Genomic DNA, 57,021 nt, shown 5'->3' with positions numbered 1-57,021 from the left:
GGTATCAACCCACTGCGCCGCTTTGCTGGCGGTTCGGTTGTACACACAAACATCAAACCCGGCTTGCTGCAGATGCCCGGCCATGGGAAACCCCATGACCCCCAGACCCAAAAAGCTGACGCGCTTAATTGCAGCCATTTATTCGCCCTCATTCTTTGTTCAGATTTATCCGACCATAAGCGACGCCTGGTGCGCACGTCCAGTCATAGAATGGTAGGACTAGCTGGGAAGCTCAACAAAACAACAGGCTGACGGCCAGGGCTGGTGAAACTGATCACACAGTTGCTTCACCGCCTCATGTGCCCGAGCCGGCAATCCATTGGTCACATACCGGGCAGCCTGTCGCTGCACGGCCTGGCGAAAAGGCTGGTTGTCGGTCGGAGTGCCGTTCAGGTTATCGGTACTGGTGCGGAACGACCTTCCCGAAGCCGATGCCAGCCACCACTCGATGGCCTGGGGTTTTACCTCAACCTGCTCAAATGCCGCCTGCTGCGAGGCATCGCGACCATCCGGACAGTACCAGTAACCATAGTCTTCCAGCAGCCGGCGCTCAGCACCGGCCAGGCACCAGTGGGCCAACTCATGCAGAGCACTGTTAAAGTAGCCGTGAGCAAAAACGATACAATTCAGGTCATCGGCTGCGGCTGCCGGCAGGTAAACCGGCTCACCGGAACCGGGCACCAGGTGCGCTTGCCAGTCTCGCGCCAGCCAGGGGTTCAGACAATCGAGCAGTTCTTTAACACCCGCTTCCCATTGCGCAACCGGCAGGGCATAGACGCCACTGCCTGAGCCGGGCTTTGTGCTTAGTGTGTCTGCCTGCATGGGTTCGCCTTCGAATCGTTCGCCGGGCAGTTTACTGTTTGCGAAACACTACGCAAGTCAGGCATTGCGGATTAATCTCCGCATGGCGGAACGCCCCAAAAGTGCGCATACTACTGCGCCTTCAAATACAGCGCCTCTTAAACAAGGTACGTCACGTCAAGGATTTCGCAGTGGACCAGAGTCATCAGCCCAAACCCATTCGTCAGGCCAGCCTGGTAAGTCGTACACTGAGCGAATGGAAGACGCTGGCGTTGCTCGGCGGACCGATACTGGTCGCTCAATTGGCCTTAATGGCGAACGGCGTTATCGATACCATCATGGCCGGCCACGCCAGTGCGGAAGACCTGTCGGGCGTGGCCATTGGCACCAGCCTTTGGGTTCCGCTGTTTCTGTTTTTCATGGGCGCATTAAGCGCCCTGCAACCGATCATTTCCGGTTACCGGGGCAGCAATACACTAAACCGCATCATGCCCATCACCTGGCAGGGTTTGTACATAGCCGCTGGTGCGGCGATTCTGATCATCCTGTTTCTGGTCAATGTGCGCCCTATCCTGGATGCGCTGCAACTGGAAACCAACACAGCACGCATTACCCAGGGCTACCTGTCGGCCTTTGCCTGGGGCATACCCGCCCTTCTGGTGTTCGCTGCCCTGCGCGGCCTGACGGACGGGCTTGGGCACACTAAAGCCTTTATGGCTTTCTCCGTGCTCGGTACCGGCGTGAACCTGCCGCTGAATTACATTTTGATCTACGGCAAACTTGGTATGCCCGAACTCGGTGGCATAGGTTGTGGCTGGGCAACGGCCATCTCCAACTGGGTCGCGGTGACCGGTTTCATCGTCTACCTGAACCGCAGCCGGCATTACAGCCGCTTCCACCTGATCGATGATTGGGTCAAACCCCACTGGGAAGATATAAAATACGTGCTAAAGCTGGGGGTGCCGATTGGCTTTACCATCTTCATCGAAGCCAGCGTCTTCTCGGTAATCGCTCTGTTTCTGGCACCGCTCGGGCCCGTTGTGGTTGCGGGCCACCAGATAGCCCTGAACGTCGTCTCACTGGTCTTTATGGTACCACTGAGTCTGGGCATGGCCCTGACCCTGCGCATCAGTTTCCTGATCGGTGCCAAAGTCACTGACGCTGCCCGACTGAACGCCCGCAGTTCACTGGTGCTGGTTATGGTGATCGCCGCTGTCTACGCAACCCTGTTCTTCCTTGGGTCAGACCTGATTGCCCGCCTCTACACCAGCGACCCTGAGGTGCAGGCGGTTGCCGGTCTCTTGCTGGCCTACGCCGCCATTTTTCAGATCGCCGACGTCATGCAGGTCACCTGCATCAGCGCCTTGCGCGGTTACCGCGATACCCGAATTCCCATGTACATCATGTTGCTGTCATTCTGGGCCATCTGCCTGCCGCTGGGTTATGTGCTGACTTTTACCGACTGGATTGTGCCGGCCATGGGGGCCGCCGGTTTCTGGATCGGCCTGATTGCCGGCCTGACCAGCGCAGCGACGCTGCTGGTGATTCGCCTGTTCTGGTTCAGCCGTCAGCCACTGGCAAATCTGGACGTACCAGCTACGGCGTAATGGCGTTCAGCGCCCGACTTTCTGCACCCAATACCGGTATTCATCATCCAGTTTGGAATGCTGAATCAGGGTGTGACTGAGAAACTCACAAAACTGGGGAATGTCACGCTCTGTTGCCGGGTCGGTGGCGACCACACACACGACTTCATCCACCGCCATCTTGCGGATCTGGCGATGCAACATCATAACCGGCTCCGGACATCTCAATCCGCGCGTATCCAGCAAGTGATCAAATTCCGGGTCTGTCATTGGGGCTCCTGGTTTGTGACTGTGGCTCGGCTGCGGTTGTTTAGTCTACCGTGGCATGAGTTCGGCGGCATTGGGTACGGTTATTCGGGGTCGGCTTACCCGGTGTCCAGCACGGACCCCTTGGCACCCGAAACCGAAGTAACCACTGAACGGGATTATAAAACCGGACCCCCGGTTCTATACGCCGCCGTCTCCTGACAGCTTCGGGCAAACGCCAATGCCCGGAACTCAGACCAGAGTGTTTGGTTAAGACGCCAGCGCATGAAGCCGACGTGGCCGCCGCGCAAAGGGGTTTCCAGCAGTAAGTTGGACGACGCGTTGCTTGGCCTGCGGTAGCAGGGGCTGGCGAGAAAGGGGTCGTCGAGCGCATTCACGACCAGGGTGGGTCGACGTAGCCGGTCCAGAACATTGGCGCTGGAGCAGCTGTGCCAATAATCTTCCGCATCTCTGTAGCCGTGCAGAGGGCCGGTGTAGCGATCGTCGAATTGCTTGAAGTTTCGAATGTTGTCGTAGCCGGACAAGCTGACTTTATCGGGAAAGCGCACCGCTTTATCGGCGATCTTCAGCTTCAGATCGCGCAGAAACCGTCGCATGTATATGCCCTGTGCGGGCCGGGCCAGCGCATGAGCGCAAGCTTCAAGATCCAGTGGCACGCTGAAGGCAGCACCGCCAACGACGGTATTGGGCAAATCCGGCTCGGCCAGGGTTAACACGGTCTGATTGCCGCCCATACTGAAACCAACCAGAAAAATTTGATCTGCGCCCTGGGCCATGCCTTGGGCAATCACCGCTTTTAGGTCGGCAATGGCACCGCTGTGATAAAAACGCGGCAACCGATTCATTTCGCCGCTGCAACTGCGAAAATTCCAGGCAATGACGCGCCAGCCCGCGTCATGAAAATGGCGCGCCATGCCCTGCACATAAGCACGATGGCTGTTGCCTTCAAGACCGTGACTGATGATGACCAGCGGGGCTCCGACAGACGGTGCGGGCAGTTCATCCAGATCCAGAAAATCGCCGTCTTCCAGCTCCAGTCGGGTGCGCTGGTAGGGTACGGAGACCCGACGGAAAACCGACGGCACAATGGATTGCAAATGACCGTTGGCCATGCCCCACCCGGCCACATAGGGTGGGAATTCAAGATCGTTGTTAGTCACGGGGGTAGATCGACCCTGGCTGCCGAAGAGAGGGCAGCATTCTACTGAAACACGCCAGACTGTGCGACCCTCGGCAACCATAGGTGGCTCTGGCCCTCAAGTTGTGGCTTTCAGCAATCCGTAAGCCAGCAACAACAGGATGACAATCACAAACCCGGAATAACGGGCCTGCTGACAACGCTTGCACGGCTTTTTGGCCATCAGGCGGCCCGGCGCGGCATATAGCGAGTACTGAGGGCGTCAAAAAAACTCTCCCGCAACTGGGCAATCTCGCGTTTGACTTCATCGAGCGTGTGCAGCTCTTCGCCACTGAACTGATGCTTGTCGGCATGGACCTGGCGGCGCAGATTCACGATCTTGGCCCCGTAGATGCGCAGGGCGCGTTCCAGTTTTTTCTCTCCCAGCAGCAACAGTGTACTCTCCGCTTCTGTCAGGTCGTGAAACACCGTTACCAGCTCCTGCCCGACCCGAGTGAGTTCATCGCGGCGGCTTCTCGGCCATTGCTGGCCGTAACGGGCAAATTCGGTGGCCAGTGAAAGGTACTGCTGATAAACGTGGTGAACACGGCCCACGTTATTGGCCACCTGCTCCATCAGTTCCCGCCGTTTGCGAAGGTCTTCAACCACTTTCTGATCCAGCGACGTATGCCGGCGCAGATACCACCAGAAGAAAAGACCACTGACCAGCATGCCGGTTGCGACTTTGACACCAGCATCGACCATTTCCAATGTGACCATGGGGTACCTCGTTAAATTTTTGACGGTTATCCAGCGATAGTCTCAAATTAGCAAGTTTCGTACCCAAACACCGGACACCCTGAAATGCGCCTTTCACCTGCCGCCAAAAGGCCACCGAATAACCGGCCCAGTTGCAAAAAACCTAAAAAAAACAACGCATTAGTGTTGACACATCAGGCCGAATCACTAGAATACAACGCCGTTGCTCCTCGATAGCTCAGTTGGTAGAGCAGTAGACTGTTAATCTATTGGTCGCAGGTTCGAGTCCTGCTCGAGGAGCCAAAAATTTAACACTGGCGTCAAACAGCCCAAAGGGTTGCGGCGCTGGTTCGAGCTTATTCCTCGATAGCTCAGTTGGTAGAGCAGTAGACTGTTAATCTATTGGTCGCAGGTTCGAGTCCTGCTCGAGGAGCCATACAAAAAAGGCGTACCCTGGGGTACGCCTTTTTTTATGCCTGCCAGAGTGGTTCCGGGAACCCTCGTTCTGGCTGTCAGCCGTTGCCTTCAATTACCCCGAAGACAACGGCCACCTGAATTACATGACTTCCAGTAATTCGACTTCGAACATCAGCACAGAGCCAGCTGGAATGGTCGGGCTCGGGCTATTGTCGCCATAGGCCAGTTCTGCCGGGATGTAGAACTTGTACTTATCGCCTTCGGTCATCAGCTGAACGCCCTCTGTCCAGCCAGCGATGACGCCGCTGAGCGGGAATTCAATAGGCTCGCCACGGTCAACGGAGCTGTCGAACACGGTGCCATCCATCAGCGTGCCGTGATAGTGCACGCGAACCGTGTCTTCAGCTGTTGGTGATGCACCGTCGTCAGTTGAGGACATGACTTCGTACTGCAATCCGGAATCGGTTACCGTTACTTCATCTCGCTCCGAGTTGTCGGCCAAAAAGGCTTCACCAGCGGCTTTGTTTTCAGCAATCTGACCTTGTTGCTCGGCTTGCTGCTCAGCCATCGCGGCTTGCTGCTTTTCCTGCAATGCCTGGATTGCGGCATTGATCTCAGTCTGACTCAGTGCTGTTTCAGAGCCGCTCATAGCTGCTTCAATACCGGCAACCAACGCGTCGGTATCCAACTCCAGACCCTGTGTTTGCTGCATCAGGTTCGATGCAAAGCCAAAGCCGATGCCATAGGACGCTTTCTGCTCATCGGTATTCAACTCTTCGGCCATAACCGACCCTACAAAACCCAGCGCGATCGCACCGGCCAACAAACCTTTTTTCAAATGCATCAATATGCCTGCCTTTTCTTGTGTTGAGCGCCGGGTTCAACCCGACTCACTATGTATTGCCAGGGTGGGCCATGCCCTTCCCGTGAGTTCCTTTCGACGCCTGCCTGATATCAACACCCGTGTTCGGTACCCGGGTTTTCGTTACCCGGTCAACCGAACCCACTGGCCACAACACCCCGGGACGCACCCGGCGAGTTTGCACAGGCACCGTCGAAAGATCACCACCAGTCTAACTGGGGGCCGGAGCAGAAACCACAGCGTTTACCGGTAATTGACCGGAAATGGGGGCTGTTAGCGCCACACCAACCACAGCACTATCGCTACACCGGCTTGCGTATATCGGGCGCAGCCTCCTGGTGTTCCATTGCCTTGGCCGACCGTGGTCTGAGCCTCGAAGCCGCCCATAAGGGTAAGCCAATAAAAAGATCGTACACGGCCTGGAAGGCCCGGTTCAGATACCACAACCAACCGGCCGCCAGCCGCAACACCCAGGCCAACAGCCGCAATGCCAGTGAAAGGGCAACCACCACGACAATGCGCAAACTGTGCATTAGCCGTTCAAACGGTACTGCAAAAAAAATCAGGATAAAGGGCAGGACAAACGCCAGCATCATGCGTGCGCCCAACACCAACCCCTGATCCAGCAGTGGCGCCTCGTAGACGATGACGGGGTATTGTATCAGCCGCTCGAGCTCGGTAGCCGGCAAGCCTGCTCGCTGATGCAAGTACACCAGCCCGGCCTGAGTCATGGCTAGCACAACCAGCAAACCCGTCAATGCCCAGACCAGACGACGCCTGATCAGGGCATCCAGCCCATAAAGACCGTCAAATACGCGGGTAATGCGCAGTAACTCCATCAGCACCCAGCCCAGCACAACACTTGCACCAATCAGCATCAAGCCGGCCCAGTTTGTCATTGACAGGCCGACCAGGGGTTCGCCGGGCGCCATCAGGGTTTGCAGCGGAGCATTCATCAGGTCAAAGCTGAGCCAGGCAACACCCGCCCACAACGCAATCAGCACTGCAGACAACAGCCCCTCAACCAACATGGAAACCTGCAGGCCCCGGTTGGCCTGGCCTCCGGCGGTCACCAGGCGCTGATATTGATCCATATGGCGGTCAATGTCGCGCGCCATGTCGAGCAAACCACGAATACCCGACCTCACCCGCTCGATAGCGTGACTGAGCTTGCGCCATTGCGGCATCATGCTATGCAACAGCCGATGCCGGTGACCCATGCTTTTACGATAATCATGCAGTGCCTGCTCATGCTGGCGGTTCAGGTTCGATTCGAGGTCCTTGAGCACACCGGAAAATGCCGGATTGCCGCTCTGTGTTTCTTTCAGGCGCACAACAGCGGCAATGGAATCCAGCCAATCCGGGGCTGGCGGCGGCGTCTCCGCCGTCTTGTGATAATCCTCTTCAAGCTGGCTGATGTGCTGACTGATCTGACGCTGCCAGTGTGGAAACTGAGCAAGATCACGGTCGATCAGGTGCCATACCTGATGGAACTGACGGTCCAGCCGTCGCTCCAGTCGCTGCTGGCCCATTTCGAGCAACACGACCCGGTTGCGGCGGTCTAACTGATCTGCCGCGGCAACCAGCGCTTTCGCCTGGGCACGCAATAGAAACCGCACAGAACCGGTCAGGGCGTTTAACAGGCGCATCACCGAGGCCCGCGCTACATAGCCCGCCACCATGGCAATCGCCACCCACACCATCGCTGACAGCAATGGCTGGTTCGGTATAATGATCCAACTCACATTGTTCTCACTGTTTTGATTGCGCACTCAAGTTTGTTCGCGCAGGGTGATGCCAGCATAGCCTTAACCCGATCATCCGCAAACTCAGACTCAAGCGACCCAGTTTAGCGAAAAAGCGGTTTCAGGTCAGCGACCCTCAAGTTCCAGGCGGAGCGTCCGATGTAATAACGACCACCTGGTGACTGCCTGATCCGGAGTTTTCTGTGCCCCAATACCTTACGCTGACCTTCACCGTCGCCCTGCTTTGTCTGGCGCTGTCCGCTTGCAGCCAGCCAGATAACGATGGCCAGGGCCGCTCAGGCAGCACCAACCAACTGTATCGGCTGACCGGAACCGTGGCGATTGGCCGGCCAGGCGCCTGGGCAGAGGTTTGTATTGAGACCGATTGCAGCCGGGCGAATCAGGAAGGCGTCTATCGATTGTTATCAGAGCGGCAGCGCTCGGCCCTGATGCAAGCAACCATTGAAAACGCCGACCAGTCAGTCACCGAACTGACGGGCCTGTACCGCCACGAACCGGATCAAACTGTCGCTCTGGTTAATATCAACCCGACGACCGACGTCCTGCTCGACAGCTGGAGCCAGTATCAATTGAGCCAGACGCTGGATGTTTGCACCACCAACGCCGGGTGCCGCAACGACCTGATCAGTAGTTTTACCCCGGACCGTCAGCAAGCCGCCCAGCAACAGCTGCAAACCTGGCTGGCGCCTGATTGGCAAACCGCTCGCAACCCTTTCTCCGACCCTTATATTGCCGACCCCGGCCTGGATTGGCTTGATGACCTCCACGACCATGTGCAACTGGAAGCAACGCCCACCGGCCTGAACGCCCTGGACAACGAAGATGACATTCTCGACACGCTCAGCTATGCGACGCTGTTTGATGAAAACGCTGCGCTCATTGCCATAGGGGGTGATGCACTTACTGCCGCTTTCGAGATCCCGCCAGCGGTACCGGCAAGCGACAACCCGATCACCATCGATTACCAGGCCATTCCCTCGTCGCCCTTTACCGCACCGGTTGACTGGCAAGTCGATGTCAGCGGTACTCGTTCCAACTTCCAGGGTGCGTTGTCGTTTCAGCACACCCTGGTGGGACCTACCGGACGCGTCACCATCGGCAGCGGGGCGCTGTTTGCCGCATCGCTGACAGACCCCGGCCCTTATACCTGGGTGGTCGTGGCGACCGATACCGAAGGCAACCAGGCAACCGATGGCCTGGCCCTGCAAGCCAGTGCCAGTGATGTGATTGGCCAGCCCAGCTTTGGCGCCGAAGGCAGTTGCAGCACCTCACCGTTAACCGCCAATGCCAGCAATATCTGCATCAGCACCGTTGACGGCGGTTCTCTGGGTGCCTGTGAGGCCAGTGACAGCGGCAGCACCCAAACGCAGTACAGCCCGGCGCCCTGCTCTCCGGTGTCGCAACAGGGCGGTGTGTTTCTGGGCACCTGCACCTCGGTACTGAACCAGATACGGATTTACCACTACGATAATTCACTACGCAACACCGGAGAGACGCTCACGGAACAGCGCACAAGGCTGCGCAATCAGTGCGTTAGTGAGGGGCGGACGTGGTCGGCCGAGCTGCCTGAATAAGAGGTAACAGGTCGCTCGCCAGCACAATGCGCTGTTGGCTCGCCAGCGACTGCGCCAGGGCAGCGTGCCACCAGGTGGCCGATTGGGCCGCTTGCAGGGGAGAAAAGCCCTGAGCCATCAGCCCGGCGATCCATCCGGCCAGGGTATCGCCCATGCCCGGGGTTGCCATGGCCACGGTGCCCGGGTGACTGAACCAGAGCTGCCCCGCCTCTGCTATTAGGCTTCCGGCCCCTTTCAGCACAACCACCGCCTGATAGCGCTTGCTCAGCGCCAGCGCTGCTGCACAGCGGTCCGCCTGCACCTCAGCGGCAGAGAGACCCAATAGCGCACCGGCTTCGCCCGGGTGAGGTGTCAGCACCCAGCCTGGCAAGGACTTGGGGTGTGCCGCAAGCCAGGCCAGACCATCGGCGTCCAGCACTCCAGATTGGCTACGCCGGGTCAGGGCGCTGCACCGAGCCTGAGCTTGCGAACCACGTCCCAGACCCGGCCCCAGCACGAGGATGGCTGAGTCGTGCACAGCGCTGGCTTCCGGCGCTGCCGTCATCAGTTCAGGCTGCGCTACCAACGCCGCCTGCGCATGCTCCGGCGTGGTATGCCAGACCACCTTACCGGCCCCGGCCGCCAACGCTGCCCGGGCCGACAGCAGCCCAGCACCGCCCATACCTTGCGAACCGGCGACAACGCTGACCTGCCCAAAACGCCCCTTGTGGTAATTGGCGAGACGCGCTGGCCAGGCTGGCTCGGTTTCCAGGCGCCAATGCAATGCCAGACCCATCGACGTTGCCCGGAGGGCTGCATCGATGCCGAGCGTCTCCAACCTCAGATCCCCCACACAACCAGGGCCATCGCCGGTCAATAAACCGGGCTTGAACGCAATGAAACTCAGCGTTTGACCCGCCTGAAAGACGGTGCCCTCAGCAACGCCAGTATCAGCGTTCAAGCCAGTAGGCACGTCAACGGCCAGGCGATAGGCGTCCAACTGATTAACTGCAGCCACCATTCCGGCAAGAGGCTCTTCAAGTGACCCTCGCTGACCGGAACCCAGCAGTGCATCGACAACCACAACGGGGGCAGTCTCTGGCAAAGCTTCCTGTTCGCTACCAACACTGAGCCACCGCTGCCGGGCTCGCTCGGCATCCGAACCCGGTCGCGAGGGACCCAGAGGAGCAATGACACAGACATCAAACCCAATCTGGTGAAGGTGCCAGGCGGCCACATAGCCGTCTCCGCCGTTATTACCCTTGCCTGCCAGCACCCAGACAACACCTTGGGATACCAGCGCTTCCACTTCACGCGCAATGGCTTTGCCAGCAGCCTCCATTAACGGCCAGGTACCCCGGTCACCGCCCTGATCCGATGCCCAGGCTTTTTCAACGGTCGCCACATCAGCTGCGGCTAAAACAGGATTCATTGTCGGCTCTCTCGATCCATTGGCCTGCTGCACAGACTAACCCAGTCAGGCTAAAACAAAAAAGCCTCCGCAAGGGAGGCTTTCAAAGATCTCTTAGTTTCAGACACTGGCTAAGTCAGATTAGAAGCTCAGCGCGGCACCGGCAAAGAAACCGGAATAGTTCACGTCAGAGGCAAAATCTGAAGTATCGGCGCCCAGTGTTGATTCACCGATGGTCAGGCCGTAGTTACGGTAGCCTGCTTCAACGCCCAGTTTGACCAGCATGTTGGTCGGCAACGGCGCAAACCAGGTACCCTTCAATTCCAGATCAGTGATGTTGGTATCACCGATCGGCAGCGTTTTCAGCTCACCACCCAGACGAACATCAGCGACGGGGATATCAAAGTGACCACCCAGATACAGCATGGGTACAATGATCGGCGTGCCACCAACTTCAAAAGCGGTATCTATTGACTGATTGGTGCCGTCAACTTCTGCACTGAACCCACCGATTAAGGAACGGAAGTTGAGACCAAAATCTACTGAAGCTGAAGGCAGAGGGATGCCATAGGTCAATGACAGGTCAAAATAGCTCAGGTCAAATTCAGATTCCAGGTCACCAGTAAACGTTTGAGACTCGCCACCGTATTCAACGGTTTGTGCCACAGTGTTTGTACCAGTGCTGTACAGATTCTGATACTTCAAACCAACATCAGGAAAAATAGGCACTGATATTTTGGTCCAGGCATACAGACCATTCTCAGCATCTTGATTCAACCCGACAGGTTCGCTTGCACTGTTGGTACCTTGCAGATCAATCGAATCATTCGCCAGTGACCCTTCATTCAGGGAGTTAAAGCTATACCCCAACCCGCCATCGATATCGATCAATACCTTGGCAGATGCCAGGGGCGCAAACAAAACAGTAGCCGCAGCAGCGGTGGCCATCCAAATTTTCATAGTGATTCCTCATGTGCACGTTTCACAGACAGAGTCTGCACCAACAACTGACTATTCTTGAATTTTAAAATCTGACGCTTGCACCTGATAGAGTGCCAGGTGCCGGGTGTGCCTATCCGGGGGAGTCCGCAACAAGGATGTTGCGGTCTAGGCCCCATGGATGGGTTCATGCCGACCCCGGATTGGCACACCCGGTGCCTGGCACGGACTAAAGACACCGAATAAAACGGAGCCTGGGTTTAAGTCCCAGCGTAGCTCAAGACTGAAACTCGATGCCAATACGGCGACCGACTTCTTCATAGCTTTCGATAACATTACCCAAATTCTGGCGAAAACGGTCTTTATCCATCTTTTCGCCGGTACCGGCATCCCACAGGCGGCAGCCATCCGGTGAGAATTCGTCGCCGAGAACGATCTTGCCCTCGAAACGGCCGAATTCGAGCTTGTAGTCAACCAGCACCAGACCGCCATCGGCAAACAACTTCGTCAGTACCTCGTTGACCTGCAGCGTCAGCGCCTTCATGGCCTCAACTTCGGCTTCAGTCGCCCAGCCAAAGGTCGCAATGTGCGAATCGTTGATCATCGGGTCGTGCAGAGCGTCGTTCTTCAGGAAGAACTCGAACACGGCCGGTGTCAGTTCCTGACCCTCGGTCACACCCAGCCTACGCACCAGACTGCCTGCAGCACGGTTACGCACCACACACTCTACCGGAATCATGTCGAGGTTGCGTACCAGGCTTTCATTGATTGAGAGCTGGTCTACAAAATGGGTCGCAATGCCCGCCTGTTGCAGCGCTCCCATGATGAACGCATTGAACTGGTTGTTCACCTGGCCCTTGCGCTCCAGTTGCTCCATTTTTTCACCGTCGAACGCCGAGGTGTCGTTGCGAAACTCCAACACCAGCAGAGAGGGATCGTCGGTGGTATAAACGGTTTTTGCCTTGCCGGCGTAGAGCTCACCCGTTTTTTTCATTGCTTGGCCTCGTCAGTTAGGCGGGTTGTAATGGGATCCAGGGGCAGCCTTCATCCTGGGTCAGCGTATGGACTTGCAACGCTTTATTGTTCTGCAGCACGGGGGCCAGTGCGGCCATGGCCAGATCAGGGTGGTTATTGTGCTCGCTGATGTGCGAGATCATTAAATGCTGCAAGCCTCCCAGCTCGATGCTCGACAGCAACTGCGCCGCTTGCTGGTTGCTCAAATGCCCCCAATCACCCCCGACGCGACGCTTCAGACTGGCCGGATAAGGCCCGTTTGCCAGCATCTCCGGGTCATGGTTGCATTCTAGCAGCAATGCCTGGCAACGTTGATAGCTGCGTGTGACCAGGGGGGTAATGCTGCCGAGGTCTGTTAATACGCCCATGCAGTATTGCTGAAACGTGAAAACGAACTGAACGGGCTCGCGCGCATCGTGTGGCACCGTGACCGGCTCTATTTCAACGTCGCCAATACGAAACGGCCGGTGTACATTAATGGGTGTAAACAGGGGAACAGGTGTTTTGAAAGACCGGGCTGTACCTGGTGTCGTGTACACCGGAACACCGTGCTTGCGGCTGAGCATCGGCGCGCCACGCAGGTGATCGCCATGTTCGTGCGTCACCATGATCGCCGTCAGTTGCGCCGGGTCGATGCCCCGGGCCTGCAAACGCGATTCCGCTTCTTTCAGGCCAAAGCCGCAGTCTACCAGCAGTGTGGTCTCGCCTGCCTGGATCAGCGTGGCGTTGCCCTTGCTGCCGCTGCCCAGAGAGGTAAACCGCATCACCGTTACTCCTGAGCAGCGGATTGACCACTGGTTGACGCCCGGCCTTCGAGAAGAGCGTCGCGAAGCTCGTTCATAAGCTGACGGTTCTCCTCGGCACTCAAAACCAGATCATCCGGGTATTCGGCAGCGATGCCGGTACCACTGACTCTGGGTACCAGAATCAGATAGACCGTCTGGCGCTCACCACTGAAAAAGGCGCCTATGCGACCAAACAGATTGCGGCTGGCGACATCGGCATCTTCCAGCTCAAGGCGGTACTGACTGCGATTCCGGTCGGCCACCGGCCAGCCCAGCTGTGCCACTGCGCCTTCCAGCAACTCCCAGGTCAGGCTGGCGCTGCGATTCACTTGCAACGACACATTGCCAAAGCTGTCGGTGTTGTCAGTGATGATCAGATCGGAGGTGGCACTGCGTTCAAACAGGGAATCGTCGATCGTCACCGGCGGGCGGTCGACGGCCCGATCAGCGCTGGTAACGGTACGAGGCTCTTCAACCGGTATCGGGTACCAGTCAGAGGGGGCCTCCGCTTCGGGGTTATAGTCGACGTTGATCTCGCGTTGACCGCAAGCGGCCAGCACCAGCGTGGCACTCAGTAGAAACAGAGGAAGTCTCACGTCAGACAACACCCGATTCCATCAGCGCCTTGCGGACGATATCGTGCATGGGTTCAGACAGCGGCGTTAATGGCAACCGAATACCCGCCGGAATCAGGCCCATTAAATTCAGTGCCCATTTAACCGGAATTGGGTTCGCTTCAACGAACAGATTGGTGTGTAAGGGCATCAGCAGATCGTTCAGTCGAGTCGCCAGTTCCCGGTCGCCGGCCATCGCGGCAGCGCACAGGCTCGACATGGCCTTGGGAGAGACGTTGGCGGTTACTGATATATCGCCGTGGCCACCCATCAGCATCAGTTCCATGGCCGTGGCGTCATCACCACTGTAAATGGCAAAGCCCTCGGGGGCGTTGTCGATCAGGAAGCGGGCGCGTTCGAGATCACCCGTGGCTTCTTTAATACCGATAATATTGTCGACCTCGGCCAGACGCAACGCCGTTTCAGGCAACATGTCGCAGGCTGTTCGGCCAGGCACGTTGTATAGAATTTGCGGAATGTCGACGTTCTCAGCAATGTAGCAATAATGCTGATACAGGCCTTCCTGGGTGGGCTTATTGTAGTAGGGCGTTACCAGCAAGGCCGCATCGGCGCCTGCTGCTTTGGCGGCCCGCGTCAGGTGCATGGCTTCACGCGTTGAATTCCCGCCGGTACCGGCGACAACGGGTATACGACCGGCGCATTTATCCACAGTAAACCGGATCACTTCCTCGTGCTCTTTCATATCGAGCGTAGAAGCTTCACCCGTCGTGCCAACAGCGCCAATGGCGGCGGTGCCGTTGTCGATATGAAACTCGATGAGCTGCTCAAGGCTGGTCCAATCGACGGCACCGTCTGGGTGCATCGGTGTAACCATGGCGACAATACTGCCTGTGATCATGAAACTAACGTCTCCGGCTGTGCTCTTGATTAGATCGCCTCGGCTGACACGGGTCATTCCGGACGCTGGGACTGCTACCGTCTAAACCGGCAATGGTACTGGCGCGCCAGCACCGACACAAGCCCGGCCAGCGCCCTTTCAATCACCTGACCGGACGGTCAACTGGTATTGTTCAAAAAATGAGCCATACTTGATAAAGCTGCGTCTCGCCTGTACCTGCCCATGCAGGGCTGACGGCCAGGCTGAACACCCATGCGACATACGAAGGCTCGCTTTCGCATGAATAACCGTACAAGGAGTACCAACATGACCGTCGAACTAGGTCTGCCAGTCCCCGATTTTGTGGTGCCGGCGACCAGCCACAAAAACGTTCATCTGCGCGCCCTGCGCGGATATCGGATACTGCTGTACTTTTATCCGAAAAATAACACCCCTGCGTGCACCATTGAAACCCAGGACTTCGGTGCCAACTATCATCGCTTTCGCGAGCAGAACATCCTTCTGTTCGGGGTAAGCCGGGACAGTCTGGACAGCCATGAAGCGTTCAAGCGGGCCCAAAGCCTGCCGTTCGAACTGATTTCAGATTCCAACGAAGCGCTGTGCAACCTCTTTGGTGTGCTCCGGGAAAAAGAGCTACTGGGGCGCACCATTACCGGCCTGGTGCGCAGCACCTTTCTGATCGACGAGCACGGCATACTGGCGCGCGCCTGGATCGATGTTGATGCGCGCAATCATGTTCACCGCATACTCGATGAACTGGATGCAAGGCCCCGGCGAACTGGCTAACCCCCTCATTGCTCAGGCCCCTGCTGCGGCGACTCCTGATGCTCAACCCCACCTTCGACGCTGGCCTCCTCGGCGGCCTTGGCTTCCTGGTGCTTGGGCCAGGCGTTGAAGATGGCTTTTACCAGTGTCGCCAGCGGAATCGCAAAAAAGACCCCCCAAAAGCCCCAGATGCCTCCGAACAGCAAGACGGCAACAATGATCGAAACCGGGTTCAGGTTAACCGCTTCCGAGAACAACAACGGCACCAGAACATTACCATCCAAAATCTGAATGATCAGATAGGCGATCATGATGTAATACAGCTCATTGGTGAATCCGAACTGAAAGGCACCGATGGCAAAGACCGGTATGGTCACGATGGTCGCCCCGATATAGGGAATCAGCACCGACACGCCTACCAGCACGGCAAGCAGGGCTGAATAGTTCAGGCCAAACATTTCGAAAGTGACAAATGAAATGCTGCCGATGATCAGAATTTCGATAACCTTGCCGCGAATGTAATTGGCAATCTGCTGGTTCATTTCCAGAGCAATCTGATTCATCAGGCTGCGCCGGGCAGGCAAGGTGGCCTTGAAACTGTCCCAGAGTACCACCCTGTCTTTCAGCATGAAAAACACCATTAATGGCACGACGATCAGGTATATCAGAACGCCAACGGCACTGGGCAGGGTGTTTAATGAAAAGGTGAGCACTCTGGGTAGAAAACCGGTCAGTTGCTGGCTGATGCCGCGCAAGTCGATGCCCAGCAGCCATTGCTGGGCCAGCTCATTGGAAATAAGTTCCGGGTAGCGCTCCGGCAACGCCTGAATCTGCTCCTGCATCAGCCGGATCATGACCGGCATTTCGCTGACCAGGCTGGTGATCTGCCGCAACAGCGCCGGCACAATGATCAGCATGGCGACCACCAGCAACCCGAAGAAAGCCAGACAGACCGCAGTAACCGACAATAGGTGGGGAATCCTGAGGTTGTTTAGCCTATCGACAAAGGGCGACAGCAAATAAGCCAGAATAACCGCGGTGAATACCGGTGCAAGTACCTGCCCGAGGCCATAGACCAGCAAGATCGACAGCATCAGCAAGATAAAGAAAATAACCGCTTCTTCATCTGAAAAATAACGTGAAAAGAATCCCTGTACGACGCGATACAGTTTCAAATCAATCTTCTCCTCGCTGAATCAGGAACCGAAACAAGCTTGCTTCGGAATCGTCCTGCTCCAGTAACTGGTGGGGGGCTCGGCTCAGATAGGCGGGAATATCCCGCCAGGAACCGGCATCAGTCGCCAATACTTCCAGAATCTCTCCCGACTTCATAGCTGCAAGTGCCTGTTTGGTGCGCAGCAATGGTAACGGGCATCGCAAACCGCAGGCATCCAGTTGCCGTGACGGGGTACTTTTACAAGTCAATTACAACGCCTCACTGTCGGGACTCCAAAGAGCTCGTATTATAGGGCAACACATCTTCGTTGTATGGAACTCACGTGCATTCCAGGCAAGACCGGCACCATCGTTACTCAACCTTTTCAGAGCAATGCCCCATGCTTGACGGGCTCACCCGATTCAGACAACTCATTGCCTGGATGTGCCTGTGCCTGTCCATTGGGCTGCCCGCTCACGCCGAGTTTGGCGACTCCTCGCTGGGTTGGACCCAGGAACAGGAACGTGCCGTGGCCGGTTATCTGCAGCGCAGATTACAGCGACAGGGCAATGTCATCAATGATGTATGGCTTGAATACTGGCTGGCTGAACGCGCCGAGCGATTAAGGCAAACCTCGACCTCGAGTTTGGGACCGGTCAGCGTGGTCCTGCTGCGGCAAAAAGCTTTCAACGCCTTCGCCTTGCCAGGCAATGTCATGGGGTTCAATCTCGGGCTCTGGGAAAATGCCCGAACCGAAGACGAATTCACCTCGGTAGTCGCGCACGAAATTGCTCACCTGAGTCTGCGTCACTTTAACCGGCTTTCCGACAACAACCGTCAGCAAGCCTGGCTGGCAATCAGCGGCGCCCTGCTCGGTGTCGCTCTGGCCAGCATGGACACCGAGATAGGCGGTGCGACGCTGATTGGCTCACAAATGGGCGCCGCACAACAAAGCCTGTCATTCAGCCGATCCATGGAAAGCGAAGCAGACCGCTACGCGACCGATATGCTGCGCGAGGCCGGCTACAACCCGTCGGCAGGCGCTGCGGTGTTCGCCCGGCTACAGCAATCACTGGGCGGGCGCTCAGGGTCCGATTACTGGCAAACGCACCCGCGGGCTATCACCCGCGCTGCCCAACTGGAGGCACTGCAAGGCAGCGCTACCGGAGCCACTGGCCAGACCAGCAATCAATACGACACCCTGCGCTGGTACATTAACGCACGCTATGCCGCCGATGACGACTTTGCACCCGACCCTGCCTGGCAAAGCCTGACGGCAACGTCAGACCCACTGCTACCACAGCAACTGCTGGAAGATCCGGACCCGAATAGCCTGCTGGGCTGGATCAGATTTCAAACGAATGCTGATGACAGCCTGACTCTGGAGCGATTGTCACTGCTGCTGACACTCTTTCCGGATTTTGACCCGGCCTGGCATCTCAGCGCCGAAGTGACGGCGCGTTCGGACAACGCCAACGCCTGCCGCGATGCACTCGGTGCACTCGACCGGATCAACGGAGAGTATCTGGATGTCTTTGAACTGCGCCACCGACTCAGTAGCGAATGCCTGCAAAGCCGGGAGGCAGAGGCGACAGCCGCCTTGTACTGGCATCGCGGTGAAGAGTCCCGCGCCCTGACCCTGTTAAGGCGCGCCATCGAACAGCCCGGAGATGCGAGTCAGCTGGCACGCTTGCGCGCAAAAGTGTCTGATTACGAACGCCAGCTGGCATTGTTGCCCAGCTAACATTCAGGAGGGGGCTCGATCAACCCTGTTTGAAGGCCAGCATACGGTCGAGCGGGATTCGTGCCTGACGAATCAGTTCGGGGGAGACGTGGATTTCCTCTCCGCCCTTAACCAACACCTGCCGCAGCCGCTGCAAATCGTTCATCGCCATCCACGGGCAATGGGCGCAACTGCGGCAGCTGGCGCCCTGACCAGCCGTAGGAGCTTCAATAAAGGTTTTGCCTGGGGAGCGTTGCTGCATCTTGTAAAAAATACCGCGATCGGTCGCCACAATGAACTGCTGATTGGGCAAACGCTCGGAAGCGGCTATGAGCTGCGTTGTGGACCCCACCACATCCGCCAGCGCCACAACCGACTCGGGCGATTCCGGGTGTACCAGCACAGCCGCATCAGGGTACATGGCTTTCATATCCTGAAGCCCCTTGGACCTGAATTCTTCATGAACAATACAGGAGCCATTCCAGAGCAACATATCCGCACCGGTTTCCCGTTGAATATAGCGCCCCAGATGCTGGTCCGGTGCCCAGAGAATCTTCTCGCCGGCCCGGTCGAGATGGTCAATCACGTCCAGCGCAATGCTGGACGTGACCACCCAGTCCGCGCGGGCTTTGACGGCTGCTGACGTATTGGCGTAGACAACGACGGTCCGGTCCGGGTGCTGGTCACAAAACGCGGCGAACTCATCGGCCGGGCAACCCAGGTCGAGCGAACAGGTCGCTTCCAGTGTCGGCATCAGCACACGTTTGTCGGGACTCAGGATTTTAGCGGTTTCGCCCATAAAACGAACCCCGGCGACGACCACAGTCTCGGCATCCACATCGCGCCCGTAGCGCGCCATTTCCAGTGAGTCACCAATAAACCCCCCGCTCGACTCAGCCAGTGCCTGAATCAACGGGTCGGTGTAATAGTGTGCAACCAAAACGGCATTCTGCTCGCGCAGCAGCGCTTCGATCTCAGCGCTCAGTGTCTTCACCTGATCCGGCGTCAGACTACTGGCCTGTTCGGTCACTGGTATTTCGAAATTGATTGTCAGTTCAGACAATTCAACAGCATCAGTCATGGCTACCCGGTCACTCAGTCATAGTGGATACAGTGTAACGACAAACTGCACCATCGCGAAGGACGATACTTGCCTGCCCGGGGCAATGTGGGGGTGACAGGCTCAAACAACAATGCCTCGCCTGCCCCAACCTGCCCCTCACCGGCTTGCACCCGGCTTCAGCGGCCGGGCGGGAGAACATTCAGGTATAAAAAAAGGAGAGCCTGGGCTCTCCTTTTTCGGTATTTGGTGGGTCGTGCAGGATTCGAACCTGCGACCAATTGGTTAAAAGCCAACTGCTCTACCAACTGAGCTAACGACCCTCAACTGGTTGGACTATTTTACCTATGACCTACAAAAAAACAAATTAAAACAACAACTTAGCTTTAACTTGCTGATTTGTCTGCCTTACTCCCCCGAACGAACCGGTCCAATGAGGAAGTGGTGGGTCGTGCAGGATTCGAACCTGCGACCAATTGGTTAAAAGCCAACTGCTCTACCAACTGAGCTAACGACCCTAAGGAGGCGCATATAATATGTATTTTTCGGGTCGGCGCAACCCCGGCGACCGACTTTTTTTCTCCAAGCCTTTGATCTACAAAGACTTTGAATTCACTGGGACGCCACGTAACGGGTCGGATCGGCCACGCCAGCCTGCTCGAAACCGATTTTCCGCAACCGGCAACTGTCGCACAGACCACAGGCCTCACCAGCAACATTCGCCTGATAACAGCTGATCGTCATGCTGTAGTCGACCCCGAGCGAGAGCCCCAGGTTAACCGTCGCGGCCTTGGTAAGGTTCAGCAAGGGTGCCTGCACCGTAATCACCTGCCCCTCCACCCCCATTCGGGTGGCCAGATTGGCCAGGCGCTCAAAGGCGGAAATGAATTCCGGGCGGCAATCCGGGTAGCCTGAATAATCAACCGCACTGACGCCGATAAAAAGCGTCTGCGCCTCGAGCACTTCAGCCCAGCCCAGCGCGATGGACAAAAACACCGTGTTTCTGGCGGGGACATAGGTCGCGGGAATGCCGTCGGTCTCAGTCGTGGGTACGTCGATGTTGTCGTCCGTTAATGCCGAACCACCCAGTGAACGAAGATCCATGGGGATGACCTTGTGCGCTTTCACGCCCATGGCGGTCGCAATACGACGGGCCGCTTCCAGCTCCACATCATGACGCTGGCCATAATCAAAACTCAGCGCATAGACCTCGTAGCCATCTGCAATGGCCTTTGCCAGAACAGTGGTCGAGTCAAGCCCGCCTGACAGCAGTACAACGGCCTTCTTGTTCAATGTTCATGCATCCTGTTCATCACTGCCCTGGCTAGGGCATTCGGGGCCTCATCACCTGCCGGCCGACAAGCGTCGACCCGTGGTGATTGGGTAAGGGGTAATAAAATAGCCTGACAATCCGTCCGGGCTCGCTTAAGACCTTAAGAGCCCTCAGTTACTGTCAAGCCTGGCCTGTGCCAGCTTGGCACTCTGGCTGCCCGGATAATCACTGATCACCCGATTGAATAACTGGGTCGCCTGTGACCCCCGCTCTTGTTGCTGCGCAATAACACCCAGCTTGTAGAGGGAATCCGGCACCTTGGCGTGCCCTCCGAAGTCATCGACAACGGTTTCAAATGCTGCCTGAGCCTGCGTAATTTCGCGGCTGACCAGATGCACCTCGCCGAGCCAATACCAGGCATTGGGCGTCAGTTCGTGGTTCGGGTGTGCCTGGGCAAAGTCAGCCAGCGCTGTAATGGCGCCCGGGAAATCCCGGTTACGAATGAGGTCCCTCGCGGCGTTGTATTCCGCCAGGATATCTTCATCGCTAACGGCACTTTCACTGAGGGAGGTTGACACTTCACGCTCGGCAGGGGCTACGGATTGCATGTCCAACTGCTGCTGCATAGTCAACAGCCGCTGATCGAGGTCGACATAGCGCTCTTTCTGCTCTTGCTGAAGTATCTGAATCTGGTAGTTCAACTCTTCGACCAAGCCACGCTGTTCAGCCACCTGTTGTTCAAGGTCACGCACCTGAAACATCAGGTTTTCAACAAAGGCAGGATCGGGGCCGGGTGACGAGGACGGACCTCGTGAGGAGGAGTTGGACACATGGTCGGGTTGAGACTGTACAACAACGGGCTCAGCCATGACCGGTACAACAAAACCAAAAGTGCTGCCGATCACGGCAGCACTTGTAATTACCATTTTTTTAAACATGGTGTCTCGATTACGGATAGACAATCTCTACACGACGGTTTTCTGCGTAGTCGCTTTCGGTGCTACCCAGTGCCAGCGGCATTTCTTCACCGTAGCTCACGGTATCGATCTGGCTGGAAGCCACACCGCGCAGCATCAGGTAATCAGCAACGGCTTTCGCACGACGCTCACCCAGTGCCAGGTTGTACTCGCGAGTACCGCGCTCATCAGCGTGACCTTCCAGTACAACGCTCATGTTCGGGTTTGCAGCCAGGTTCATCGCATGGGCGTTCAGCACAGTGCGGAACTCTGAACGGATGGCAGACTCGTCAAAATCAAAGTAGATCAGGGTCTGGTCCAGCAGGTCCATGAATTCACTGGTCACTGCATCTGCCATTTCGTCATCGGCAGAGGTGTCCATTTCAACAGGCTCTTGCTGTTCAACTTCGAGGGTCAGGTCGCCCAGACCTTCATCTTCCATTTCTGTGCCAGTTTCAGTTGTTTCAGCACCACTGGTTTCTTCTACGTCGTTGGACGCACAACCCGCCAGGAATACCGCAAACGTGATAGCAGCAACATGAATCAGTTTGGTTTTAGCCATTTTCCTTTTCCCATCTGTTGTCGATCATTATTATCAGGTGCTCAGCTCAGCGCGAGGCCTTATTTGCATCTTGCCTTGCTTGATCACCTAGTTCAAGTACACCGTTAATAGTGTCACTAGTTCAGGTAAGGAGACCATGATGGTTCAATCACATCTCCATGAATCGAGGGCATTTCACTGGTGACCTGGCCATCCAGTGATACCCAAGCCAAAACCCCCCGACCCCTGGACTTAGTAGCATAGACCAGCATTGTGCCGTTTGGAGCAATGCTGGGCGATTCGTCCAGATTCGTCTCCGTCAGTATTCGAATTTCCCGGCCTGCCAGGTCCATCGCAGCGACGTGGAAACGCCCGTTAATCTGGTGCACAAACACCAGATACTCCCCGTCACTGCTGTACTGAGCCTTCAGGTTCTGGCTTCCTTCAAAGGTTAAGCGCTGCGCACGCTTACTGGCAAGGTCCATTTGATAAATTTGTGGACTCCCGCCCCTTTCTGAGGTGTATACGAGTGATTTTGAGTCCGGAGAGAAGCTCGGCTCCGTATCAATGTAGTTGTTCTGCGTCAGTCGGGTGCTGTCTCCACTGGAAAAGTCGTAGAGATAGAGCTCCGGATTGCCCGCCGTACTGGACACATATGCCAGGTAACGCCCGTCGGGAGAGAATGATGGTGCCGATGTATAACCACGCGGGCCATTGATCGAGTTTGACCGCCCGGTCGACAATTCCTGAACAAAGACTTTCCAGCGATCACCCACTTTATTGGCGAAGGCAATTCGGCGGCCGCTGTGCGACCAGGTCGGGGAGATTATCGGCTCGTTGGAGCGATAGACAGTACGCGCGCGCTGACCATCGGCATCGGCGACCTGCAGCCGGTACTCGAAATTGTTGTTGGTCGTCGGCCGACGCGTTACAAAGGCGATCTTGGTCGAGAAAATACCCTTCACACCCGTAATACGCTCGTGAATCAGATCGGAGATGGAGTGAGCCAGATCTCGCAGCTGAAACACCCCTACTGTCTGGTTGCCAGCAACGACGCGCTGGCCTTCTACAACGTCATACAGCGCGAAATTGACCTTAACCCGCTCATTGCCTGCAGGCTCAATCGAACCGATCACCAGGTACTCCTGGTTCAGCAGCCGCCAGTCACGATAGAAAACCGCCTCTTCAGACGTCGGCTGTGTCAGCATGTTGCGTGGTGGCAGCGCTTCAAACCGACCGGTCCGGGTCAGGTTCTGGTCAATAATGCTGTGCACGTCTTCAGGCAGCGCAGAGCCCCCTTCCCAGTAGAAAGGCACAATGGCGATCTTGGTTTTGGTGTCGTAACCCCGGGTTACAACAATATCGAGGTCTTCTGCCTGAACCAGGCCCGAGCAAAACACGGATACCAGGGCGACCAGGCTGACAATCACTGAATCTTTTATTCTCACTACATCAGATCCTCTGGTTTGAACGTAATGGTAAAACTGCGAAAGTTCTGGTTAAACGCCTGCATGTCATCGGGTACTTCAAAACGCCGTATTCTCTGTAGAGCTCTGAGAGCCGACTGATCCAGACTGGGTATGCCACTGCCGGACACGATAACAGGTTCACCCTGCATTTCCCCGGTTGGCAACAGATTAATGCGCACAACGGTTTCCCTGTCACGCAGATCCATCACCCTTATCTCCATAGGCCGTGACCAGGCTCTTTGAATTTGCTGGCCAATACGACCTTTATAATCTTCAGTCACCGACGCTACCCGCGCCTCTGTAGCCCGGCGTTGCTCAGCCTGCTCCTGCTGCCGTTCGATAACGGCATCTTCTTCATCCAGCCCGGCCAGTAAGTTGCTGAACGCATCCTCGCGCGTAGCCGGTTCTGGCTGCGGCGCTGGTTGCGGCTCGGGCTTGGGCGCCGGTTCAGGTTGAGGCTCTGGTTCGGGAGCTGGTTCCGGCTCAGGTTCCGGTGCTGGTTGTGGCTCGGGAGCGGGCTCCGGTTCCGGCTTGGGTTGAGGCTCCGGTTCGGGAGCTGGTTCCGGCTCAGGTTCCGGTGCTGGCTCTGGTTGTGGCTCGGGAGCGGGCTCCGGTTCCGGCTGAGGCTCTGGCCGAGGCGCTGGTTCAGGATCGGGCTGAGGTGCCGCTTGCTGGCGCGGCTCAATCCGCAGACTCGCCTGCATGGCAGGAGGCAATTCAAAGCTGTCGGGCGTTGGTGTGGTAAAACTAAAACCCACCAACAACACGAAACCAATCACCGCGTGCAACACCAGAGCCGAACTGACAGGCCCTGCCAGGGATTTCCACTGATCGAACTCAGCTTTCATCCGGTGCCTCGGTGATCAGCCCGACCGAGCTGATGCCCGCTTGCTGCAAGGCCGCCATCACTTGCATGACAGAACCGTACGAAACGCGATTATCGCCCCGGATATAAACCTCCAGGCTGGGCTGTTGCTGCAATACCCTCAAGGTGTACTCGCCTACCGCACCCACCTGCACCAGTTCGGGGGGTTCTTCGCCGCGCTCAATGAAGATCTGCCCTTGCTCATCCACGGCGACAATCAGGTATTCCTGTTCATCATCACGATCGAGCGGACCGGACACCACCTGAGGAACATCAACCTCAACACCCTGCATCATCATCGGTGCAGTTACCATGAAGATGATCAGCAACACCAACATAACGTCGATGTAGGGCACGACGTTAATGTCTGACATCGGCTTGCGGCCACGGCGAACGGAAATCATGCCGGCACTTCTCGTTGCCGGGCTGGCTGGTTACCCAGCAAATGCGCCTGGCGGTGCAGAATGGCCGAGAATTCCTCAGCGAATGTCTCGTAGTTGCCTACCAGTTTGTCTGCCTGGGCCGAGAAGCGGTTGTAGGCGATAACGGCGGGAATAGCCGCAAACAGGCCCATGGCCGTCGCAATCAGCGCTTCGGAAATGCCAGGTGCGACCGTGGCCAGCGTAACCTGAGGTACAGAGGCCAGCCCTCGGAAGGAGTTCATGATGCCCCAGACAGTGCCGAAGAGGCCGATATAAGGGCTGGTCGAACCGACCGTTGCCAGAAATGGCAAATGATGGTCCAGCTTTTCCATTTCCTTGCTGCAGGCTACGCGCATGGCGCGCTGACATCCGGCCATAATGGCGTCGGCATCGGTCATGTTTTGCTGGCGCAGCCGGTTAAACTCTTTAAAACCGACTCGAAAGATATGTTCGCCGCCATTCTGCGGATCCGGATTGGCATTCACCTGGCGATACAATTGAGCCAGATCCATGCCGGACCAGAACCGCTCTTCAAATCCGGCGAAGCGGCGATAGGCGGCGCGCAGAACCTTGCGCCGCTCGAAAATAAAGATCCAGGTCGCGACGGACGCTGCCAGCAATGTCAACATGACCAACTGCACTAACAGCGAGGCTTCGCTGACCAATTCCCAGATTGACAATTGACTGCCCACACCCAATTCCTCTTGAAAACGATGAGCGCTAGGCTAAAGAGTTTTCAGATCAAATACTAGCAGTGTCCGAAACGGCCTTTGGGCTTTTCGATCCCTTTGCACAGCCCCGGGAACGGGTTTGCAAGGCCGTCAACCGGAGCGTTCCAGGTCAAAATGCAGGTAGGCCAAATCGGTCACCATCCGCCCTCTGGGAGTGCGAATCAGATACCCCTGCTGGATCAGATAAGGCTCGACGACGTCTTCGATGGTATCGCGTTCTTCGCTGAGCGCAGCAGCGAGGCTCTCCACTCCCACCGGCCCGCCGGCGAACTTCTCGATCAGCATGAGCAGCAGTCGCCGGTCCAGATGATCGAAGCCGGCTTTGTCGACATTGAGCATGTCCAACGCCAGGTCAGCAATCTCATGATCGACCGAGCCGCTGTGCTTGACCTCGGCGTAATCACGAACCCGGCGCAACAAGCGGTTGGCGATTCGGGGCGTACCCCGTGAACGGCGTGCAATCTCGGTGGCACCCTCGGGGTTGATGGTGACGCCCAGCTTGCCAGCTGAACGCTCGATAATCTGGGTCAGTTCAGAAACACTGTAAAATTCCAGCCGTTCGACAATCCCAAAGCGATCGCGTAACGGCGAGGTCAGCAGCCCCGCCCGGGTGGTGGCGCCAACCAGGGTAAAGGGCGGCAGATCGAGTTTGATGCTGCGTGCCGCTGGGCCCTCACCGATCATGATGTCGAGCTGGTAGTCCTCCATGGCCGGATACAGAACTTCTTCGATGTGCGGTGCCAGGCGATGAATTTCATCGATGAACAGTATGTCGCCGGATTCCAGGTTGGTCAGCATCGCCGCCAGATCACCCGCTTTTTCCAGCACGGGGCCTGAGGTCGTTTTGATGCTAACCCCCATTTCATGGGCGATGATATTGGCCAGCGTGGTTTTACCCAGACCCGGCGGGCCAAACACCAGGGTGTGATCCAGCGGTTCCTGGCGCATGCGCGCGGCGCTGATGAAGATGTCCATCTTCTCTCGCACCACGGCCTGCCCAATGTATTCCGCCAGACTGGTAGGGCGAATGGCGCGGTCATACTGCTCTTCGCGCGGGCTCTGGGGTTCTGGCGCTATAAATCGATCGGTTTCAATCATGGTCGGGTGTCCGGTTCGGGGGTGAGACCCGTTACATCATGTGTTTCAGAGCGGCGCGAATCAGGCTTTGCGAGTCCATTCCGGGTTCGGTCACCCTGGCAATGGCTTTGGCGGCCTGCACTGGCTTGTAGCCCAGGGCGACCAGGGCGCTTTCGGCATCTTCCTCGGGTCGTGGCTCACCGGATTCAGGCTCACCCACAACCGGCATGGCTAACAAACGTTCGGCCCCACCCAGGTCGTTGATGCGATCGCGCATTTCGACAATCAGTCGCTCTGCGGTTTTCTTGCCAACCCCCGGAATCTTCACCAGGGTGCTCGGGTCATCATCATGAATGCACTGCACGAAGCGGTCCGGCTCCATACCGCTCAGAATGGCAAGCGCCAGCTTGGGGCCGACACCGCTGGTTTTGATCAGCGCACGAAACAGACTGCGCTCTTTCTGGCTACCAAACCCGAACAACAGATGCGCGTCTTCCCGCACCGCCAGGTGAGTATGCAACACCACGGTCTGCCCAACTGGCGGGAGTTTGAACGCGGTCGACAGCGGCGCCTGAACGTCATAGCCGACGCCGTGCACGTCGATCAGCAAATCCGGCGCGCGGTTTTCGAGCAATACACCTTGCAGTCGCCCTATCATAAATCCCTCGGGTGGTTGTCTTTTCGATACGCTACGGTACTGAGAAAGCCGGGTAACGACAATCGCCAGTGAATGGCGGCAGCCCGCACGGCCAGCACCAGGGCAAATCCGGCCACCCATACCCAGGGCGAACCGGGCCAGACCTGGTGGCCCAGCCAGACCAGAACGGCCCCGCAAAAACTGGCTGTGGCGTAGATGTCGCGCCGGAAAATCAGCGGCACTTCATTGGCCATGATATCGCGCAGAATGCCCCCGAATATGCCAGAGGCCATGCCCATCATCACCACGATAAGCCCGGGCAGTTCGAGCGCCAGTGCCGCCTGGGTGCCGGAGACCGTGAACGCCGCCAGGCCGATGGCATCGGCATAGAGCAACACCTTGAACGGAACGGCAAAATAGCGTGCCAGAAAAAACATCAGCAGCCCGCCACCGAAAGCGGTATAGGCCAGATTGACATCACCGATCCAGGCCAGCGGAGAGACATTCAACAGCAGGTCCCTGAGGGTTCCTCCGCCGAGCGCCGATACAAAAGCCAGCACCAAAACACCAAACAGGTCGAGCCGGTTGCGTGCGGCTTCCAGGGCTCCGGCCATGGCGAAAACAGCGACGCCAAACAATTCGATGGCGTAGAGCACGGTCATTCGAGCCAGCGCCCCCGGCGCGAATGACGACTGCCAGCCACACGAATCAACCCGGCCTGAGTGTTGGCGTGACACAGAGCCACAGCCAGGGCATCGGCAGCATCTTCCTGCGGCAGCCCCGGCAACTTGAGCAGAAACTGAACCATATGCTGCACCTGCACCTTGTCGGCACCGCCCTTACCCACCACCGCTTGCTTGATTTTGCGTGCCGCATATTCACTGACCGGAAGCTTCGACTGTGTGGCCGCGAGCATGGCAACACCCCGGGCCTGCCCCAGTTTCAGGGCCGAACTGGCACTGCGCCCCATAAAAACCTGTTCTATGGCGGCCTCCTGTGGCGACCATTGCCCGATGACTTCCATCAGAAAGGTATAAAGGTTATCGAGCCGTTCAGGAAAGGTTGGGAAGGACTCCAGGCGAATCACCCCGGAGGTTACGTATTCTTGCCGCGAACCAACCTGGCTGATGATGCCAAAGCCGGTTTTGCGCGACCCCGGGTCAATGCCGATGATCAGACTCACAGACCGGCTCCCGGACTCATCCGCAAGAGGCTCAAGCTTCCGCTGCTTCCGGGAAAGCCGCGTTGGAATAAACAGCCTGAACATCATCCAGATCTTCCAGCATATCGATCAGGCGCTGCACTTTCTCGGCGGTATCAGGGTCGAGCTCGGTTTCAGTGCTGGGAATCATGGTGACTTCCCCTTCCACGTCATAACCAGCTTCAATGAGCGCTTCTTTGACGGTCAGAAATTCTTCGGCGCTGGTACGCACCTCGAAACTGCCGTCTTCGTGATTGATGACGTCCTCGGCGCCGGCCTCCAGCGCCGCTTCAAGCACGGCTTCTTCACTGCCCTTCTCGATAAACAGCTGACCGGCGTTGCTAAACAAATAAGCTACTGAGCCATCGGTACCGAGATTGCCACCGCACTTGGTAAAGGCGTGACGGACCTCAGAAACCGTGCGGTTACGGTTGTCGGACAGGCATTTAACATAGATCGCCACACCACCGGCGCCGTACCCTTCATAGGTCATGGGCTCGTAGTCGTCGCCCTCGCCGGCTCCCACACCGCGGGCGATGGCCTTGTCGATGGTGTCGCGCTTCATGTTGGCGGTCAGCGCTTTATCCATCACGCTGCGCAGCGCAGGGTTATCCTCCGGCGCCGGACCGCCGTTGCGAGCCGCAACGACGAGTTCACGAATCAACTTGGTGAAAATTTTGCCACGCTTGGCATCCTGGGCCGCTTTGCGGTGCTTAATGTTGGCCCACTTACTATGACCTGCCATAAGTTACCTCGTAATTTCAGCCACCGGTGCCTAGCCCCTCAGGACTCGGCAACCGGCTTGCGCACACGAATGTTCAGTTCTTTAAGCTGCTCGTTGCTCACTTCGCCCGGGGCCCGGGTCAGCAAGCAGGCGGCTGTCTGGGTCTTCGGGAAAGCGATGACTTCACGAATCGATTCAGCACCGGTCATCAGCATTACCAGCCGGTCCAGACCAAAGGCCAGACCACCGTGCGGCGGCGCACCAAAGCGCAGGGCTGACAACAGGAAGCCGAACTTCTCTTCCTGCTCTTCCGGGCTGATGCCGAGTACATCGAACACTACGTGCTGCATGGCTTCGTCGTGAATACGAATCGAACCGCCACCGAGCTCAGTACCGTTAAGCACCATATCGTAAGCACGAGACAGGGCCTCTGCCGGGTTGGCCTTCAGTTCTTCTGCCGAACAGGACGGTGATGTAAACGGATGGTGCAATGCCGCCAAACGGCCTTCACCGGTCACTTCGAACATCGGGAAGTCAACGACCCACAGTGGAGCCCAGTCCGCCGTGAACAGGTTCAGGTCTTCACCCAGCTTGCAACGCAGCGCGCCCAGCGCATCGTTCACCACACCGGCTTTGTCGGCGCCGAAGAAAATGATGTCGCCGTTTTGCGCGTCGAGGCGACTCATCAGTTCTTTCAGAATTGACTCGGGAATGAACTTGACGATGGGCGACTGAAGGCCGTCTGGTAACTGAGTCACGTCGTTGACCTTGATCCAGGCCAGGCCACGAGCACCGTAAATACTGACAAACTTGGTGTAATCGTCGATTTGCTTTCGGGTCAGCTCAGCGCCCCCGGTCACCTTCAAGGCAGCAACGCGCCCTTTGGGGTCATTGGCAGGGCCGGAGAATACCTTGAAATCAACCTCGCTCATCAGATCGCTGACGGTTACCAGTTCCAGCGGGATTCGCAGGTCAGGCTTGTCGCTGCCATACCGCTCCATGGCTTCGGCGTAAGGCATGCGCGGAAAATCGCCAAGATCGACCTTCAGCACATCGCTGAACAAGCCGCGAATCATGTTCTCGGTGATGCCCATGATGGTTTGCTCATCGGCAAACGCCAGCTCCATATCGATCTGGGTAAATTCGGGCTGTCGATCGGCCCGCAGGTCTTCGTCACGAAAGCACTTGGCGATCTGATAATAGCGATCAAAGCCTGAAATCATCAGCAGTTGCTTGAACAGCTGCGGAGATTGCGGCAACGCAAAGAATTCACCCGGGTGTGTGCGGCTTGGCACCAGGTAGTCGCGCGCGCCTTCGGGCGTCGCCCGCGTCAGAATCGGCGTTTCAATGTCCAGAAAGCCCTGGTCTTCCAGGTGCCGGCGGATGCTGGAGGTGATTTTGCTGCGCAGAATCAGCTTCTGCTGCATCTCTGGTCGGCGCAAATCCATAAAGCGGTAGCGCAGACGAACGTCTTCGCCCACATCCGAATATTCGTCGAGCGGGAACGGCGGCGTCTTGGCGACATTCAAAACGGTAATCTCACGGCCTAGCAACTCGATTTCGCCGGTGGCCATGTTCTTGTTGATGGTGCCTTCAGGGCGTGCCCGTACCAGACCGGTCACTTCAATGACGTATTCACTGCGCACCCGGTCGGCGGTGTTGAAGCTGGCTTCGAGGTCAGGATCGAATACGACCTGCAGAATGCCCGCGCGATCACGCACATCCAGAAAAATAACGCCGCCGTGATCGCGACGACGGTGCACCCAGCCGCTGATGGTAACGGTTTGGTCGATTGAGGCGCTGTCCAGCTCCCCACAGTATTGGCTTCGCATAAGATATCCTGATCTGGCGGTTCAAATTCGAAAAGGGCGGCATTATACCGATTGCGCACTGGATAGACTACCACGGGCACGCGTTGAATTAAGCGGCAAACATTCCGGCTGGACAGCTCACCTAATATTACCCAAGTTTCGGAGTTCGGAGCCGGTTGAGTGGCACTGGTTTGGCAAAACGCAGTGCTTTTCGGCTAAACTCCGCCAGTGTGCTGCCACTCCCGAGCCAGGATTTACAGTGATACGACCGATGATGTTCACCCTTGTGTGCCTGCTGTGGCTGGCACCGGTGCAAGCGGAAGAAAGCCCCGACCCGCAACTCCTGGCTTCCCTGGAAACGGCCCTGGCGCAGGACGGCTCGTTCGAGGACCGTTATGTCGGTCAGGTCTGGCTGGCCAGCATGTCGACACCACTGGGTCGCTGGGTCAAACCGGCCGATGAACGCATTGACTTGCTCAGCCGCATCCATCGTGAAGCAACGGCGGCCGGTCTGGACCCTGGGCTGGTGCTGGCACTGATACAGGTTGAAAGTAATTTTGACCAGTACGCGATTTCATCGGCCGGCGCCCGCGGCATGATGCAGATTATGCCCTTCTGGACCCGGGAGATCGGCCGGGAAGACGATAACCTCTTTGATCTGGATACCAACCTTCGCTACGGCTGTACCATTCTCGCGCATTATCTTGACATTGAAGATGGCAGCCTGATTCGCGCCCTGGCACGCTACAATGGCAGCCGTGGCCAAACCTGGTACCCGGAGAGAGTCTTGCGTTACTGGCACGAACGCTGGCGCTTTAACGCGAGTTAACCGAGCATAAATCCCTCGGGAGGCGGATTGCCCGGGTCTACCCGCTCCACATCAACACCCAGTACCTGTGAAAAGCGGGGTCCTTCATGCAGGGCTTCCAGCATGGCGGCCAGTTGCGGCTCACTCCCCACCATCATGACCTCCACCCGGCCATCGTCCAGATTAATGGCATAGCCCTGAATACCCAGATCACGTGCCTGGCGCCGGCAAAACATCCGGTAGCCAACGCCCTGAACCTTGCCGTATACCCAGGCTTTCATACACAACATAGCAATGCACCCCGGTTCCAATTCAATAACAGTCCCACAGTCCGAGCGAAGTTTATCGGGTAAGGCGACGATCTGTCTTCTGTTAATCGGTACTTTCGCCAGCACCCGCCGATAACAGTGTTCAGAAAAACGAACAGCGCTCACAATGTGACCTGCATCACACTTCTGACACAATGACGCCCGGAAATGCGAATTGGAACATTGATCAATCACAGCACCGACTATGGTCAGTCTGGGAGATCGAGCTCAATGGGTACCAACCGACCAGAGGGAGAGTGTCAATGAGTTTCGCGGCCTTGCACCTTACGCTGCCAAATCAGGCATTGCACCTAAGCCAGGATACGCTGGCACTGTATCGTGATGTGCTGGTTAACCAGGTCATGGAAGCTGAACACGTTGGCGCCCGACTGGAGAAAATTGCCTCTTATCTGCACAACCTGAACCGGGTCCCGTTGCAGGGTGAAATACGCCAGGAACTGACCGAGAACCTGATACAGCATTACCTCATCTATATGCAACAAGCACCGACCATGTCAGACCGGGGTCTTTCCACGACGTTGCTGTCGGAATGTAACCGTGAACTGTCGTATGCAACCAAGCTGTTGCTGCGTGACTGCACACCCCGTTCCAAAGAAGAGTGGGCCCGTTTTGTGTATTGGGCCATATCGGCCCTGTCGATCCATCTGAATGATTTTTCATCCCAGTACCGAAGCCAGCCCGGCGCGCTCTGGGGTGAAATGCACCGGCTGTTTCAATTCGCGAGCCAGCGAAGACTGACTGATTTTCAGGCACTGACACCCGACCGCGGCGACATCGAAACGCGCTACAAGCATGCACTGCTGTTGTCAGCCAGCCAGACTGAACACCTCAGCCATACTGAACGCATGATTCTGGATGTTTACCTTGGCCACTGGGCATTCCGCGCCAGGCTTAGCCATCAGGAGCGGCGAGACTTCAATACACGCTACTTCTATATCGATACCGAAGCCAACCGGGGCATACAAACCGCCCGTCAAATCCAGGGGGCCGGAAACGACGAATCCATACTGGTGCTCAACCCCTTGCCAGTCATCGAACAGGCACGCCAGCACATGAAAAACCAGCGCCAGGGTCTGTCTCCTGAGAAATTGGGGCTGCCTGCCGACATTGACAGCATTGATCTGTTCATGACGCTGAAGAAAGCCATTTCCGCCTGGAAACAGGTAGGCTCGCGCCGTTTCGAGCGGGATCTGCTTGAACAGCAAACCCAGGCCGCCATCGGCCTGCATTCGGTGCATCAGTACTTGCGGGTTAACGGCACCCGCGAAGAGCAACTGGCCAGTGTCACTACGCTCAATACCAGCAAACAAGGGGCCTGCATTCGACTCAGGGACGATACCGTCTCCCTGAACGTGGGCGACGTGCTGATGCATCGAGATCAGGACGACGGCCCCGACAGTGAAGGCCGGCTCGGCATCGTTCGCTGGATGCACCGCGACAGCCAGGGACGAATTTGTGGCCTTGAGTATCTGACCGGCAACCTACAGCCGGTCGCAGTGCGCATAAAAGACCGTTTGTCTGAAGCCTTGCTGATCAGCACTCAGGGCAACGACTCACTCATCACCCATAAGGGTTACTGCACCAGCAACAGCTCAATTCGCCTGAAAAACTTTCGCCATGGTTTGGCGCTGGAAGCAAGAGCACAGTCTCTGCTGCAACGTGGTGAAACCACCGATCAGATCAGATTGAAGCGCAGTGCTGTTTAACCATTGAACGTAAAACCTTCACCGGTCCGATCAAATTCTGCTCAGGATTCGAGCAGGACCGGCACACTGTTCTACACTCTCGGGAAAGAATCGCAATAAATCGACAAAACAATAACTTATGGCGATGTTATTGACCTGTGTCATTTGCAAATGGCATATCGACTCAGCATACTTTCGCCGCCTAATCCTTTTAACCCTTACACACCCTATCGGAAGCTGATCCATGAGCAACTCTACTACCGTGCCTGAGGAGCAGACGACGTACAATTATACGGTTGTGCGTCAATTCTCCATCATGACTGTTGTCTGGGGGATTGTCGGTATGCTGGTTGGCGTCATCATCGCCGCCCAGATGGCATTCCCGGAATTGAACTTCGGCCCTTATTTTCATTTTGGCCGGTTGCGTCCGCTGCACACCAACGCTGTGATTTTTGCCTTTGGTGGCTCTGCGTTGTTTGCGACCTCCTATTACGTTGTTCAACGCACCACCCAGGCCCGGCTGGCTTTCGAAGGGTTGGTTAAATTTACCTTCTGGGGTTGGCAGGCCGTCATCGTCGCTGCGGTAGCGACCTTGCCGCTGGGTTTAACGTCCTCAAAAGAATACGCCGAGCTGGAATGGCCCATCGACATTCTGATCGCGCTGGTCTGGTTGTCCTACCTGGCCGTCTTCGTGGGTACCATCAGCCGCCGCAAGATGTCACACATCTACGTCGGCAACTGGTTCTACCTGGCGTTCATTATTACCGTCGCGGTGTTGCATGTCGTTAACAGTGCTGCCATCCCGGTCTCGATGTTCAAATCCTACTCGGCCTACGCCGGCACCATGGATGCCATGGTTCAGTGGTGGTATGGCCACAACGCGGTGGGCTTTTTCCTGACAGCCGGCTTCCTTGGCATGATGTACTACTACGTGCCCAAGCAGGCTGAACGCCCCATCTACTCCTACCGTTTGTCAATTGTTCACTTCTGGGCGCTGATCTCCGTCTATATGTGGGCCGGCGGACACCACCTGCACTACTCATCATTGCCAGACTGGGCTCAGAACCTCGGCATGGTCATGTCTCTGATTCTTCTGGCACCAAGCTGGGGGGGCATGATCAACGGTATGATGACCATGAGCGGTGCCTGGCACAAACTGCGTACCGACCCGATTCTGCGGTTCCTGGTCGTGTCTCTGTCGTTCTACGGCATGGCCACCTTTGAAGGCCCGATGATGGCCATCAAGACGGTGAATGCGCTGTCACACAATACCGACTGGACCATTGGCCACGTACATTCCGGCGCACTGGGCTGGGTGGCGATGATCTCCATTGGCGCGCTGTACCACACCATTCCGCGCCTTTATGGTCAGACGCAGATGTACAGCATCTCCCTGATCAACGCTCACTTCTGGCTAGCGACCATCGGTACTGTTCTGTACATCGCTGCCATGTGGGTTAACGGTATTGCCCAGGGCTTGATGTGGCGCGCGGTCAATACCGACGGCACGCTGATGTACAGTTTCGTACAAGGCGTTGAAGTCAGTTGGCCTGGCTATGTCGTGCGCATGATCGGCGGCATGGTGTTTCTGTCTGGCATGTTCCTGATGGCCTACAACGTCTGGATGACCATCCGGAGCGAACAAAAAACCAGTGCGGCTGACACCGCCGCTCAGCCCGCTTAACGGTTAGGACGGATACAATGCAACACGAAACGGTTGAAAAGAACGTCGGCCTGATGGTCGCGCTGGTGTTGGTAGCCATCAGCTTCGGCGGACTGGTCGAGATTGTTCCCCTGTTCTCGCAGGACGAAGTTACCGAGCCCATTGAGGGCCTGGAACCCCACAGCGCCCTGGTATTGGAAGGCCGGGATATCTACATTCGCGAAGGCTGCCACGTGTGCCACACCCAAATGGTGCGGCCATTGCGCGCTGAAGTCGAACGCTATGGCCCCTACTCCCAGGCGGGTGAGGACGTGTACGAACACCCCTTCCTCTGGGGTTCAAAACGAACCGGGCCAGATCTGGCCCGCGTCGGCCAGCGCTACAGCGACGAGTGGCAGAAAGCGCACTTGTACAACCCGCGCTCGGTTGTTCCCGAGTCCAACATGCCTGCGTTCCCCTGGTTATTTGAATGGACAGTCGATGGTTCTAAAACCGGTGCAAAAATGGCCGCCCTGCGTCGCGTCGGTGTGCCCTATACCGACGAGCAGATTGCCAATGCTGAAAGTGACGTTGATGGCGTCACTGAAATCGATGCACTGGTGGCCTATCTGCAACAGCTCGGCACCCTTGTGACAGGCCGTTAACCCTATGGATATCAACGATTTCAGAGGTCTGGCCACAATATTCACCATGATTGCGTTCTTTGGCATTGTGATTTGGGCCTATAGCAGCAAGCGCAAAAAGAAATTCGACGAAGCGGCCAACCTGCCGTTCGAAGACGAAGCGCTGCATGAAAAGACCCAAGCCAGGACAGGAGACGACAAATAATGAGCAGTTTCTGGAGTGCTTACATCTTTATCCTGACGGGTATTTCGATCGTCGGGCTGGCTATTCTGATTACCCTGACCCGGCGCATGAAAGACCCCGGCGGTGAAGGGGCATCAACCACAGGCCACAGCTTCGATGGCATCGAAGAGTTCAACAACCCCCTGCCCAAGTGGTGGCTGAACCTGTTCTGGATCACCATTGTCTTCGCAGTCGGTTATCTGATCGCGTATCCCGTTGGTAACTGGGATGGTCTTTTGAACTGGACGTCGCAGAAAGAGCTCACCAATGCTCAGATCGCCCACGACCGTCGCTACGGCGAGATTTACGAGCGCCTGGCCAACATGCCAGTGGAAGCATTGCCCGACAATCCTCAGGCCATGCGTATCGGTCAGCGTCTGTTTGAAGACAACTGCGCTTTGTGCCACGGCCAGGCTGGTCAGGGCGGTTATGGTTTCCCTAATCTGACCGACGATGACTGGCTATACGGTGGCAGTGGTGAAACCATCAAAGCCACCCTGATCAACGGCCGCCGTGGTCAGATGCCTGCCTGGGGCGATGCTCTGGGTGCCCAGGGCGTGCGCGCGGTTACTGAATATGTCATGCAGCTGTCGGCACAGGATAACGTCAATGCGTCGCTCGCCCGCCAGGGTGAGGCGCTGTACAACGCCTCCTGTGTAGCCTGCCATGCCGAAAACGGCACCGGCAACCAGGCGCTTGGCGCGCCCAACCTGACGGATAACATCTGGCTGTACCGGATTCCAGGCGAATCGGTACGTGATTCCGTACAATACACCCTGAACAATGGCCGGGCGGGTAACATGCCTGCCTGGCAAAACATTCTGGGTGAAGAGCGGGTACACATTCTGTCTGGCTATGTTTATGACCTGAGTAATCAGTAAGCAACACATCCGGGGGTGCAGAGGCATCTGCTCCCCCTTTAATGGGTTTCGGAAACCGGCCAGCCTGTTCCCCAAGCCTATTAGTAAGTTCGGACAATGACCCAAAAAATTGAAGTCAAAGACGTCACGGACAACACCGTCAAAACGGTCGACCTTTACCAGGAACGTGAAAAAATTTATGTGCGCCGCATCAAGGGGTTTTATCGCTCCCTGCGTGTCTATGGTGGTGCATTCCTGTTTGCTGCCTATTTTGGCACCCTCTGGCTGAACTGGAATGGCCGCCAGGCCGTCTGGTTTGACCTGCCAAGCCGACAGTTCCATGTGTTCGGCATCACCTTCTGGCCGCAGGACTTCATGCTGCTGTCCTGGGCGCTGATCATTTGCGCCTTTGCCCTGTTCTTCATCACTGTGTTCGCTGGCCGGGTCTGGTGTGGCTATACCTGCCCACAGAGTGCCTGGACCTGGATTTTCATGTTCATCGAGGAGAAAACCGAGGGCAAGCGCAATGCCCGTATCAAGCTGGATGAACAACCCATGACACTGCTTAAGTTTGGCCGCAAGTTCGCCAAGCATCTGTTATGGGTATTGGTCGCGCTGGCTACGGCGATCACCTTTGTCGGCTACTTCACTCCGATTCGCCAGCTGATCCCCGACCTTTTTACTTTCAGTACCAGTGCCTGGGCAGTGTTCTGGATCGCTTTTTTCACTCTGGCGACCTACGGCAACGCTGGCTGGTTGCGCGAGCAGGTTTGCATTTATATGTGCCCCTATGCCCGCTTCCAGGCAGTGATGTTCGACCAGGACACGCTGATCGTCAGCTACGATGAAAAACGGGGTGAGCCCCGGGGTTCTCGTCGTCGGGGTATTGACCCGCAGGAGCTGAATCTGGGTGATTGCATCGACTGCGATCTGTGCGTTCAGGTGTGCCCAACCGGTATCGACATTCGCGATGGCCTTCAGTACGAGTGCATCGGTTGTGCTGCCTGCATCGACGCCTGCGACAGCGTCATGGACAAAATGGGCTATGAGCCCGGGCTGATTCGCTACACCACCGAACACGCTCTGGAAGGCAAGCCATCACATATATTGCGCCCCCGGCTGATTGGTTACGCGGCTGCGCTGACCATTATGGTGGTGTTATTTGCCTGGGTAATCGCCACACGTGTGCCACTGGAAATGTCTATCGAACGTGGGCGCGGTGCCCTGCACCGAATAACCCCTCAGGGCCAGATCGAAAACAGCTACAACATTCAATTGATGAACATGTCACAGGTCGATCGCAGCTATACCCTGAGCGTCGCTGGTCTCGAGGGCGTTGAACTGATCGCACCCGGTCAGATCGATATTGGTGCCGGCGGTGAAGCCGAGTTTACTGTTCGTCTGGTGCTGCCACCCGAAGACCTGACCTTGCCCAACAATGATGTGTTCTTTACCGCCACGGCAGTGGATGACTCACAGGTCAGCACCGAAACCGAGAGCCGTTTCTTTGGCCCGGCCAATTTCTGAACCCCGGTACCTCTCTTATCAAGCCTTGCAGCGGCGTGTAAGCGCCGCCTATTTTTTGGAGATACAACGTGAATCACACTGAGATAACACCCTGGTACCGGCAATTCTGGCCCTGGCTGGTATTTAGCCCCATGTTGTTCGTGGTGCCCGCCGGTATCTGGATGATTTACATCTCGGTTGTCACCAGTGACGGCTCTGTTATCGACGATGTCTACAAGGACGGTCGTAGCTACATCGTTAGCACCGAAGCAGACGACCTGGCGATGGAACTGCAACTGGGCGCTCAAATGCAGATGATCGGTGACCGCATCAGCGTGCGCCTGGACGGCAATCTCGACGTGCCGCCGCAAGCACTGACATTGCTATTCGTATTCGATGCACATGCTCAGCGCGATGTTGAGGTAACACTGAGCCGGACACCGGATGGCCGCTTCACCGGTCAATTGCCCGCGACCATTGAAGGCGAACGCTCATTGCTGTTGCAACCGCTGGACAACGACACCAACTGGCGCTTACACGGCCGGGTGACCATGCCCAGCAGCACCATCCAGACCTTGCTACCCAGGGTGCGATGAATCCGGAATGTTTTCACTGCGGCTTGCCGGTTTACGATGACCGCTACAGCCTGACCGTCGCTGGCGAGCCCCGGCCATTCTGCTGCGTCGGCTGTCTGGCCGCAGCGCAAACCATTCTCGACAATGGCCTGGAAGCCTACTACCGCTTCCACGATCCGGCTCAGGCACCCGCAGCGCCGCCCGTTACCGACTCCGATCGTGAAAAACTGCTGCTCTACGACCGCGCCGATGTCCAGGCAGAGTTTGTCAGCCAGCCCAACCATGGCCAACTGACAGCCATTCTGATGATCGAGGGCGTCAGTTGCTCTGCTTGTAGCTGGCTGATTGAAAAACACCTTGCCCGTCTGCCCGGCGTTTCCAGTGTTCACTTTAACCAGACCAGCCACCGTTGCCAGGTGAGCTGGAACCCGGATCAGCTGCCCCTCAGCGATGTCTTTCTGGCGGTATTTGGTCTGGGATACCGTGCCCACCCCTACCGCCCGGATCAGGAAGAGTTGCTGCGCCAGAAAGAACAGCGCCAATATGTATTGCGTCTGGGCATTGCCGGCCTCGGCATGATGCAGGCCATGATGAATGCCGTGGCCATCTACAGCGGCAACATGACGGGCAGTACCGAACTGCTGGTTCGCTGGGCCAGCCTGGTACTGACCATTCCCGTTGTCGTTATTGCCGCAGGCCCATTCTTCCGGTCGGCCTGGCGCAGTCTGAGAGTCCGACACCTGTCGATGGACGTTTCAGTAGCGCTCGCCATCGGCTCGGCCTTTGTTGCCAGTCTCTGGGCAACCCTGACCGGCGGTGGCGAGGTCTATTATGAATCGGTCAATATGTTCACCTTCTTCCTGGTTCTTGGCCGATTTCTGGAATTTCGGGCCCGAACCTCTGTGCATGCCAGCGGTAATGCGCTGGCCAGTCATCTTCCGGCGACCTGCCAGGTCTGGCGGGAGGGACACTGGCAACGTCAGGCACTGCGCGACATTCACGCGGGTGAACGCATTCTGATTCAGGCCGGGGACCTGTGCCCGGTGGATGGTGTCGTTCGATCAGGCTGCAGTGAATTCGATGAGTCCCGGCTGACCGGCGAATTCAAGCCGCGTGCCAAGGCACCCGGTGATGCCGTACTCGCCGGTACTCTGAACCAAAGCCAGGCCGTGGAAGTCGACGTTGAACGCACCGGACAGGACAGTTCAGCCTCCAGCCTGATGCAACTGCTGGAACGGGCCGCCAGTGAGAAACCGCGCCTGGCCGAACTGGCCGACCGGGGAGCCCACCATTTTGTGGCCTCGACGTTATTGATCACGGCCATTATTGGCCTGGTCTGGCTTTGGGTGGCGCCGGACCGGGCCTTCTGGGTCGTTATCAGCGTGCTGGTGGTCACCTGCCCCTGCGCGCTGAGTCTTGCTACCCCCACGGTGCTGGCACAGGCCACCAACAGTTTGCGCCAGCGCGGACTGATTATTACCCGCGGTCATACGCTCGATCAACTGGCGTCAGTCACCGATCTGGCCTTCGACAAAACCGGCACCCTGACCGAAGGCCACTTCGTGCTGACGGGCGTCTACCCTGAAGCCGAAGCAGAGCGCCAGGGGTTTACGGAAGCTGACCTGATCGCAGTTGCAGTAGAACTCGAACGCACCAGCGAACACCCCATTGCCCGGGCGTTTCGACAAGCTCAACCACCTGGCACCCCGGTACGCACACTTCAGGATCACCAGCGCCATCCGGGTGCTGGTCAGTCCGCACAAGACGCCGCTGGAACCTGGCGACTGGGTCACCGGGGCTTTGCCTGTTCAGGGTCAGCAGCAACGCCAACATCGCCCTCCGGGCGTATCTGGCTTAGCCTGAACGGCCGCGCACTGGCCGCCTTTTCCGTCAACGACGACCTGCGCGGCAGTGCTCTGCCGGCCCTGGAGTCCCTTGAAACGCTCGGTGTCCGCTGCCATATCCTCACCGGAGATCCCAACGGCGAGCTGGATCCGAGACTGGCGTACCTGAGTCTTAACGGCCGGTTTCACTACGGGCTTAGTGCCGAGCAGAAACTGGGCTGGGTCAACCAGCAAACCAGCCTGGGCGCCCGCGTAGCGGTGGTGGGCGATGGCATTAACGATGCCCCGGTTCTGGCAGGCGCCCCGGTATCAGTGGCAATGTCATCCGGAACCGACCTTGCCAAACAGGCCGCCGATGCCCTGCTGTTGAATGAAAACCTGACCACGCTGGCGCTGGCCATTCAGGCAGCCCGCAAGACCCGGCGCGTGATCCGTCAGAACCTGGTCTGGGCCTTGCTGTACAATGGCCTGGCTTTGCCACTGGCGGCCCTGGGTTGGGTTGCCCCCTGGCAAGCGGCCATTGGCATGTCGCTCAGTTCATTGCTGGTGGTGGGAAACGCCCTGCGTCTGCGCCGGTTGTCGTGAACCAACCAGCAAACACCCTGTAAACGGAGCACGATCATGGACATTCTACTGCTGTTGATTCCGGTGAGCCTGCTATTGCTGCTCTTGGGCGGCGGCTTGTTCTGGTGGACGGTCAACAGCGGGCAGTACGACGACCTGGACAGCCCGGCGCAGCGCATTCTATTTGACGATGACAGTGACATGGTGCCTGACCGGCCAGATCGCTCCCGCTCCGGGAACGGCCCGGCGAAACCCGTTGAACCCGTGACAGCCGATCAGCAGGACTCATCGACGCGATGATGATTGATGCCTTGTCCGCTGTGCTGATCGGTATCATCTCGGCCGGTCACTGCCTGGGCATGTGTGGCGGCCTGACCTTAGCCTTCGGGGTCAACAGCAAGGGGACGTCGGTACTGGCCGCCTACAACCTGGGCCGCATTACCACCTATTCGGGACTGGGCTTTCTGATCGGTGCTGGTCTGTCCTGGCTACCGGCCAGTACCATACCGGCACTGAGGCTGATTGCTGCGGCCTTGCTGGTGCTGATCGCCCTGTATTATCTGAACATTGCCGCCTGGATCACCCGGGTGGAATTGCTGGCGTTGCCGCTGTGGCGACGCCTGCAACCGCTGGCAAAACGCTGGCTGCCGGTAACAACCGTTCGACAGGCCTATCCTCTGGGGCTGGTCTGGGGGTTTTTACCTTGTGGACTGGTCTATTCTGCCCTGGGCTTCGCAGCAACCGCCGCCAACCCCTGGGCCAGCGCTGGCCTGATGCTTTGTTTCGGGTTCGGCACCCTGCCGGCGATGATGCTGACCGGTGCCGCCGCAAGACCTTTTCAGCGTGGACTGAACACACCCTGGGTGCGCCGGGTGCTGGGCGGTAGTTTGCTGGTCTTTGCCGCCTGGCTGGCGTTTCAAGCGGTTTCCATGGGTCACTAGGAAGCAGATGGAATTCGGAGAATTTCAGCCGCCTGCTACCGGTACAAGGACGTTCCGGCAAAATTGATGACTGCCAAGTCATTGATTTTGTGAGAGAAGCAAACATCGCAATTTTTGGTTCTCGTGTTTTGGAAAAGGCAGGAAGCCTTTTTTCAACAACCTGCTAGGAGGACATTCATGCACTACATTTTTGGCTATGGCAGCCTCATCTGTGCAGACAGCCGCAGCCGAACCGGGGTCAGTGGTCTGGCCTACGCCGTCGATGTGAGCGGTATCGCACGACGCTGGTCCGTCCCTGTACCAGACTACGGTGCCACGGCCCTGGGCGCGCATCAGGACGACCGGGCCCGCTGCAATGGCGTGGTTTTTGCCGTCGATGACGACAATCTGGCCCGCTTTGATCTGCGTGAACGCGGCTATGACCGACTTCGCATCGATTGGAGCCAGGTTGAAAATCTGGGTGATACCCCACTGCCCATACATCAACCGCTGTGGGCCTATGTTGGCACCCGCGCGGATGACCCGATTCCCGAGCGCCCTATACTGCAAACCTATCTGGATGTGATTCTGAACGGTTGCCTGGCGATCAGCCCGGATTTTGCGGAACGGTTCATCGCCTCGACAACGCCCTGGCAGCACCTGCACAATGACCGCCAGGCCCCCGGTTATCCACGTGCCCTGTCGGATCACAGCCGACATCCTGACATTGATGCCCTGCTGCATCGCACCCTGCCAGAGCTTATCGGGGCGCGTCGCTGAGTCTGCTAAACTCTTAGCAAATCAACGGCCAGACGGCTTGTTTGCAAACCGAACCGGAGAATCCACGATGCGTTTTGACCAGATCACCCTGAAAAACCGGATCAAAAGCTACCCGGACTGGCCTAAAGCCGGTATCACCTTTCGCGACCTGACCCCGCTGTTCAACGACAACCGGGCCTTGCATCTGTGCGCTCACGCCTTTGTCGAACGCTACCTGGAAGCAGACATCACCCACGTTGCCGCCCTGGAAGCCCGGGGCTTCATTCTGGGCAGCATCATCGCCTACCAGTTAAACCTGCCCATTATCCTGGTGCGCAAAGGTGGCAAACTGCCGGGCAAGGTCGCCAGCGAGCACTTTGCCCTGCCCCATGGCAAGCGCAGCCTGGAAATTCAGAAAGGCAGCTGTGGCGACGGTGACCGGGTGCTGATTTTTGACGATCTGATCGCCACTGGCGGTTCCGCTTTAGCCGCCTCCACACTGATTCAGAGCCAGGGTGCCAGCGTGGTTGAAGCTGCCGCGGTGGTGGATCTCCCCGATATGGGTGGTGTCGAGATTCTGGGTGAAGCCAGCATTCCCACTTTCACCCTACTGGCCTATGAAGGCAAATGATGACCACGGTACGTTAAGCAGACTTTTTTACCGCAAGACTTGTTCCCTGCACGCGTAGGTGGTAGAACACGCGACCGCATTGTCGCTACAGCTACACAGGTATGGATTCAGGCATGACCCTCACGTCAAACCACCCGGCCACAGACGCAACCCTCCTCGCAGAAGCATCTGCAGACTCGCCGACCGTCGCAGCCGAAAAGAAGGCCAAAACCGAGTTCAACAAGGTTCAGAAACGCTTGCGCCGTGAAACCGGCCGCGCCATTGCCGACTTCAACATGATTGAAGAAGGCGACAAGGTGATGGTATGCCTCTCAGGCGGGAAAGATTCCTACACTATGCTGGAAATCCTGATCAGTCTGCAGCGCAGCGCGCCGGTGAATTTCGAGCTGGTCGCGGTCAATCTGGATCAGAAACAGCCCGGTTTTCCCGAAGAAATTCTGCCCAATTACCTGAAACAGCGCGGCGTGCCGTTCCACATCCTGGAACGTGATACCTACAGCATCGTTCAGGATATGGTGCCCGAGGGCAAAACCACCTGCGGCATTTGCTCGCGTCTGCGTCGCGGCACCATTTATGCCTTTGCCGATCAAATCGGTGCCACCAAGGTTGCCATGGGTCACCACCGGGATGACATTATGGAAACCCTGTTTCTGAACATGTTTCACGGCGGCAAGCTCAAAGCCATGCCACCCAAACTGCTAAGCGACAGCGCCACTAACGTGCTCATTCGCCCACTGGCTTACTGCCGGGAAGCCGACATAGAACGCTACGCAGCCTTTATGGAGTTTCCGATCATCCCCTGCAATCTCTGTGGCTCTCAGGAGAACCTGCAGCGCCAGTCGATTAAGGCCATGTTACGGGGCTGGGAGAAAGAGTTTCCGGGTCGGGTTGAGAACATATTCCGGGCAATTCAAAACGTCGCCCCAACGCAGCTGGCCGACCGGTCGTTGCACGATTTTGTCTCACTGCAGGCGACCGGTATCCCGCTGGCACCGGTCAGCGATAGCGGAGAATTCAGCCCTATGGCGCAGACATCGGTCAACACCTGGGTTCCTGACAGTGAACACTGAGTTCACCCTTCGCGATTAACCGCATGGGGCTGGTAATAGACGTTGATTCAGCTACCATGACCGATAGACAAAACAGACCTGTAACTTGGGTCAAATCGCTTGGAGCGAGCACACTGTGAAGCTGAATACTCATTGCAACACCTGCAGCCTACACCCCCTGTGCCTGCCGCTGGCGCTGAACGGCCAGGAAATGGATCAACTCGATTCCATCATCCGGCGCGGGCGCCCGGTGCAGAAAGGTGACATTCTGTTCCATCAGGGCGAGGCCTTTCACTCCATTTTTGCGGTTCGTACCGGCACCATCAAAACCTATACACTGACCCAGGAAGGTGAAGAGCAGATCACCGGTTTTCACCTCGCCAGCGAGCTGGTCGGTCTGGACAGTTACGACGCCGTCAGCTATTCCGCCACCGCCCGGGCACTGGAAACCTCGAATATCTGCGAGATACCAGTCGACCGGCTCGACGATCTCTCCGGCCAGATGCCTGAACTGCGACGTCATTTAATGCGGCTGATGGGCAAGGAATTGCGTGAAGAACAGAAAATGATGCTGTTGCTGAGCAAGAAGAGCTCCGAAGAACGCCTGGCGTCATTCCTGCTCAATCTGGCGGCCCGCTACAAGCGCCGGGGTTACTCCGGCACCAGCTTCCGGCTAACCATGTCACGCGGCGACATCGCTAACTACTTGGGTATGGCCGTGGAAACGGTGAGCCGAGTGTTCACCCGCTTTCAGAAGCAGGGCATTCTGGGTGAGAGTGACAGCGCCAAAGACATTGTCATTGAAGACTTCAACGCCCTGACCCGCCTCGCCAGCCTGGCTGACTGCGAACGCATCGAGCTCGGCATCAGCGCCTGAACCAAGCCTGCAGACCACCCTCCCGGATACTTGATCCAGATCAAGTATCCGGCGTGCTTTGCCTGACAGACATCAAGCCCCACACGTCTCCTGCTCCCTATACTGATTTCATTCATTCAGCACTGAGGAGTCTGATCATGTATATGGACACTGTTGTATTCGCAAGCCTGCTGACCGTTGGTCTTATCTTCGGCTTTATGGGCATATGGGGCTACGTGGTCTATCAGGGCCTGCACAACGACCACAAAAGCGACGAATAAGCTTCAGGTGGCGCCGGGCGATGACCTATACAGTCCCCGCCTGCCTGGCCTGGCGGTAGCGGTTGATCAGCCAGCCGGCTATTGAAAACCCCGGTGGCACGGTTGGTAGAGCATCCAGCGAAAACCAGCCCGCATCGGCTATTTCGTTTTCCTGAAGCCGGATGTCACCGCCGTCGTAATCGGCCCAGTAACCCAGCATCAGCTGATGCGGGAAAGGCCAGGTCTGGCTACCCTGATATCGCAAATTGGTCACCTCAACACCCACCTCTTCACGCACCTCACGGTGCACGGCCTGCTCGGCCGATTCACCGGTTTCGATGAAGCCCGCCAGGGTGCTATACCAGCCACGCGAGCGGTTACGAACCCCTTGCGCCAGCAACACCTCTGACCCCCGGGTAATCAACACGATGATGCACGGGCTGACCCTGGGGTAAAACCTCAGCCGGCAGGGTTCACACACCATGGCCGGCTCTCCGGCCAGTGACCGGGTGGGTTGGCCGCACTGGCCGCAATAGCGGTGCTGGCGTCGCCAGTCGAGCAGACCCCGGGCGCGAGCAGCCAGCATAAAGGCCGTTTCGCTGACAGAGGCGACTTCACGCAGGGCCTGGGTAGTCACCGTGCTGCTCGATTGCAGGCGGGCGGTGTAATAGCTATGGCCATCGAGCAACCCGACAAACTCCTCCTGGTGCCACTCAAAACGGCACTCACGGCGCTGGTGAATATGGCTGTCGCCGTTCAACACCAGTTCATCACCCTGCCACAGCATCAGGCGATCGGTTGGCGCTGGTGCCGGTGCATGGCCCGGCAGTTCTATGCTGTGCTGACCCAATTCGTATAGCACTTACTTGCCTCTGTTGTTGGTGTTTCCTGGACGGTTCGGCAACTCTTCAGCCCTGTCTCTGGTTGCATTCAGCGACAATGTCAGACGGACGGTTCCATCCTGCTCATGGTGAGCCTTGAAGCCAAACCGGCGCCCCAGCATCAGCATGGGGGTGTTCTCGGGCAGAACATCCGCCACAATGCGGGCAATGCTCTGTGCGGCTGCGTAATCCAGCGTCTTCTGCATCAATTGACGGCCGAGCCCCGTCCCCTGAAACGCCGATTCGACCATGATGGCGAATTCCATCTCATTGGTATTCACGTCGGTCCACAGCCGCATTTCACCCACGATGTGTCGCTTCGATAAGGCCACGAACACCATCTCGCGGCGGTAATCGATCTGGCACAGGGTGGCCAGCTCCCGGTGTTCAAAATGCAGACGACTGCCAAAAAAGCGCAAGCGCAAGGCGTCGGCATCAAAGCGACCGTAAAAGGCTTTCAACTGGGGCTCATCCTCGCCCCGTATCGGCCTCAGAATAACAGACTGGTCTTTTTTCAGCGTAACGGTCTCGATCAGTTCGCTCGGATAGGGGTTCAATGCTGGCCGCTGTGGTTCGCCAATGCAGGCGGCCACGCCAATCACCAGCAAGCCCTCTCCGGGTTGAAGCAGCACGTTGGCTTCCAGCCCGGCCAATTGAGGCCAGTCGATCACCATCTGCGACAGAGCCTTCAGTGCCCGCACCAGTTGGGTCAGGTCCTGCTCCAGATTGTCGCTGCGCTCGGCCAGTACCTGATAGCCGTGTGACCGCATGATCATTTGTCGGGCCAGTGAACTGTTCAGCGGCGGCAACGCCACCTGCCGGTCGGCCAGCATGTCGGCCCGGGAACCGCCCTCACCGAATAAAATAAGCGGGCCGTAATCGTCATCCCGGGTCATACCCAGGCTGAATTGCAGATGATCGATCTTGCGTCGCATCGGCTGCACGCCCCAGCCCAGGGTGCGACTGGTTGGAAACTGCTCGGCTTTCTCGGCGGCGAGCGATTCACGGGCTTCGCGCAACGCACCTTCATCAGCCAGTTCAATGCGCACACCGCGCCAGCGCTCTGAGGGGGCCTCATTGTAAGCAAACGGATAACAATAGGCTTCATGGACCAGACGCAGAGACGCCGGGAAATACCTCGGCGTCAGGCGCTGCACCACCTGGTCAAAATCGACGCCAAAGGTACTGTCGACCAGGGAAAAGCCATAGAGTCGCATCAGCGCCCGGGCTTCGGCCCAGGTAAAGTAGCGGCGCTTCTGGTCTTCAATCTGCCGGAACAGGTCCTGCCCCTGCTGGCGGTCCGGGGTAAAACCCAGTGACGTTGATGTGGGCGTTTCACGCAGGCGCTCCTGTGCCAGCTCGTGCCGGGCCACGGTGAAAAAGGCTTCAACCGCATCGTTGGGTGAATCGAAATTCAGCAATCCGGCTTTGTCGAATTGCTTGCGCGCCTCGACAATGCTGACGCCGCCCATAAAACAGGTCAGAAACATGCGTCGACTGCGTTTGATGTAGGGCTGCAGTAACCGGGCTACGTCGGTGCTGTCAGAACGCTGGTTGGGGCTGTGGATGACCAGAATACCGCCGATCGCCGGGTCCCGTTCCAGTACTTTCAATACATCCAGATAATCCTGCCCGGTAGATTCGGGCGGCAGAATCGCCGGGTTGTAACCGGTCTCCTCAGCGTACCAAAGGGTTGGTAACTTCGCCTTGTGATCCTCAATGTGAGCCAGCTCGCCCCCCAGGGCCTGCAATTGCTGACTGGCCAGCATGGCCGTGCCCAGACCGTTGCTGATTATGGCCAGATTCGCCCGGTGCAGCGGACGCGCCCGCGACAGCACTTCCAGCCCGCTGAACAAGCCATCGGCGCTGTCGACCTGCAATACACCGGCACGGTTGAAGTATTCGTCGTCCACCGGCCGCCGATCGAGCAAGCCCGGTGGCACACTGCGCCGGGCCTGGGTGCGGATGGCGAGCACTTTCTTGGAGCGGGCAGCGGCCCGCATCGCAATCAGCAATCGGTTGGCATCACGGATGTGCTCCAGATGAATCAGAATGGATCGTACCCGGCGATCGGTCGACAGATGATCGACAATATCGGAAATGCGCAGATCAGCGCTCGAACCCACCGTCATGAAATGGGAAAAACCGATGCCCCGGGCACCGGCCCAGTCGAGCAGGGCCGAACCCAGTGAAGCCGAATGGCCAACATAGGCCGATGGCCCGGGCAGCGCGTTCAGGTGGGCAAAGCTGGCGTTGAGGTGTTCATCGGGCACCAGAATGCCCAGGCAGTTGGGGCCTAGAATGCGGATATTCAGTTCCCGGGCCAGGGTCAGAATGCGCTCGTTGCGGGCGGTACCCAGCGATTGACGGCGGGACAGGCCGCCGGTCAGTATAATAGCGGCCCGAATGCCGACCCGGCCTAACTGGCGTAATACCCGCATCAGCGATTCGGGCGGCAAACAGATGACCGCCAGATCAACCGGATCACGAATTTCACGCACATAGCGAAACGCCGGATAACCAAAAACGCTGGCATAGCCTTTGATATTCACGGCATACAGCGGGTGCGGGTACTCACTCTGGCGCAGGTTCTGCATCACCACCGCGCCCATGCTGCCTTCCCGCTCCGATGCCCCGATGACGGCGATGCTCTTGGGTTGAAAGAAGTTGCTCAGGTCGGGCATGCTACCACCAAAGTAGAAGGGGTTTGGGCGGGGTGCGCAGTGGCCCCTCGCCTAATGTAGTCGTATACTGCCTTGCCTTTCAACGGTGTTGCCTGATGATTCCAACAGCCTTACTCCATCATGCGGTTTACCACCTGCACGATATGGGAAACGACCATCCCGAGTCGCCCTTGCGTCTGGATGCCATTCTCAATCAGCTGGAAGCCAGCGGACTGAGCCAGAAAATGGATCACCGCGATGCACCTCTGGCCAGCAAAGAAGCTGTGCTGCGAGTACATCACCCGATTTACGTTGAGCAGCTGGAACGCATCAGCCCTTCACACGGCCTTATTCAGGCAGACCCGGATACGCTGATGGGTCCCTATACCTGGGAAGCGAGCTACCGCGCGGCCGGGGCCGGCATTCAGGCCGTCGACGATATCATGGCTGGCCAGTATCAGCGGGCTTTTTGCGCCGCCCGCCCGCCCGGCCATCATGCCGAACCCGCTGCCACCATGGGGTTCTGCTTTTTCAACAACATTGCAGTGGCCGCCCAGCACGCTCGCCAACACCATGGGTTGAAACGCGTGGCGATTATCGATTTTGATGTCCACCAATGCAACGGCACCATCGAAGCCTTCACCGATGAACCCGACGTACTGGTGTGCAGCAGCTTTCAACACCCCTTCTACCCCAATACTCACTGGCAAAGTGAGCACCCGCACATGATCCTGACCCCTCAGGTCGCTTTCGCCACCATCGATGATGTTAAGGACGACTGGGAAGCCCGCTGGAAGCCTGCACTCCAGGCCCACAAACCCGAGATGATCTTCATCTCCGCAGGCTTCGATGCCCACACACTCGACCCCATGGGTCAGTTGAACTGGCAGACCGAGGATTATTACTGGATCACCCAGGTGATTATGGAGCAGGCCGAGCAGCTGTGTTCGGGACGTGTCGTCTCAATGCTGGAGGGCGGCTATCACCTCAAAGCCCTGGCCGCCTCAGCTGAACAACACATTCGGGCGATGATGGGGCTAGACGCCAAAGGTTGACCGGCTCATTCAGATCGCGTGTGGATCCACATCAAGCTCACGATACGGCACATCCCGGTCAGGCTCCTCCAGGCTGATTCGGCCCAGTACCCCACTGCGCATTTCCTTCAGAATAATTTCACTGACCTTGTGCCAGTCGACGTCGCGACCTTTAATGCAGGCGCGTTTACGGGCAATGGCTTCCATACATTCCATCGCACCGTCGGGAATATTGTCTAACCTGTAGCGCTCGATCAGCCGTTCAGGATAACGCTGCATCAGATAATCGACCGCGAACAGGGCAATGTCTTCATATTCGACGGCGGTATCACGAATCGCGCCGGAGGCTGCCAGACGGTAGCCGCCAACTTCCGATTCCGGTGATGGCCACATGATCCCGGGCGTGTCCATCAGGGTGAAATCGTCGGCGATCTGAATGCGTTGCTGCCGACGGGTGACGGCCGGTTCATCGCCGACTTTGGCAATGCGACGCCCAACCAGCCCGTTGATCAGAGTCGATTTACCAACGTTGGGGATGCCCACCACCACGGCGCGTACCGGCTTGCCGATACCACCCCGGTATGGCGCCAGTTTTCGGCACAGATCGGGAATTCGTGCGAGTTGGCGGCGGTCGGTCATTACGATGGGCAAGACCGTCATGTTAACGTCATCGCTGTAGTAGCGGCGCCAGGCTTCGGTAACCTCCGGGTCGGCCAGGTCATCCTTGCTCAACAGGCGCACCACGGGTTTGTCTCCGCGGGCTTTGGCGATCACCGGGTTCATGCTCGATTTTGGCAGGCGAGCGTCCAGCACCTCGATCACCACGTCGATGGCGGGCATGATTTCTTTGATTTGTCGCCGGGCCTTGTTCATGTGCCCAGGGAACCAGTTAATTTTTGCCATCGAGCCTGTTACCTGCGGTTTAAAAACGCGCAGTGTATCACAGCCCGGTCTGGCTGCGCCGTCCCTGCAAGCCGCCGGTATGCAGAATGCCCAGGCGTTGCAGGACCAGACCCGGGTCGTCGTTCAGACGTTGCTGCAGTTCCATAAAGGTTTTACCGGTGTAGACCGGGTCCAGCTCAATGCCCTCCCGCTGCTCAAAATCGGCCATAAAGGCTGTTTGTTTCTCGGTTACCTGGCCGAAGCCCTTGCCTGCAGCGCCTGTCCAGAGGGTGTAGCTGCCAGGCTGAACACCCACTGAGGCGAGCTTTCCGATCAGAGAGATGTAGTGATCCGGGTCGCGATACACCGGTATGCCGATGATACGGGTTGATTCCGGCGCGGTGCGCACCAGCCCAGCCAGAGTGGTTCCGGACCCAACCGGGCAGACAAGCGCATCCAGATCGGTTCCAGCCAGTCGCCACCAGGCGCCAGAGCCGTCGATCGCGTGCGGTGACCAGCCCCCTTCGGGAATGAACAGGGCGTTTTCCAGGCTGTGGCAAGCCCAGGCTGCAAATTCACTGCTGTCGCGTTGCCGATAGTGCTCACGGTCGATGAAGTGCAGCTTCATGCCCCAGCGCTGGCAGTCGAGAAGCGTGGCAGACCAGGTCACAGGCTCTGGCCCTCGCACCCACCCTGTTGTCGCTAGCCCCATCACATATCCGGCATAGGCTAAGGCATGGAGGTGATTGGAAAAGGGCCCACCAACCGACACCAGATGACGTGCACCCTGCTGTTCGGCTCGAACCAGCCAGGCACGCAGCTTGAACCACTTGTTACCGGAAATAATGGGGTGAAGACGGTCGCCACGGATAGTGAAAACCAGCGGTGATGTCGCCCAGGGGGTTCGGTCGATAACCAGTTGGCTGGGCTCTGCAGGCAGGCGGGGAACGCCGGACGAGGCGACCGCTTCCTGGTTACTGCTCCGGGTCAACTGGACTTGCGAAATGCCGTGACGTTTCCGGACACCACACGGTGCCGGGAGCAGAAGTTGTGAGTGCCCGATTCAAAGTCACTGGGCTGGTCGACACGCTTAACCGGCACACCACATTCGTTGCATTCCGGGCTGTCGTAGTGAACCAGCCAGGCTTTGTATTGCTCCAGCGTGACGCCGCACTTTTGGGCAGCAAACGCCATCGGCCGTTCCAGATAATCGGCCAGTTGCCGTGAAGGCATGCTGATGTGGCCAGCACCGGGGTGATAGGCCACAAACACCAGGTCGAGCCCATCCAGCCGTTCCATCAGGTCATCGTTGTTGTCTTCGCTCTGTTCGAGTTCAGCGACCTGCTCGGTCAACGCCTGAATCCTGGCCTCGGCCTTGCGCAATTCTTCTTTGTGCTCATCAATCTCAAAATTCTTTTCGGTCAATGCCTCTTTCAACGCAACCACCTTGTCCTGCTCATCGGCGGTGGAGGATTGCTGGGAATGCAAGGCGGCCAAATGTTCTGTTTTCAGTTCATCGTGACGCTCTTTCAGGGTATCGAACTGCTCCTGCAACACCAGGTTGTCCCGCTCCAGCTTGCGAAAGCTGCTCTGGAGTTTATCGCCCAGTACGCTGGACTGATTGGTTTGCTGCTCGAGTTCCTGAATACGGTTGCGATAGGTCTGGGCTTCATTGCGCATGGCCCGTTTAACCTGCTCAACCTCTTCCTTGTGCTGTTCTTCCAGCCCATGAATACGTTGTTTCTGGCGACGCGTCAGTAAGGCGAGCTTTTCCTGATATTCCCGGGCCTGTTTGGCCAGCTCTGCTTTCAGGTCTGCTTCGCTGTATCCGGTGAGTGCCTGGGGTTCCACCTGGTCGGAAATGACCGGCAGGTCTTCGAAGTCGCCAACGTCGTCCACTTGCTCGCTGATCGTGGGCGGGTCTGCCGGGGCTTTGGCAGCGGGTGCCGGCATGGGTTTCGAGGGCTCATCTTCGGTTATGATGCCCAGTTTGTTGCGCCTGACGGCTTCGTGAATCAGTTGAAAATGGTTGAGCCCGTCGCGTATCTTGGGCTCCCAGAGTTCGCGCTGATACCAGGACACTGAACATTGGCTGCGACAGGCCAGGCGAATAGGGCCCTGGCCAAGATCCGGCCCCGGCCCGGCGGTGTCCGCCAGATGACGCAGCGGAATGTTCCAGTCCTGATCGGCAAAGCCGCGATCGTCGAACTCAATCAGAAAGAGAACAACGCTGTGGACTTCAAGCGATGGGGTGATTTTAAGATAGGCAGCCTGAACCTCTCGCGACGACAGGCCAGTCATACCGACCACACCATCAAGTACGGCTTCGAACTCGGTATAACGCATTTCTTTGGTGATGCCCTTGCGCCCAAAGAAAAAGACCGCTTCGATCAATTCTTTGCTGTTGCGATATGCCATACCTTACCTCTATTCATCCCCACACCCTTTAACAACAACCGGGTCTGACCCCCTCGCCACTAAAAGACCCATGCCCGTCAGGCCAATCTGCCCGAGCCTCAGAGTAGCACGCATGCCTAGCATACGTAATTTCAGAGAGTGACCCCAGACGCACAAGTCTACCCCCTGAAAGTCACCGGAAGTGTGACCTGATCGTCACTTGAACGGCCATTTAGGGATCAAAACGTCAGAGTGTGACCAATGTTGTGGAAAAAATGTCGATTGGGCAAGCTTGTAGAGGAAAACGGCAGAGGATTTTACGGCAAGATGACCATGAATCACCGCCGACAGGGCGGTGATTCATGTGAGCAACTGTCTTTCTAAAGCGATGCGGCCAGTTCGGACCCTTGCCGGATAGCCCGCTTGGCATCCAGCTCACCGGCTTGCATCGCCCCACCGACACGGTGTGCTTCGACGCCCTGTTGCGCGAGGTCATCAAACAGTTCCAGGCGCGATTCCTGACCGGCACAGATGACGACCTGATCGACCGGTAAACACCGGTACTCACCATCAACCATCAGGTGCAGGCCCTCATCATCGATACGCTGGTAGTCTGCGCCGGTTACAAAGTGGACGCCTTTGGCTTGCAAGGTGGCTCGATGGATCCAGCCCGTTGTTTTACCCAGGTTTTTACCCATTTTGCTGGCTTTGCGCTGCAGCAACCAGACCTCGCGCGGGCTTGGTTCCGGTTGAGGTGCTACCAGGCCACCACGACCTGAGACGGATAAATCTACGCCCCACTCCCGGGAAAAGGCATCGATATCGAGACTGGGTGACTGATCACCGTGAATCAGCACCTCGCTGACGTCGAAGCCAATACCGCCAGCGCCAACAACAGCGACCCGATTGCCCGGCGCGACAGCTCCACTGACCAGGTCGGTATAAGACACCACCATCGGGTGGTCAATGCCGGGGATAGCCGGCGTACGCGGTACAATGCCGGTGGCGACCACAACCTCGTCAAAGTGGGCCAGGTCGGCCGCGGTCACTCGCTGCCCCAACTTTAGATCGACCTTGTTCCGCTCCAGCTGAACCCGGAAATAGCGCAAGGTCTCGTAGAACTCTTCCTTGCCGGGAATTCGTTTTGCCAGATTAAACTGCCCGCCGATGTCGTCATGTTCATCAAACAGGGTAACCTGATGCCCCCGCTGCGCAGCAACGGTCGCTGTTGCCAGCCCACCAGGGCCGGCGCCTACAACGGCAATGCGCCGGGCTTGCGTCACCGGAAGATAATTCAGCTCTGTCTCACGACAAGCGCGGGGGTTGACCAGACAGGATGTCAGTTTCATCTCAAAAATGTGATCGAGGCAGGCCTGATTGCAGGCAATGCAGGTGTTGATCGCCTCTGCATCGCCCTGCTCCGCCTTGTTGACGAAGTCTGAATCCGCCAGAAAGGGACGCGCCATGGAGACCATATCGGCCTGACCGGAGGCAATGATGGTCTCAGCGATCTCAGGGGTATTAATCCGGTTGCACGCCACGACGGGTATGCTGACCTCCTTGCGAATGCGCTCGGTAACCCGGGCAAACGCAGCCCGGGGCACTGAGGTGACGATCGTCGGTACCCGCGCCTCATGCCAGCCGATGCCGGTATTCAACAAATTGACTCCGGCTGCCTGCAGCAGCCTGGCCTGAAGCACAATTTCATCCCAGGTATTGCCGTCTTCCACCAAATCAATCATCGACAGGCGGTAAATCACCAGGAAATCATCGCCGCAGACGTCACGAATCGCCCGCACAATGCGCTCGGCCAGCGTAATGCGGTGCTCGATATCGCCGCCCCATTCATCGTCACGCTGATTGGTGCGCAATGTGGTGAACTGATTGATCAGATACCCTTCCGACCCCATCACTTCTACCCCGTCATACCCTGCTTGCTGCGCCAGGCGGGCACAGCGGGCAAAGTCGGCAATGGTTTGCTCAATGTCTTCACCGGACAGTTCGCGTGGTTTGAAGGGGTTGATAGGCGCCTGCAGGGCTGATGCCGAGACATTGTTAGGAACATAGGCATATCGACCGGTGTGCAGGATTTGCAGGCAAATACGGCCACCCTCGGCCTGCACCGCCTCAGTAATTACACGGTGCGACGCCACCTCAGCTTCGCTGGTCAGTTTGGCCGCACCCGGGTAAGTAACCCCCTCGTCGTTCGGTGCAATGCCACCCGTTACAATCAACGCCACTCCACCCCGGGCTCGCTCGGCATAGAACGCCGCCATGTGCTCAAAACCTTGCTTGGCCTCTTCAAGACCCGTATGCATCGACCCCATCAGGAACCGGTTCTTGAGTTTGAAAGGGCCTACATCCAATGGCGTGAACAAAGCGGGGTATGTCTGGGTCATAGCGAAACCTATCATCCGTTTCAAACGATCGTTTTAATCGAGTAATAGCACCATAGGCGATAGATTGAGTCAAGCAAGTTTATACCAGGGATGAGGAAGTCAATTCAGACCAGACGGGTTAGTCAGAGACAGTTCTTCGAAACAGAACAGAGGAATATAGGGGAAGCAGGAGATTTAGAAGAGAAAAGATCGGTCTGGCGTTCCAGCTCTCGACCAGGGGCTTTCTTTGGAACTTGGGATTAAATGGCGGAACGGACGAGAACCGACCGGGCTGGCGTTCCAGCTCGCGACCTTGGTCTTACCTTCCCTTTTTTACCTTTTTCACTTCTTCTTTAAGAGAAGTGGCGGAACGGACGAGACTCGAACTCGCGACCCCCGGCGTGACAGGCCGGTATTCTAACCAACTGAACTACCGCTCCACGGTATTGGTGGGTGTGAACGGGATCGAA

General features: G+C 57.3%; 57 protein-coding genes and 5 tRNA genes (1 of these 62 only partly in view). 23 read left to right on the top strand and 39 right to left on the bottom strand.

Translation table 11 applies throughout. The features are described from left to right. A protein-coding gene (locus tag ABJT94_RS08545) for an NAD(P)-dependent oxidoreductase (protein WP_348475737.1) crosses the window boundary here: on the bottom strand, positions 1-138 show its 5' portion. 753 nt of this gene lie to the left of the window's left edge; 138 of the gene's 891 nt are visible here — the first part of the coding sequence; it begins with the start codon at positions 136-138; its stop codon lies beyond the left edge, outside the window. Positions 139-219: 81 nt separating this feature from the next. Further along, complete coding sequence (locus tag ABJT94_RS08540; RefSeq protein ID WP_348475738.1) at positions 220-822, bottom strand: elongation factor P hydroxylase; 603 nt, start codon at positions 820-822, stop codon at positions 220-222. A 170-nt stretch (positions 823-992) separates the two neighbouring features. Between ABJT94_RS08540 and ABJT94_RS08535 the strand changes: the two genes are divergently transcribed. Continuing rightward, on the top strand, positions 993-2,408 hold the full coding sequence (locus ABJT94_RS08535) for an MATE family efflux transporter (protein WP_348475739.1): 1,416 nt from the start codon (positions 993-995) through the stop codon (positions 2,406-2,408). 6 nt (positions 2,409-2,414) lie between these two features. Here the strand turns inward: ABJT94_RS08535 and tusA are convergent, their stop codons facing one another. The 3 genes from tusA to ABJT94_RS08520 all read right to left on the bottom strand — a co-directional run bounded on the left by tusA (position 2,415) and on the right by ABJT94_RS08520 (position 4,551). After that, positions 2,415-2,657: a sulfurtransferase TusA gene (tusA, locus tag ABJT94_RS08530; protein WP_348475740.1), complete on the bottom strand. Its 243-nt coding sequence runs from the start codon at positions 2,655-2,657 to the stop codon at positions 2,415-2,417. Between the two features lie 155 nt (positions 2,658-2,812). Then, complete coding sequence (locus ABJT94_RS08525; protein WP_348475741.1) at positions 2,813-3,814, bottom strand: alpha/beta fold hydrolase; 1,002 nt, start codon at positions 3,812-3,814, stop codon at positions 2,813-2,815. A gap of 200 nt (positions 3,815-4,014) precedes the next feature. Continuing rightward, complete coding sequence (locus ABJT94_RS08520) at positions 4,015-4,551, bottom strand: energy transducer TonB (RefSeq protein WP_127554907.1); 537 nt, start codon at positions 4,549-4,551, stop codon at positions 4,015-4,017. Between the two features lie 206 nt (positions 4,552-4,757). Between ABJT94_RS08520 and ABJT94_RS08515 the strand changes: the two genes are divergently transcribed. Together ABJT94_RS08515 and ABJT94_RS08510 are read left to right on the top strand one after the other, a co-directional pair. Further along, positions 4,758-4,833: transfer RNA gene (locus ABJT94_RS08515), tRNA-Asn, on the top strand. A 57-nt stretch (positions 4,834-4,890) separates the two neighbouring features. Further along, positions 4,891-4,966, top strand: a tRNA-Asn gene (locus tag ABJT94_RS08510). Between the two features lie 120 nt (positions 4,967-5,086). Here ABJT94_RS08510 and ABJT94_RS08505 read toward each other — a convergent pair. Further along, complete coding sequence (locus ABJT94_RS08505) at positions 5,087-5,731, bottom strand: FKBP-type peptidyl-prolyl cis-trans isomerase (RefSeq protein ID WP_348475800.1); 645 nt, start codon at positions 5,729-5,731, stop codon at positions 5,087-5,089. Between the two features lie 380 nt (positions 5,732-6,111). Then, entirely contained in the window at positions 6,112-7,554 is a 1,443-nt protein-coding gene (locus tag ABJT94_RS08500; protein ID WP_348475742.1) for a hypothetical protein, read from the bottom strand. Positions 7,555-7,757: 203 nt separating this feature from the next. Between ABJT94_RS08500 and ABJT94_RS08495 the strand changes: the two genes are divergently transcribed. After that, a complete protein-coding gene (locus ABJT94_RS08495; RefSeq protein WP_348475743.1) occupies positions 7,758-9,149 on the top strand; it encodes a hypothetical protein in 1,392 nt (463 codons plus the stop codon). Here the strand turns inward: ABJT94_RS08495 and ABJT94_RS08490 are convergent. The 6 genes from ABJT94_RS08490 to dapA form a co-directional block, all read right to left on the bottom strand. Then, the gene (locus ABJT94_RS08490) at positions 9,109-10,560 is read right to left on the bottom strand and encodes an NAD(P)H-hydrate dehydratase (protein ID WP_348475744.1); all 1,452 of its coding nucleotides are present in this window, start codon (positions 10,558-10,560) and stop codon (positions 9,109-9,111) included. The genes ABJT94_RS08495 and ABJT94_RS08490 overlap by 41 nt on opposite strands. 120 nt (positions 10,561-10,680) lie before the next feature. Then, positions 10,681-11,499: a hypothetical protein gene (locus ABJT94_RS08485; RefSeq protein ID WP_348475745.1), complete on the bottom strand. Its 819-nt coding sequence runs from the start codon at positions 11,497-11,499 to the stop codon at positions 10,681-10,683. Between the two features lie 256 nt (positions 11,500-11,755). Further along, on the bottom strand, positions 11,756-12,472 hold the full coding sequence (gene purC / locus ABJT94_RS08480) for a phosphoribosylaminoimidazolesuccinocarboxamide synthase (protein ID WP_348475746.1): 717 nt from the start codon (positions 12,470-12,472) through the stop codon (positions 11,756-11,758). Between the two features lie 16 nt (positions 12,473-12,488). Next, entirely contained in the window at positions 12,489-13,256 is a 768-nt protein-coding gene (locus tag ABJT94_RS08475) for an MBL fold metallo-hydrolase (protein WP_348475747.1), read from the bottom strand. Positions 13,257-13,261: 5 nt separating this feature from the next. Beyond that, entirely contained in the window at positions 13,262-13,873 is a 612-nt protein-coding gene (locus ABJT94_RS08470; protein ID WP_348475748.1) for a hypothetical protein, read from the bottom strand. 1 nt (position 13,874) lies between these two features. After that, positions 13,875-14,750, bottom strand: a complete 876-nt coding sequence (gene dapA, locus ABJT94_RS08465; protein WP_348475749.1) for a 4-hydroxy-tetrahydrodipicolinate synthase — start codon at positions 14,748-14,750, stop codon at positions 13,875-13,877. Positions 14,751-15,056: 306 nt separating this feature from the next. Between dapA and ABJT94_RS08460 the strand changes: the two genes are divergently transcribed. After that, a complete protein-coding gene (locus tag ABJT94_RS08460; protein WP_348475750.1) occupies positions 15,057-15,536 on the top strand; it encodes a peroxiredoxin in 480 nt (159 codons plus the stop codon). Positions 15,537-15,541: 5 nt separating this feature from the next. Here ABJT94_RS08460 and ABJT94_RS08455 read toward each other — a convergent pair whose 3' ends face one another. Further along, positions 15,542-16,690, bottom strand: a complete 1,149-nt coding sequence (locus ABJT94_RS08455) for an AI-2E family transporter (RefSeq protein ID WP_348475751.1) — start codon at positions 16,688-16,690, stop codon at positions 15,542-15,544. Position 16,691: 1 nt separating this feature from the next. After that, positions 16,692-16,940, bottom strand: a complete 249-nt coding sequence (locus ABJT94_RS08450) for a sulfurtransferase TusA family protein (protein WP_348475752.1) — start codon at positions 16,938-16,940, stop codon at positions 16,692-16,694. Positions 16,941-17,071: 131 nt separating this feature from the next. On the opposite strand from ABJT94_RS08450, the gene ABJT94_RS08445 reads away from it, so the two are divergent. Then, on the top strand, positions 17,072-18,415 hold the full coding sequence (locus ABJT94_RS08445) for a M48 family metalloprotease (protein WP_348475753.1): 1,344 nt from the start codon (positions 17,072-17,074) through the stop codon (positions 18,413-18,415). 19 nt (positions 18,416-18,434) lie between these two features. On the opposite strand, the gene nadA is transcribed toward ABJT94_RS08445, so the two are convergent. From nadA to aspS, 16 genes are all read right to left on the bottom strand, one after another. Continuing rightward, complete coding sequence (nadA, locus tag ABJT94_RS08440) at positions 18,435-19,475, bottom strand: quinolinate synthase NadA (RefSeq protein WP_348475754.1); 1,041 nt, start codon at positions 19,473-19,475, stop codon at positions 18,435-18,437. 226 nt (positions 19,476-19,701) lie between these two features. After that, positions 19,702-19,777 (bottom strand) — tRNA-Lys (locus ABJT94_RS08435). 119 nt (positions 19,778-19,896) lie between these two features. Beyond that, positions 19,897-19,972 (bottom strand) — tRNA-Lys (locus ABJT94_RS08430). A gap of 94 nt (positions 19,973-20,066) precedes the next feature. After that, the gene (queC, locus tag ABJT94_RS08425; RefSeq protein WP_348475755.1) at positions 20,067-20,747 is read right to left on the bottom strand and encodes a 7-cyano-7-deazaguanine synthase QueC; all 681 of its coding nucleotides are present in this window, start codon (positions 20,745-20,747) and stop codon (positions 20,067-20,069) included. A gap of 150 nt (positions 20,748-20,897) precedes the next feature. Further along, positions 20,898-21,653, bottom strand: coding sequence for a tol-pal system protein YbgF (gene ybgF / locus ABJT94_RS08420; protein WP_348475756.1), 756 nt, complete (start codon positions 21,651-21,653; stop codon positions 20,898-20,900). Between the two features lie 22 nt (positions 21,654-21,675). Next, the gene (pal, locus tag ABJT94_RS08415) at positions 21,676-22,245 is read right to left on the bottom strand and encodes a peptidoglycan-associated lipoprotein Pal (RefSeq protein ID WP_348475757.1); all 570 of its coding nucleotides are present in this window, start codon (positions 22,243-22,245) and stop codon (positions 21,676-21,678) included. A 116-nt stretch (positions 22,246-22,361) separates the two neighbouring features. Continuing rightward, complete coding sequence (gene tolB, locus ABJT94_RS08410) at positions 22,362-23,672, bottom strand: Tol-Pal system beta propeller repeat protein TolB (protein WP_348475758.1); 1,311 nt, start codon at positions 23,670-23,672, stop codon at positions 22,362-22,364. Then, complete coding sequence (locus ABJT94_RS08405) at positions 23,672-24,541, bottom strand: TonB C-terminal domain-containing protein (protein WP_348475759.1); 870 nt, start codon at positions 24,539-24,541, stop codon at positions 23,672-23,674. Before ABJT94_RS08405 ends, tolB begins: the two co-directional genes overlap by 1 nt. Further along, positions 24,531-24,962, bottom strand: coding sequence for a protein TolR (gene tolR, locus ABJT94_RS08400; protein WP_348475760.1), 432 nt, complete (start codon positions 24,960-24,962; stop codon positions 24,531-24,533). Before tolR ends, ABJT94_RS08405 begins: the two co-directional genes overlap by 11 nt. Beyond that, positions 24,959-25,672 carry a protein TolQ gene (gene tolQ / locus ABJT94_RS08395; RefSeq protein ID WP_220432464.1) on the bottom strand — a complete coding sequence of 238 codons (714 nt, stop codon included), beginning with the start codon at positions 25,670-25,672 and terminating at the stop codon, positions 24,959-24,961. Before tolQ ends, tolR begins: the two co-directional genes overlap by 4 nt. A gap of 129 nt (positions 25,673-25,801) precedes the next feature. Next, the gene (gene ruvB / locus ABJT94_RS08390) at positions 25,802-26,809 is read right to left on the bottom strand and encodes a Holliday junction branch migration DNA helicase RuvB (RefSeq protein WP_127554888.1); all 1,008 of its coding nucleotides are present in this window, start codon (positions 26,807-26,809) and stop codon (positions 25,802-25,804) included. A 31-nt stretch (positions 26,810-26,840) separates the two neighbouring features. Continuing rightward, positions 26,841-27,446 carry a Holliday junction branch migration protein RuvA gene (gene ruvA, locus ABJT94_RS08385; protein ID WP_213678361.1) on the bottom strand — a complete coding sequence of 202 codons (606 nt, stop codon included), beginning with the start codon at positions 27,444-27,446 and terminating at the stop codon, positions 26,841-26,843. Further along, on the bottom strand, positions 27,443-28,087 hold the full coding sequence (locus tag ABJT94_RS08380; RefSeq protein ID WP_348475761.1) for a trimeric intracellular cation channel family protein: 645 nt from the start codon (positions 28,085-28,087) through the stop codon (positions 27,443-27,445). Before ABJT94_RS08380 ends, ruvA begins: the two co-directional genes overlap by 4 nt. Further along, a complete protein-coding gene (gene ruvC, locus ABJT94_RS08375) occupies positions 28,084-28,608 on the bottom strand; it encodes a crossover junction endodeoxyribonuclease RuvC (RefSeq protein WP_348475762.1) in 525 nt (174 codons plus the stop codon). Before ruvC ends, ABJT94_RS08380 begins: the two co-directional genes overlap by 4 nt. Positions 28,609-28,639: 31 nt before the next feature. Continuing rightward, positions 28,640-29,371: a YebC/PmpR family DNA-binding transcriptional regulator gene (locus tag ABJT94_RS08370; RefSeq protein ID WP_348475763.1), complete on the bottom strand. Its 732-nt coding sequence runs from the start codon at positions 29,369-29,371 to the stop codon at positions 28,640-28,642. 38 nt (positions 29,372-29,409) lie between these two features. Beyond that, complete coding sequence (gene aspS / locus ABJT94_RS08365; RefSeq protein ID WP_348475764.1) at positions 29,410-31,182, bottom strand: aspartate--tRNA ligase; 1,773 nt, start codon at positions 31,180-31,182, stop codon at positions 29,410-29,412. A gap of 250 nt (positions 31,183-31,432) precedes the next feature. Between aspS and ABJT94_RS08360 the strand changes: the two genes are divergently transcribed. Further along, the gene (locus tag ABJT94_RS08360) at positions 31,433-31,990 is read left to right on the top strand and encodes a lytic transglycosylase domain-containing protein (RefSeq protein ID WP_348475765.1); all 558 of its coding nucleotides are present in this window, start codon (positions 31,433-31,435) and stop codon (positions 31,988-31,990) included. On the opposite strand, the gene ABJT94_RS08355 is transcribed toward ABJT94_RS08360, so the two are convergent. Next, the gene (locus tag ABJT94_RS08355; protein WP_348475766.1) at positions 31,987-32,259 is read right to left on the bottom strand and encodes an acylphosphatase; all 273 of its coding nucleotides are present in this window, start codon (positions 32,257-32,259) and stop codon (positions 31,987-31,989) included. The genes ABJT94_RS08360 and ABJT94_RS08355 overlap by 4 nt on opposite strands. A gap of 281 nt (positions 32,260-32,540) precedes the next feature. Here ABJT94_RS08355 and ABJT94_RS08350 point away from each other — a divergent pair, with 281 nt between their 5' ends. The 15 genes from ABJT94_RS08350 (at position 32,541) to ccoM (ending at position 46,337) form a co-directional block, all read left to right on the top strand. Beyond that, the gene (locus ABJT94_RS08350) at positions 32,541-34,004 is read left to right on the top strand and encodes a hypothetical protein (RefSeq protein WP_348475767.1); all 1,464 of its coding nucleotides are present in this window, start codon (positions 32,541-32,543) and stop codon (positions 34,002-34,004) included. A gap of 223 nt (positions 34,005-34,227) precedes the next feature. Further along, positions 34,228-35,667 (top strand): cytochrome-c oxidase, cbb3-type subunit I, encoded by a 1,440-nt coding sequence (gene ccoN, locus ABJT94_RS08345; protein ID WP_127554881.1) that lies wholly within the window; start codon positions 34,228-34,230, stop codon positions 35,665-35,667. Positions 35,668-35,684: 17 nt separating this feature from the next. Beyond that, positions 35,685-36,290 carry a cytochrome-c oxidase, cbb3-type subunit II gene (gene ccoO, locus ABJT94_RS08340; protein ID WP_348475768.1) on the top strand — a complete coding sequence of 202 codons (606 nt, stop codon included), beginning with the start codon at positions 35,685-35,687 and terminating at the stop codon, positions 36,288-36,290. Between the two features lie 4 nt (positions 36,291-36,294). Beyond that, the gene (locus ABJT94_RS08335) at positions 36,295-36,474 is read left to right on the top strand and encodes a CcoQ/FixQ family Cbb3-type cytochrome c oxidase assembly chaperone (RefSeq protein WP_213678369.1); all 180 of its coding nucleotides are present in this window, start codon (positions 36,295-36,297) and stop codon (positions 36,472-36,474) included. Continuing rightward, a complete protein-coding gene (gene ccoP, locus ABJT94_RS08330) occupies positions 36,474-37,373 on the top strand; it encodes a cytochrome-c oxidase, cbb3-type subunit III (RefSeq protein WP_348475769.1) in 900 nt (299 codons plus the stop codon). Before ABJT94_RS08335 ends, ccoP begins: the two co-directional genes overlap by 1 nt. Before the next feature lie 96 nt (positions 37,374-37,469). Then, positions 37,470-38,879, top strand: coding sequence for a cytochrome c oxidase accessory protein CcoG (ccoG, locus tag ABJT94_RS08325; RefSeq protein WP_348475770.1), 1,410 nt, complete (start codon positions 37,470-37,472; stop codon positions 38,877-38,879). Positions 38,880-38,947: 68 nt separating this feature from the next. After that, positions 38,948-39,454: a FixH family protein gene (locus tag ABJT94_RS08320; protein ID WP_348475771.1), complete on the top strand. Its 507-nt coding sequence runs from the start codon at positions 38,948-38,950 to the stop codon at positions 39,452-39,454. Then, the gene (locus tag ABJT94_RS08315; RefSeq protein ID WP_348475772.1) at positions 39,451-41,862 is read left to right on the top strand and encodes a heavy metal translocating P-type ATPase; all 2,412 of its coding nucleotides are present in this window, start codon (positions 39,451-39,453) and stop codon (positions 41,860-41,862) included. Before ABJT94_RS08320 ends, ABJT94_RS08315 begins: the two co-directional genes overlap by 4 nt. A gap of 36 nt (positions 41,863-41,898) precedes the next feature. Continuing rightward, positions 41,899-42,141 carry a cbb3-type cytochrome oxidase assembly protein CcoS gene (ccoS, locus tag ABJT94_RS08310; RefSeq protein WP_348475773.1) on the top strand — a complete coding sequence of 81 codons (243 nt, stop codon included), beginning with the start codon at positions 41,899-41,901 and terminating at the stop codon, positions 42,139-42,141. Then, positions 42,138-42,782 carry a sulfite exporter TauE/SafE family protein gene (locus ABJT94_RS08305; RefSeq protein WP_348475774.1) on the top strand — a complete coding sequence of 215 codons (645 nt, stop codon included), beginning with the start codon at positions 42,138-42,140 and terminating at the stop codon, positions 42,780-42,782. The genes ccoS and ABJT94_RS08305 overlap by 4 nt, the downstream gene beginning before the upstream one ends. Positions 42,783-42,959: 177 nt before the next feature. Continuing rightward, complete coding sequence (locus ABJT94_RS08300; RefSeq protein ID WP_348475775.1) at positions 42,960-43,541, top strand: gamma-glutamylcyclotransferase family protein; 582 nt, start codon at positions 42,960-42,962, stop codon at positions 43,539-43,541. Positions 43,542-43,608: 67 nt separating this feature from the next. Further along, the gene (locus ABJT94_RS08295; protein WP_348475776.1) at positions 43,609-44,151 is read left to right on the top strand and encodes an adenine phosphoribosyltransferase; all 543 of its coding nucleotides are present in this window, start codon (positions 43,609-43,611) and stop codon (positions 44,149-44,151) included. 113 nt (positions 44,152-44,264) lie between these two features. After that, on the top strand, positions 44,265-45,221 hold the full coding sequence (gene ttcA, locus ABJT94_RS08290; RefSeq protein WP_348475777.1) for a tRNA 2-thiocytidine(32) synthetase TtcA: 957 nt from the start codon (positions 44,265-44,267) through the stop codon (positions 45,219-45,221). A 115-nt stretch (positions 45,222-45,336) separates the two neighbouring features. Further along, positions 45,337-46,077, top strand: coding sequence for a fumarate/nitrate reduction transcriptional regulator Fnr (fnr, locus tag ABJT94_RS08285; protein ID WP_348475778.1), 741 nt, complete (start codon positions 45,337-45,339; stop codon positions 46,075-46,077). Positions 46,078-46,214: 137 nt separating this feature from the next. Further along, entirely contained in the window at positions 46,215-46,337 is a 123-nt protein-coding gene (gene ccoM / locus ABJT94_RS08280; RefSeq protein WP_348475779.1) for a cytochrome c oxidase subunit CcoM, read from the top strand. Between the two features lie 25 nt (positions 46,338-46,362). Here the strand turns inward: ccoM and nudC are convergent, their stop codons facing one another. Further along, positions 46,363-47,178: an NAD(+) diphosphatase gene (gene nudC, locus ABJT94_RS08275; RefSeq protein ID WP_348475780.1), complete on the bottom strand. Its 816-nt coding sequence runs from the start codon at positions 47,176-47,178 to the stop codon at positions 46,363-46,365. Beyond that, positions 47,179-49,881: a GNAT family N-acetyltransferase gene (locus ABJT94_RS08270; RefSeq protein WP_348475781.1), complete on the bottom strand. Its 2,703-nt coding sequence runs from the start codon at positions 49,879-49,881 to the stop codon at positions 47,179-47,181. A gap of 95 nt (positions 49,882-49,976) precedes the next feature. Between ABJT94_RS08270 and ABJT94_RS08265 the strand changes: the two genes are divergently transcribed. Continuing rightward, positions 49,977-50,915: a histone deacetylase family protein gene (locus tag ABJT94_RS08265; RefSeq protein WP_348475782.1), complete on the top strand. Its 939-nt coding sequence runs from the start codon at positions 49,977-49,979 to the stop codon at positions 50,913-50,915. Between the two features lie 9 nt (positions 50,916-50,924). Here the strand turns inward: ABJT94_RS08265 and ylqF are convergent, their stop codons facing one another. From ylqF to ABJT94_RS08240, 5 genes are all read right to left on the bottom strand, one after another. Then, positions 50,925-51,797: a ribosome biogenesis GTPase YlqF gene (gene ylqF, locus ABJT94_RS08260; protein WP_348475783.1), complete on the bottom strand. Its 873-nt coding sequence runs from the start codon at positions 51,795-51,797 to the stop codon at positions 50,925-50,927. Between the two features lie 37 nt (positions 51,798-51,834). After that, positions 51,835-52,767: a pyridoxal-phosphate dependent enzyme gene (locus ABJT94_RS08255; RefSeq protein ID WP_348475784.1), complete on the bottom strand. Its 933-nt coding sequence runs from the start codon at positions 52,765-52,767 to the stop codon at positions 51,835-51,837. After that, a complete protein-coding gene (locus ABJT94_RS08250) occupies positions 52,764-54,194 on the bottom strand; it encodes a hypothetical protein (RefSeq protein WP_348475785.1) in 1,431 nt (476 codons plus the stop codon). The genes ABJT94_RS08255 and ABJT94_RS08250 overlap by 4 nt, the downstream gene beginning before the upstream one ends. A 359-nt stretch (positions 54,195-54,553) precedes the next feature. Further along, positions 54,554-56,572 carry an NADPH-dependent 2,4-dienoyl-CoA reductase gene (locus ABJT94_RS08245; RefSeq protein ID WP_348475786.1) on the bottom strand — a complete coding sequence of 673 codons (2,019 nt, stop codon included), beginning with the start codon at positions 56,570-56,572 and terminating at the stop codon, positions 54,554-54,556. A gap of 342 nt (positions 56,573-56,914) precedes the next feature. Continuing rightward, positions 56,915-56,991: transfer RNA gene (locus ABJT94_RS08240), tRNA-Asp, on the bottom strand. Positions 56,992-57,021: the final 30 nt, after the last annotated feature.

The organism is Saccharospirillum sp., assembly GCF_039982735.1.
GTDB lineage: Bacteria > Pseudomonadota > Gammaproteobacteria > Pseudomonadales > Natronospirillaceae > Saccharospirillum.
The sequence above is the reverse complement of the archived record's forward strand: the minus strand, read 5'-3'. Positions and strand labels throughout refer to the sequence as shown.

Excerpts from the sequence above, each read along its gene's own strand:
- ABJT94_RS08300 (WP_348475775.1), top strand. The coding sequence starts at position 42,960 with ATGCACTACATTTTTGGCTATGGCAGCCTCATCTGTGCAGACAGCCGC.
- ruvA (WP_213678361.1), bottom strand. The coding sequence starts at position 27,446 with ATGATAGGGCGACTGCAAGGTGTATTGCTCGAAAACCGCGCGCCGGAT.
- aspS (WP_348475764.1), bottom strand. The coding sequence starts at position 31,182 with ATGCGAAGCCAATACTGTGGGGAGCTGGACAGCGCCTCAATCGACCAA.
- ybgF (WP_348475756.1), bottom strand. The coding sequence starts at position 21,653 with ATGGTAATTACAAGTGCTGCCGTGATCGGCAGCACTTTTGGTTTTGTT.
- dapA (WP_348475749.1), bottom strand. The coding sequence starts at position 14,750 with ATGATCACAGGCAGTATTGTCGCCATGGTTACACCGATGCACCCAGAC.
- ccoO (WP_348475768.1), top strand. The coding sequence starts at position 35,685 with ATGCAACACGAAACGGTTGAAAAGAACGTCGGCCTGATGGTCGCGCTG.
- ABJT94_RS08355 (WP_348475766.1), bottom strand. The coding sequence starts at position 32,259 with ATGTTGTGTATGAAAGCCTGGGTATACGGCAAGGTTCAGGGCGTTGGC.
- ABJT94_RS08315 (WP_348475772.1), top strand. The coding sequence starts at position 39,451 with ATGAATCCGGAATGTTTTCACTGCGGCTTGCCGGTTTACGATGACCGC.
- ABJT94_RS08265 (WP_348475782.1), top strand. The coding sequence starts at position 49,977 with ATGATTCCAACAGCCTTACTCCATCATGCGGTTTACCACCTGCACGAT.
- ABJT94_RS08245 (WP_348475786.1), bottom strand. The coding sequence starts at position 56,572 with ATGACCCAGACATACCCCGCTTTGTTCACGCCATTGGATGTAGGCCCT.
- nadA (WP_348475754.1), bottom strand. The coding sequence starts at position 19,475 with ATGACTGATGCTGTTGAATTGTCTGAACTGACAATCAATTTCGAAATA.
- ABJT94_RS08370 (WP_348475763.1), bottom strand. The coding sequence starts at position 29,371 with ATGGCAGGTCATAGTAAGTGGGCCAACATTAAGCACCGCAAAGCGGCC.
- ABJT94_RS08295 (WP_348475776.1), top strand. The coding sequence starts at position 43,609 with ATGCGTTTTGACCAGATCACCCTGAAAAACCGGATCAAAAGCTACCCG.
- ABJT94_RS08405 (WP_348475759.1), bottom strand. The coding sequence starts at position 24,541 with ATGAAAGCTGAGTTCGATCAGTGGAAATCCCTGGCAGGGCCTGTCAGT.
- pal (WP_348475757.1), bottom strand. The coding sequence starts at position 22,245 with ATGGCTAAAACCAAACTGATTCATGTTGCTGCTATCACGTTTGCGGTA.
- ABJT94_RS08460 (WP_348475750.1), top strand. The coding sequence starts at position 15,057 with ATGACCGTCGAACTAGGTCTGCCAGTCCCCGATTTTGTGGTGCCGGCG.
- ABJT94_RS08490 (WP_348475744.1), bottom strand. The coding sequence starts at position 10,560 with ATGAATCCTGTTTTAGCCGCAGCTGATGTGGCGACCGTTGAAAAAGCC.
- ABJT94_RS08360 (WP_348475765.1), top strand. The coding sequence starts at position 31,433 with ATGATGTTCACCCTTGTGTGCCTGCTGTGGCTGGCACCGGTGCAAGCG.
- ylqF (WP_348475783.1), bottom strand. The coding sequence starts at position 51,797 with ATGGCAAAAATTAACTGGTTCCCTGGGCACATGAACAAGGCCCGGCGA.
- ccoG (WP_348475770.1), top strand. The coding sequence starts at position 37,470 with ATGACCCAAAAAATTGAAGTCAAAGACGTCACGGACAACACCGTCAAA.
- ABJT94_RS08335 (WP_213678369.1), top strand. The coding sequence starts at position 36,295 with ATGGATATCAACGATTTCAGAGGTCTGGCCACAATATTCACCATGATT.
- tolR (WP_348475760.1), bottom strand. The coding sequence starts at position 24,962 with ATGATTTCCGTTCGCCGTGGCCGCAAGCCGATGTCAGACATTAACGTC.
- ABJT94_RS08475 (WP_348475747.1), bottom strand. The coding sequence starts at position 13,256 with ATGCGGTTTACCTCTCTGGGCAGCGGCAGCAAGGGCAACGCCACGCTG.
- ABJT94_RS08485 (WP_348475745.1), bottom strand. The coding sequence starts at position 11,499 with ATGAAAATTTGGATGGCCACCGCTGCTGCGGCTACTGTTTTGTTTGCG.
- ABJT94_RS08540 (WP_348475738.1), bottom strand. The coding sequence starts at position 822 with ATGCAGGCAGACACACTAAGCACAAAGCCCGGCTCAGGCAGTGGCGTC.
- ccoS (WP_348475773.1), top strand. The coding sequence starts at position 41,899 with ATGGACATTCTACTGCTGTTGATTCCGGTGAGCCTGCTATTGCTGCTC.
- ABJT94_RS08380 (WP_348475761.1), bottom strand. The coding sequence starts at position 28,087 with ATGACCGTGCTCTACGCCATCGAATTGTTTGGCGTCGCTGTTTTCGCC.
- ruvB (WP_127554888.1), bottom strand. The coding sequence starts at position 26,809 with ATGATTGAAACCGATCGATTTATAGCGCCAGAACCCCAGAGCCCGCGC.
- ABJT94_RS08305 (WP_348475774.1), top strand. The coding sequence starts at position 42,138 with ATGATGATTGATGCCTTGTCCGCTGTGCTGATCGGTATCATCTCGGCC.
- ttcA (WP_348475777.1), top strand. The coding sequence starts at position 44,265 with ATGACCCTCACGTCAAACCACCCGGCCACAGACGCAACCCTCCTCGCA.
- ccoP (WP_348475769.1), top strand. The coding sequence starts at position 36,474 with ATGAGCAGTTTCTGGAGTGCTTACATCTTTATCCTGACGGGTATTTCG.
- ABJT94_RS08250 (WP_348475785.1), bottom strand. The coding sequence starts at position 54,194 with ATGGCATATCGCAACAGCAAAGAATTGATCGAAGCGGTCTTTTTCTTT.
- tusA (WP_348475740.1), bottom strand. The coding sequence starts at position 2,657 with ATGACAGACCCGGAATTTGATCACTTGCTGGATACGCGCGGATTGAGA.
- ccoM (WP_348475779.1), top strand. The coding sequence starts at position 46,215 with ATGTATATGGACACTGTTGTATTCGCAAGCCTGCTGACCGTTGGTCTT.
- ABJT94_RS08505 (WP_348475800.1), bottom strand. The coding sequence starts at position 5,731 with ATGGCCGAAGAGTTGAATACCGATGAGCAGAAAGCGTCCTATGGCATC.
- ABJT94_RS08270 (WP_348475781.1), bottom strand. The coding sequence starts at position 49,881 with ATGCCCGACCTGAGCAACTTCTTTCAACCCAAGAGCATCGCCGTCATC.
- ccoN (WP_127554881.1), top strand. The coding sequence starts at position 34,228 with ATGAGCAACTCTACTACCGTGCCTGAGGAGCAGACGACGTACAATTAT.
- purC (WP_348475746.1), bottom strand. The coding sequence starts at position 12,472 with ATGAAAAAAACGGGTGAGCTCTACGCCGGCAAGGCAAAAACCGTTTAT.
- ABJT94_RS08520 (WP_127554907.1), bottom strand. The coding sequence starts at position 4,551 with ATGGTCACATTGGAAATGGTCGATGCTGGTGTCAAAGTCGCAACCGGC.
- ABJT94_RS08445 (WP_348475753.1), top strand. The coding sequence starts at position 17,072 with ATGCTTGACGGGCTCACCCGATTCAGACAACTCATTGCCTGGATGTGC.
- ABJT94_RS08350 (WP_348475767.1), top strand. The coding sequence starts at position 32,541 with ATGAGTTTCGCGGCCTTGCACCTTACGCTGCCAAATCAGGCATTGCAC.